Annotated in this window: 49 protein-coding genes, 1 rRNA gene and 2 pseudogenes (1 of these 52 cut by a window edge); 30 read left to right on the top strand and 22 right to left on the bottom strand. The window is 71.4% G+C overall.

Features of this window, described 5'->3' with window-relative positions; all coding sequences use genetic code 11:
• From rrf to AB0L75_RS23010, 10 genes are all read left to right on the top strand, one after another.
• Window positions 1–88: ribosomal RNA gene (gene rrf, locus AB0L75_RS23055) — 5S ribosomal RNA — on the top strand; the annotation flags it as partial.
• 61 nt (window positions 89–149) lie between these two features.
• The gene (locus AB0L75_RS23050) at window positions 150–794 is read left to right on the top strand and encodes an HAD family hydrolase (protein ID WP_365183712.1); all 645 of its coding nucleotides are present in this window, start codon (window positions 150–152) and stop codon (window positions 792–794) included.
• A gap of 91 nt (window positions 795–885) precedes the next feature.
• A complete protein-coding gene (locus AB0L75_RS23045; protein WP_365183709.1) occupies window positions 886–1620 on the top strand; it encodes a VC0807 family protein in 735 nt (244 codons plus the stop codon).
• Window positions 1621–1707: 87 nt separating this feature from the next.
• Complete coding sequence (locus AB0L75_RS23040; protein WP_365183707.1) at window positions 1708–2940, top strand: MFS transporter; 1233 nt, start codon at window positions 1708–1710, stop codon at window positions 2938–2940.
• Window positions 2891–4063 carry an acetoin utilization protein AcuC gene (locus tag AB0L75_RS23035; protein ID WP_365183704.1) on the top strand — a complete coding sequence of 391 codons (1173 nt, stop codon included), beginning with the start codon at window positions 2891–2893 and terminating at the stop codon, window positions 4061–4063. Before AB0L75_RS23040 ends, AB0L75_RS23035 begins: the two co-directional genes overlap by 50 nt.
• 81 nt (window positions 4064–4144) lie before the next feature.
• A complete protein-coding gene (locus tag AB0L75_RS23030; RefSeq protein WP_365183701.1) occupies window positions 4145–4960 on the top strand; it encodes a phosphatase in 816 nt (271 codons plus the stop codon).
• 129 nt (window positions 4961–5089) lie between these two features.
• Window positions 5090–5302, top strand: coding sequence for a helix-turn-helix domain-containing protein (locus tag AB0L75_RS23025; RefSeq protein ID WP_159045602.1), 213 nt, complete (start codon window positions 5090–5092; stop codon window positions 5300–5302).
• A 147-nt stretch (window positions 5303–5449) separates the two neighbouring features.
• A complete protein-coding gene (locus AB0L75_RS23020; RefSeq protein WP_003948845.1) occupies window positions 5450–5548 on the top strand; it encodes an AURKAIP1/COX24 domain-containing protein in 99 nt (32 codons plus the stop codon).
• 212 nt (window positions 5549–5760) lie between these two features.
• A complete protein-coding gene (locus tag AB0L75_RS23015; RefSeq protein WP_365183698.1) occupies window positions 5761–6822 on the top strand; it encodes an NAD-dependent epimerase/dehydratase family protein in 1062 nt (353 codons plus the stop codon).
• Between the two features lie 15 nt (window positions 6823–6837).
• Complete coding sequence (locus AB0L75_RS23010) at window positions 6838–7914, top strand: lysophospholipid acyltransferase family protein (protein ID WP_365183696.1); 1077 nt, start codon at window positions 6838–6840, stop codon at window positions 7912–7914.
• Between the two features lie 55 nt (window positions 7915–7969).
• Here AB0L75_RS23010 and AB0L75_RS23005 read toward each other — a convergent pair whose 3' ends face one another.
• The 3 genes from AB0L75_RS23005 to AB0L75_RS22995 all read right to left on the bottom strand — a co-directional run bounded on the left by AB0L75_RS23005 (window position 7970) and on the right by AB0L75_RS22995 (window position 11578).
• Window positions 7970–9190: a DUF5667 domain-containing protein gene (locus AB0L75_RS23005; RefSeq protein ID WP_365183693.1), complete on the bottom strand. Its 1221-nt coding sequence runs from the start codon at window positions 9188–9190 to the stop codon at window positions 7970–7972.
• A gap of 247 nt (window positions 9191–9437) precedes the next feature.
• The gene (locus AB0L75_RS23000) at window positions 9438–10229 is read right to left on the bottom strand and encodes an ECF subfamily RNA polymerase sigma factor, BldN family (RefSeq protein ID WP_365183691.1); all 792 of its coding nucleotides are present in this window, start codon (window positions 10227–10229) and stop codon (window positions 9438–9440) included.
• Between the two features lie 419 nt (window positions 10230–10648).
• Window positions 10649–11578, bottom strand: a complete 930-nt coding sequence (locus AB0L75_RS22995) for an HAD-IB family hydrolase (RefSeq protein WP_365183689.1) — start codon at window positions 11576–11578, stop codon at window positions 10649–10651.
• A gap of 118 nt (window positions 11579–11696) precedes the next feature.
• Between AB0L75_RS22995 and AB0L75_RS22990 the strand changes: the two genes are divergently transcribed.
• From AB0L75_RS22990 to AB0L75_RS22970, 5 genes are all read left to right on the top strand, one after another.
• Window positions 11697–11978: a glutaredoxin family protein gene (locus AB0L75_RS22990; RefSeq protein ID WP_365183686.1), complete on the top strand. Its 282-nt coding sequence runs from the start codon at window positions 11697–11699 to the stop codon at window positions 11976–11978.
• Between the two features lie 280 nt (window positions 11979–12258).
• Entirely contained in the window at window positions 12259–13023 is a 765-nt protein-coding gene (locus AB0L75_RS22985; RefSeq protein ID WP_365183684.1) for a redox-sensing transcriptional repressor Rex, read from the top strand.
• Window positions 13020–14708: a glutamyl-tRNA reductase gene (locus AB0L75_RS22980; RefSeq protein WP_365183681.1), complete on the top strand. Its 1689-nt coding sequence runs from the start codon at window positions 13020–13022 to the stop codon at window positions 14706–14708. The genes AB0L75_RS22985 and AB0L75_RS22980 overlap by 4 nt, the downstream gene beginning before the upstream one ends.
• The gene (gene hemC, locus AB0L75_RS22975; RefSeq protein ID WP_365183678.1) at window positions 14705–15664 is read left to right on the top strand and encodes a hydroxymethylbilane synthase; all 960 of its coding nucleotides are present in this window, start codon (window positions 14705–14707) and stop codon (window positions 15662–15664) included. The genes AB0L75_RS22980 and hemC overlap by 4 nt, the downstream gene beginning before the upstream one ends.
• Entirely contained in the window at window positions 15661–17373 is a 1713-nt protein-coding gene (locus tag AB0L75_RS22970) for a bifunctional uroporphyrinogen-III C-methyltransferase/uroporphyrinogen-III synthase (protein ID WP_365183676.1), read from the top strand. Before hemC ends, AB0L75_RS22970 begins: the two co-directional genes overlap by 4 nt.
• Before the next feature lie 42 nt (window positions 17374–17415).
• On the opposite strand, the gene AB0L75_RS22965 is transcribed toward AB0L75_RS22970, so the two are convergent.
• A complete protein-coding gene (locus AB0L75_RS22965; RefSeq protein ID WP_365183673.1) occupies window positions 17416–18408 on the bottom strand; it encodes a phospholipase D-like domain-containing protein in 993 nt (330 codons plus the stop codon).
• A gap of 269 nt (window positions 18409–18677) precedes the next feature.
• Here AB0L75_RS22965 and hemB point away from each other — a divergent pair, with 269 nt between their 5' ends.
• Both hemB and AB0L75_RS22955 read left to right on the top strand, forming a co-directional pair.
• Window positions 18678–19670 (top strand): porphobilinogen synthase, encoded by a 993-nt coding sequence (hemB, locus tag AB0L75_RS22960; RefSeq protein ID WP_365183670.1) that lies wholly within the window; start codon window positions 18678–18680, stop codon window positions 19668–19670.
• 194 nt (window positions 19671–19864) lie between these two features.
• Complete coding sequence (locus AB0L75_RS22955; protein ID WP_365183667.1) at window positions 19865–21088, top strand: PLP-dependent aminotransferase family protein; 1224 nt, start codon at window positions 19865–19867, stop codon at window positions 21086–21088.
• Between the two features lie 22 nt (window positions 21089–21110).
• Here the strand turns inward: AB0L75_RS22955 and AB0L75_RS22950 are convergent, their stop codons facing one another.
• On the bottom strand, window positions 21111–21929 hold the full coding sequence (locus AB0L75_RS22950; RefSeq protein WP_365183664.1) for a DUF4253 domain-containing protein: 819 nt from the start codon (window positions 21927–21929) through the stop codon (window positions 21111–21113).
• A gap of 130 nt (window positions 21930–22059) precedes the next feature.
• Between AB0L75_RS22950 and AB0L75_RS22945 the strand changes: the two genes are divergently transcribed.
• The gene (locus AB0L75_RS22945) at window positions 22060–23313 is read left to right on the top strand and encodes a hypothetical protein (RefSeq protein WP_365183661.1); all 1254 of its coding nucleotides are present in this window, start codon (window positions 22060–22062) and stop codon (window positions 23311–23313) included.
• Window positions 23314–23347: 34 nt separating this feature from the next.
• Here the strand turns inward: AB0L75_RS22945 and AB0L75_RS22940 are convergent, their stop codons facing one another.
• Window positions 23348–23734: a VOC family protein gene (locus tag AB0L75_RS22940; protein WP_365183658.1), complete on the bottom strand. Its 387-nt coding sequence runs from the start codon at window positions 23732–23734 to the stop codon at window positions 23348–23350.
• Window positions 23735–23795: 61 nt separating this feature from the next.
• Between AB0L75_RS22940 and AB0L75_RS22935 the strand changes: the two genes are divergently transcribed.
• Entirely contained in the window at window positions 23796–24758 is a 963-nt protein-coding gene (locus AB0L75_RS22935; RefSeq protein WP_365183655.1) for a YafY family protein, read from the top strand.
• Here AB0L75_RS22935 and argS read toward each other — a convergent pair.
• Entirely contained in the window at window positions 24736–26502 is a 1767-nt protein-coding gene (argS, locus tag AB0L75_RS22930; protein WP_365183652.1) for an arginine--tRNA ligase, read from the bottom strand. The two genes, AB0L75_RS22935 and argS, sit on opposite strands and share 23 nt — an antisense overlap.
• Before the next feature lie 128 nt (window positions 26503–26630).
• Here argS and lysS point away from each other — a divergent pair, with 128 nt between their 5' ends.
• Window positions 26631–28370, top strand: a complete 1740-nt coding sequence (lysS, locus tag AB0L75_RS22925) for a lysine--tRNA ligase (RefSeq protein ID WP_365183649.1) — start codon at window positions 26631–26633, stop codon at window positions 28368–28370.
• A gap of 68 nt (window positions 28371–28438) precedes the next feature.
• Here the strand turns inward: lysS and AB0L75_RS22920 are convergent, their stop codons facing one another.
• The 3 genes from AB0L75_RS22920 to AB0L75_RS22910 form a co-directional block, all read right to left on the bottom strand.
• Window positions 28439–29686 (bottom strand): DUF2637 domain-containing protein, encoded by a 1248-nt coding sequence (locus AB0L75_RS22920; RefSeq protein ID WP_365183646.1) that lies wholly within the window; start codon window positions 29684–29686, stop codon window positions 28439–28441.
• A 120-nt stretch (window positions 29687–29806) separates the two neighbouring features.
• Window positions 29807–30688, bottom strand: a complete 882-nt coding sequence (locus AB0L75_RS22915) for a DUF3558 family protein (protein ID WP_365183643.1) — start codon at window positions 30686–30688, stop codon at window positions 29807–29809.
• A gap of 128 nt (window positions 30689–30816) precedes the next feature.
• Window positions 30817–31725 (bottom strand): DUF3558 domain-containing protein, encoded by a 909-nt coding sequence (locus AB0L75_RS22910; protein WP_365183640.1) that lies wholly within the window; start codon window positions 31723–31725, stop codon window positions 30817–30819.
• A 223-nt stretch (window positions 31726–31948) separates the two neighbouring features.
• Between AB0L75_RS22910 and AB0L75_RS22905 the strand changes: the two genes are divergently transcribed.
• Complete coding sequence (locus AB0L75_RS22905; protein WP_365183637.1) at window positions 31949–33142, top strand: RtcB family protein; 1194 nt, start codon at window positions 31949–31951, stop codon at window positions 33140–33142.
• A 13-nt stretch (window positions 33143–33155) separates the two neighbouring features.
• Here AB0L75_RS22905 and AB0L75_RS22900 read toward each other — a convergent pair whose 3' ends face one another.
• Genes AB0L75_RS22900 through AB0L75_RS22890 form a run of 3 tightly spaced genes read right to left on the bottom strand, consistent with a single transcriptional unit; the run spans window position 33156 to window position 34492 of the window.
• On the bottom strand, window positions 33156–33335 hold the full coding sequence (locus AB0L75_RS22900; protein ID WP_365183634.1) for a hypothetical protein: 180 nt from the start codon (window positions 33333–33335) through the stop codon (window positions 33156–33158).
• Window positions 33335–34096 carry an SDR family NAD(P)-dependent oxidoreductase gene (locus tag AB0L75_RS22895; protein ID WP_365183632.1) on the bottom strand — a complete coding sequence of 254 codons (762 nt, stop codon included), beginning with the start codon at window positions 34094–34096 and terminating at the stop codon, window positions 33335–33337. The genes AB0L75_RS22900 and AB0L75_RS22895 overlap by 1 nt, the downstream gene beginning before the upstream one ends.
• Window positions 34097–34153: 57 nt before the next feature.
• Complete coding sequence (locus AB0L75_RS22890) at window positions 34154–34492, bottom strand: YnfA family protein (protein ID WP_365183630.1); 339 nt, start codon at window positions 34490–34492, stop codon at window positions 34154–34156.
• Between the two features lie 90 nt (window positions 34493–34582).
• On the opposite strand from AB0L75_RS22890, the gene AB0L75_RS22885 reads away from it, so the two are divergent.
• Complete coding sequence (locus AB0L75_RS22885) at window positions 34583–35068, top strand: hypothetical protein (protein WP_365183627.1); 486 nt, start codon at window positions 34583–34585, stop codon at window positions 35066–35068.
• A 24-nt stretch (window positions 35069–35092) separates the two neighbouring features.
• Here AB0L75_RS22885 and AB0L75_RS22880 read toward each other — a convergent pair whose 3' ends face one another.
• Window positions 35093–35497, bottom strand: a complete 405-nt coding sequence (locus AB0L75_RS22880; RefSeq protein WP_365183626.1) for a helix-turn-helix domain-containing protein — start codon at window positions 35495–35497, stop codon at window positions 35093–35095.
• Window positions 35498–35632: 135 nt separating this feature from the next.
• Between AB0L75_RS22880 and AB0L75_RS22875 the strand changes: the two genes are divergently transcribed.
• The 3 genes from AB0L75_RS22875 (at window position 35633) to AB0L75_RS22865 (ending at window position 39119) form a co-directional block, all read left to right on the top strand.
• Entirely contained in the window at window positions 35633–36523 is an 891-nt protein-coding gene (locus tag AB0L75_RS22875) for an NADP-dependent oxidoreductase (protein ID WP_365183624.1), read from the top strand.
• A 451-nt stretch (window positions 36524–36974) separates the two neighbouring features.
• Window positions 36975–37709, top strand: a complete 735-nt coding sequence (locus AB0L75_RS22870) for a response regulator transcription factor (protein ID WP_365183623.1) — start codon at window positions 36975–36977, stop codon at window positions 37707–37709.
• Window positions 37710–39119, top strand: coding sequence for a HAMP domain-containing sensor histidine kinase (locus AB0L75_RS22865; RefSeq protein WP_365183621.1), 1410 nt, complete (start codon window positions 37710–37712; stop codon window positions 39117–39119). It begins immediately after the preceding gene.
• 87 nt (window positions 39120–39206) lie between these two features.
• Here AB0L75_RS22865 and AB0L75_RS22860 read toward each other — a convergent pair whose 3' ends face one another.
• Together AB0L75_RS22860 and AB0L75_RS22855 are read right to left on the bottom strand one after the other, a co-directional pair.
• Window positions 39207–40961, bottom strand: a complete 1755-nt coding sequence (locus AB0L75_RS22860) for a phosphatidylglycerol lysyltransferase domain-containing protein (protein ID WP_365183742.1) — start codon at window positions 40959–40961, stop codon at window positions 39207–39209.
• Window positions 40962–41191: 230 nt separating this feature from the next.
• Window positions 41192–41467: a hypothetical protein gene (locus tag AB0L75_RS22855; protein ID WP_365183619.1), complete on the bottom strand. Its 276-nt coding sequence runs from the start codon at window positions 41465–41467 to the stop codon at window positions 41192–41194.
• A 90-nt stretch (window positions 41468–41557) separates the two neighbouring features.
• On the opposite strand from AB0L75_RS22855, the pseudogene AB0L75_RS22850 reads away from it, so the two are divergent.
• Window positions 41558–42148 (top strand): annotated as a pseudogene (locus tag AB0L75_RS22850) (M55 family metallopeptidase).
• 41 nt (window positions 42149–42189) lie between these two features.
• Here AB0L75_RS22850 and AB0L75_RS22845 read toward each other — a convergent pair.
• Window positions 42190–42385 (bottom strand): annotated as a pseudogene (locus AB0L75_RS22845) (CGNR zinc finger domain-containing protein); the annotation flags it as partial.
• A 129-nt stretch (window positions 42386–42514) separates the two neighbouring features.
• Window positions 42515–43942, bottom strand: coding sequence for an MFS transporter (locus AB0L75_RS22840; protein WP_365183617.1), 1428 nt, complete (start codon window positions 43940–43942; stop codon window positions 42515–42517).
• Between the two features lie 215 nt (window positions 43943–44157).
• Between AB0L75_RS22840 and AB0L75_RS22835 the strand changes: the two genes are divergently transcribed.
• The gene (locus AB0L75_RS22835; protein ID WP_365183615.1) at window positions 44158–45078 is read left to right on the top strand and encodes a helix-turn-helix transcriptional regulator; all 921 of its coding nucleotides are present in this window, start codon (window positions 44158–44160) and stop codon (window positions 45076–45078) included.
• On the opposite strand, the gene AB0L75_RS22830 is transcribed toward AB0L75_RS22835, so the two are convergent.
• Window positions 45065–45952 carry a LysR family transcriptional regulator gene (locus tag AB0L75_RS22830; RefSeq protein WP_365183612.1) on the bottom strand — a complete coding sequence of 296 codons (888 nt, stop codon included), beginning with the start codon at window positions 45950–45952 and terminating at the stop codon, window positions 45065–45067. The two genes, AB0L75_RS22835 and AB0L75_RS22830, sit on opposite strands and share 14 nt — an antisense overlap.
• Before the next feature lie 78 nt (window positions 45953–46030).
• On the opposite strand from AB0L75_RS22830, the gene AB0L75_RS22825 reads away from it, so the two are divergent.
• Entirely contained in the window at window positions 46031–47116 is a 1086-nt protein-coding gene (locus AB0L75_RS22825; RefSeq protein WP_365183609.1) for an EamA family transporter, read from the top strand.
• Window positions 47007–47648: an NAD(P)H-binding protein gene (locus AB0L75_RS22820; protein WP_365183607.1), complete on the top strand. Its 642-nt coding sequence runs from the start codon at window positions 47007–47009 to the stop codon at window positions 47646–47648. Before AB0L75_RS22825 ends, AB0L75_RS22820 begins: the two co-directional genes overlap by 110 nt.
• 6 nt (window positions 47649–47654) lie before the next feature.
• Here AB0L75_RS22820 and AB0L75_RS22815 read toward each other — a convergent pair whose 3' ends face one another.
• Both AB0L75_RS22815 and AB0L75_RS22810 read right to left on the bottom strand, forming a co-directional pair.
• Entirely contained in the window at window positions 47655–48854 is a 1200-nt protein-coding gene (locus AB0L75_RS22815; RefSeq protein WP_365183604.1) for an SPFH domain-containing protein, read from the bottom strand.
• Between the two features lie 10 nt (window positions 48855–48864).
• Window positions 48865–49116, bottom strand: a complete 252-nt coding sequence (locus AB0L75_RS22810; RefSeq protein WP_365183601.1) for a hypothetical protein — start codon at window positions 49114–49116, stop codon at window positions 48865–48867.
• Window positions 49117–49357: 241 nt separating this feature from the next.
• On the opposite strand from AB0L75_RS22810, the gene AB0L75_RS22805 reads away from it, so the two are divergent.
• Window positions 49358–50956 (top strand): serine/threonine-protein kinase, encoded by a 1599-nt coding sequence (locus tag AB0L75_RS22805; RefSeq protein WP_365183598.1) that lies wholly within the window; start codon window positions 49358–49360, stop codon window positions 50954–50956.
• Here AB0L75_RS22805 and AB0L75_RS22800 read toward each other — a convergent pair.
• Window positions 50950–51278 carry the 3' portion of a LysR family transcriptional regulator gene (locus tag AB0L75_RS22800; protein ID WP_365183739.1) on the bottom strand. Its footprint extends 568 nt past the window's final position, so only the last 329 of its 897 coding nucleotides appear in the window; its start codon lies off the right edge, out of view; it ends in the stop codon at window positions 50950–50952. The two genes, AB0L75_RS22805 and AB0L75_RS22800, sit on opposite strands and share 7 nt — an antisense overlap.

The raw sequence follows: 51278 nt of genomic DNA, 5'->3' as shown, positions 1-51278 counted from the left end.
CGGTTACATTCCGAACCCGGAAGCTAAGCCTCACAGCGCCGATGGTACTGCAGGGGGGACCCTGTGGGAGAGTAGGACGCCGCCGAACAAATTTTGAGAAAGGCCCACGCCGTTTTGGCGTGGGCCTTTCTGTGTTTATGCTCGAATGTATGCGCTATGACTTGGTGATCTTCGACAACGACGGTGTGCTCGTCGACAGCGAGCCCATCTCCAATCGGCACCTGGCCGCCTATCTCACCGAGTTGGGGCACCCGACCTCCTACGAGGACTCCATCCGGGACTACATGGGCTCGGCGATGCACCGGATCCATGACCTGGTGCTGGAGCGCACGGGTCAGCGGCTGCCGGACGACTTCGACGACGTCTTCCACGCGCGCGTGTTCGCGGCGTTCGAGCGGGAGTTGCAGCCCGTGGCGGGCGTGAGCGGCGTACTGGAGAAGCTGGCCGCGGACGGGGTGCCGTACTGCGTGGCCTCCTCCGGGAGTCATGCGCGGATCCGGGTCGGGCATCGTACGACCGGGCTCGACCGGTGGTTCACGGACGAGCGGATCTTCAGCTCCGAGGACGTGGGGCGGGGCAAGCCGGCGCCCGATCTCTTCCTGTACGCCGCGGAACGGATGGGTGTGGCGCCGAAGCGGTGTCTGGTCGTGGAGGACTCTCCGCTGGGCGTGCAGGCCGCCGTGGCGGCCGGGATGGCCGTCTACGGGTTCATCGCGATGACGCCGGCGGAGCGGCTGGCCGGCGCCGATCAACTCTTCTCCTCCATGGGCGAGTTGGCTGACCTGCTGGTATGACGAGTCACCGGTGCGGGTCTGACAATTGTCATGCGGACGTCCGGACGATCGTTTCTACTGCCGCACCCCCTGCGGCGGCGAAGCTGAGGGCATGACGAAGAACACGGGGGCCGAGGGCCGGAGCAAGCAGCAGAACCACAACCCGAGCGTGCTGGACAACTTCAAGCCGCTGCTCCTGGACGTGTCGGTGCCGCTCGGGTCGTACTACCTCCTCAAGGACGCCTTCGGGATGAGCACCTTCGCCGCGCTCGCCTGGAGCAGTGTGGTGCCGGCCGTGCGGACCGTGTGGGGCGTGGTGAAGGAGCGCAGGACCAACGCTCTGGCCGGTCTCATCCTGGTCGTCAACGTCGTCTCCCTGCTGCTGAGCTTCGTGTCCGGCGACCCCCGGCTGATGCTCGCCAAGGACAGCGGGGTCAGCAGTGTCGTCGCCTTCGGGATCCTCGTCTCCGTCCTGCTCGGCAAGCCGATGATGACCGCGGGCATGAAGCCCTTCCTCGTCAAGGGCGACGCGGCGAAGGAGGCCGCCTGGGAGCGGCTCCTTGCCGGGGCGTCCGAACGGTCCGCGGCCTTCCGGGCCAAGGAGAAGGCGTTCTCGGTCGTCTGGGGGCTGGTGCTGCTGGCCGAGTGTGTCGCCCGGGCCGTGGGTGCGTACACCATCCCCGTGGACACGATGGTGTGGCTCGGCAACGTCTTCCTCATCGGTGCCATGGTGATCGGATTCGTGGTCGGCGGTGCGCTGGCCGTCGGGCCGATGGAGGGGATGCTCGCCGCCGAGGTGGAGGCCGGCAAGGCCGAGCAGCGGCCCGAGGTGGCCGTCGCCGCCTGATCCGGCGGAACCGCAGAGTAAAGCTGAAGGAAATTCATCTTTGGCTGGATCTACCCACAGGTACCCAGGGGCCCTACGCTCGCCGCCATGACTGATGTGCTGCGGCGCGGCAGGGCCTCGCTGGCGTTCAGCTTCTTCGCTCAGGGCGCCACTTTCGCCCTGCTGGTGACGCGCATCCCGGCCATCCAGGACCGGTACGGCATCTCCGACGCGCTGCTGCCGGTCTTCCTGGCCGCCGTGCCGATCCTCGCCGGCGTCGGCAGTGTGACCACCGAGCAGCTGGTGCAGCGCATCCGGCCCAGCCGGCTGCTGCGCTGCTCCCAGCCGGTGGTGCTGCTGGCGCTGCTCGGTGCCGGGGCGGGCGGCCGGATCGCGGAGCTGGCGGTGGCGCTGGGCGTGTTCGGGCTGGCCGTGGGGGTGCTGGACGCCTCGATGAACATGCTCGGGGTGAGCCTGCAGCGGTCGTACGGGCGCAGCATCATGCTCAGTTTTCATGCCGCGTACAGCCTGGGCGGGATTCTGGGCGCGTCGCTGGCGTGGGTCGGGGCGCACTGGCATCTCGCGCTGTGGGTGTCGTACCTGCCGGTGGTGGTCGTCCTGCTGCCGGCGACGCTCGTGGCGAGCCGGTGGTACGTCGACGGGGATGTGGCACCTGTGGGGGAGGAGCAGGGCCAGGGCCAGGGCGGCGGTGTCGTCTTCAAGCTGCTGCTGCCGCTCTGTCTGGTGATGACCTTCGCCTACATCGGGGACTCGACGGTCTCCAACTGGAGCGCGAAGTATCTGAAGGACGTGCTGGGCAGCTCGGAGCAGCTGGCGACCGTGCCGTACAACGTGTACATGGTGACCACGCTGCTGGGGCGGGCGATCGGGGACCTCGGGGTACGGCGGTTCGGGGCGGTGGCGGTCGTACGGCTCGGGACGCTGGTGGCGGCCGGCGGGTTCGCGGTGGTGGCCTCGGCGCCCGGGGCGTGGGTCGGGATGCTCGGGTTCACGCTGCTGGGGCTGGGCTTGTGTGTGCTGGTGCCGCAGACGTTCGCGGCGGCGGGGAGGCTCGCTTTTGAGAATCACGGTCCCGGGGCTTCGGATGCTGCCATCGCGCGGCTCAATATTTTCAATTACGTGGGTTTTCTGGTCGGTTCGCCGTTGGTGGGGGCCCTGGGCGACGCGTGGAGCTATCGGGGGGCCATGCTGGTGCCGATGGTGTTGGTGCTGGTGACGTTGGTGTACGCCAGGTCGTTCGCTGCTCAACCGGGCCGATACGGTGGCGGGCATGAGCGGCCGCGCACAGCTGATGTGGGACGAGGCAGTAACGGGCTATGACTTCGGCCCGGACCATCCGATGGATCCGGTCCGGCTGGCACTGACCCGGAAACTGGTGGGTGCCTTCGGGCTCGACCGGGAGTTGGAGGTCGTCGCGGCCAAGCCGGCCGGGGAGTCGACGCTGCGGCTGGTCCACCGGGAGGACTACATCGACGCCGTGAAGGCCGTGTCGGCCGATCCGGCGAGGGCGGACGGCTCGTACGGGCTGGGGACCGCTGACGATCCCGCCTTCGCCGGGATGCACGAGGTGTCCGCGCTGATCGCCGGGCAGTCGGTGGGGGCGGCGGAGGCGGTGTGGCGGGGGGATGCCGATCACGCCGTGAACTTCGCGGGCGGGCTGCATCATGCGATGCCGGGTGGGGCGTCCGGGTTCTGTGTCTACAACGATGCTTCGCTGGCCATTGCCCGGCTGCTGGAGCTGGGGGCCGAGCGGGTCGCCTATGTGGATGTCGACGTGCATCACGGGGACGGGGTGCAGGCGGCGTTCTGGGAGGATCCGCGGGTTCTGACGATCTCGTTGCACGAGCATCCTCGTACGTTGTTCCCGCAGACCGGGTGGCCGGAGGAGGTCGGCGCCGGGGCGGGGGAGGGGTCCGCCGTGAATGTGGCGCTGCCGGCGGGGACCGGGGACGCGGGGTGGGTGCGGGCGTTTCACGCGGTGGTGCCGGAGCTGCTCGCGGAGTTCCGGCCGCAGGTGCTCGTGTCGCAGCACGGGGCCGACACGCACTTCGAGGATCCGCTCGCGCATCTCGCGGTCTCGCTGGACGCGCAGCGGGCCGTGCAGGTGGCGTGTCATGAGCTGGCGCACGAGTACGCCGGGGGGAAGTGGGTCGCGTTGGGGGGCGGCGGGTACGCGGTCGTGGATGTCGTGCCTCGGTCGTGGACGCATCTGGTGGGGATCGCGGCGGGGCGGCCGGTGGCGCCGGAGACGGTCATTCCCGAGGGGTGGCGGCAGGACGCGTTCGCTCTGACCCGGCAGTTGGGGCCGCAGCGGATGACCGATGGGCGGTGGCCGGTGAGTTGGGCGTCGTGGGATGCGGGTTACGACCCTGCGGACCGGCTGGATCAGGCGGTACGGGCGACTCGGCGGGCCGTGTTCCCGTTGCGGGGGCTGCTGCCGTGACATCGTGCGGATTACGCCGACTGTGCGGAAATCCCCCGGTTCGGTCCCCTGACGGGTCCCCCATGCGTCACCATCGCACCCGTGTCGACCAGCGGAACTCTGTGTGCGTATCTGCTGGCTGTTCGGCTTGCCGGGGAGGTGGGGACCTCTCGGGAGGACAGTCTGCGGAGTTATCGGCTCTTCGCCGCCCGGGATCCCCGGGTGCTGATCGGGATCGATCCCGAAGGGACCTGGGGGCAGCGGGACTTGCTGGGCCTCATGGCGGAGAAGTGCGGGGTCTCGGCCGATCCCCGGCACACTTCGGGCCCGGATGTGATCGATCCGGAGCGGACGTTGGCCGCGTTGGACGCGTTCGCGGGGCGGATCGGGGAGGTGGCCAGGCGGGGTGCGCCCGTGCTGTTCGGGACCGGGCATCCGCGGCCGCTGCTCGGGTTCTACGCCGGACTGGCGGACGCGCTCTCGGCGGCGGGGTGTGACGTGCTCACCCCGGCGCAGGGTCGCTGTGTCGACATATTGACCCGGTTCGGTCTACGTACGTGCGCGGTGGACTACACACGCGGCGTCGGGTTGGTGCGGGAAACCGACGGTGGGCGCCCCGGTTGTGAGCCGGGCGTGCACAGCCATTCGCCGCTGCCGGTTCGGGTCGTGCTGGAGGCCGCGGCGGAGGGCGGGGGGCCGCTGCCCGAGTTGGTCGTCGGGGACCACGGCTGGGTCTGCGGAGCTGGTCAGCTGGGGTTCGAGGCCATCGGGCTCGCCGACACCGACGATCCGGCGCTGTTCGTGGGGGAGGCGGAGGGGCGCGTGTCCGTCGCCGTTCCGGTTGATGACGCCGTGCGGTCTGACTACTACCGGCCGCTCACCCGCTACGTACTCAAACGAGCGTGTCTGTCACAGTAGGCCTGCGATGGGTGCACCTCTTCCCCACTTGCATCACCCGCCCCTACATTGGGGAGTGAGCACGCAACGACGAAGAGTCACCGGAAGGGGAAGCCGGTGGCCGTCGAGTGCGGAAGGTTCAGGTGTGTCATGGCTGCAGCTGACGAGAGGCCTCTGAACGAGGTCGTGTTCCTTACCGTGGCGGAGGTTGCCTCGGTGATGCGAGTGTCGAAGATGACCGTGTACCGCCTGGTGCACAGCGGTCATCTGCCCGCGATCCGGGTCGGGCGGTCGTTCCGTGTCCCGGAGCAAGCGGTACACGAGTACCTCCGTGACAGCTATGTGGGGGTGGAGACGGCCTGACGGCAATCCCAGGGTGACCCCCGGGTGACCCGGGGTTCCCCCCTCGATTACGACCTTGGCGCTCGGTTGGGTAGGCTAGCCCCTCGTAGGTCGTGTGGGCCCATGGCGCCCAAACAACCGAGTGATGAGAAGTGAGCGAGGGTAGTCGTGGGCTCTGTTATCAAGAAGCGGCGCAAGCGGATGGCCAAGAAGAAGCACCGCAAGCTGCTCAAGCGCACGCGCGTTCAGCGTCGCAACAAGAAGTAGGCGACGCGCGAGAGCGTTTCAGCGCGTATCTGTGGCCTCCCATCAGACACTGGTGGGGGGCCACAGGCATATCCGGGAAACCAGGCAGGCAGGGGAACCCGGATGTTCCGATGAGTGAATTTCCGTCACTTCCTGCATCGGGCGGTCATCACAGCGCAACATCAACCCGCTAGGTTGGCCGTACGCATCACGTACGAGGGAAGGCGCTGATCTTGGGGAAGGTCGTGCTCGTCACCGGAGTCGCCCGGCAACTGGGCGGCCGGTTCGTACGGCGGATCCAGCGGGATCCGGAGGTAGACCGGGTGATCGCCGTGGACGCGGTCCCGCCGGCCCACCATCTGGGCGGGGCGGACTTCATCCAGGCCGACATCCGGCTGCCGACGATCGCCCGGGTGCTCGCCGAGACGGGCGCCGACACGGTCGTCCACATGGATGTGACGGGCACGGCGCTGGGCAGCGGCAGCCGGGCCACGGTCAAGGAGACCAACGTCATCGGCACCATGCAGCTGCTCGGCGCCTGCCAGAAGTCGCCGACCGTGAAGCGGCTGGTGGTGAAGTCCAGTACGAACGTCTACGGCTCCGCGCCGCGCGATCCGGCCGTCTTCACCGAGACGACCCCGCCGAAGTCGCTGCCGAGCGGCGGCTTCGCGAAGGACACGGTCGAGGTCGAGGGCTATGTGCGCGGGTTCGCCCGGCGGCGGCCGGACGTCGCCGTGTGCGTGCTGCGGTTCGCGAACATCCTCGGGCCGGCCGCGGACACCCCGCTCGCCTCGTACTTCGCGCTGCCGGTCCTGCCGACCGTCTTCGGCTACGACCCTCGACTGCAGTTCGCGCACGAGGACGATGTCATCGAGGTGCTCAGGATCGCCTCGCACGAGCCGCGCCGGGGCACCCTCAACAGCGGCACGTTCAACATCGCCGGGGACGGTGTGCTGCTGCTCTCGCAGTGTTCCCGGCGGCTCGGGCGGCCCACGGTGCCGCTGCTGCTGCCCGCGGTCACCTGGGCGGGTTCGCTGGTGCGTACGCTCGGTATGACGGACTTCTCGCCGGAGCAGATCCGGCTGCTCACCCATGGACGGGTGGTGGACACCGTCCAGATGCGCGAGACGCTGGGCTTCACGCCCAAGTACACGACGGCGGAGACGTTCGCGGACTTCGCCCGCGGCCAGGGCCCCGGCCTGGTGCCGCCTCAGGCCCTCGCGGGGGCCGTCGACCGGATCGCCGCGCTGGCCGCGAGGGGCGGCGGCCGGCCCACGACGCACAGCGCCAACTGAGGAGAGCGGCAAACGATGGCGGACGCCAAGGTCATTCCGTTCGACGACGACCGGTCCCGCGGGAGCGCCGCGCAGCGCCCGGCGCGGCGCCGGAGCACGGGCAGCAGCCGGCGCGGCGCCGTCGGCGAGGCCGGGGAGATGGGTGAGGTCCAGCCTCTGCCGGGCCGGGCCCGGGCACAGGAAGACGGGCCTGTGAGCCGCGAGGAGGAGCGGGAGGAGTCGCCGGAGCGACCGGGGCCCGGCGGGCCGGCCGGCGGCCTGGAGCGGCGTGTGGCGGCCGGGCTGGCCTTCCTGCGGCGCCGGCTGACCGGGGACTACGACGTCGACGACTTCGGTTACGACGAGGAGCTGACCGACCAGGTCCTGATGTCGCTGCTGCGGCCGGTGTACGAGAAGTACTTCCGGGTCGAGGTGAAGGGCATCGAGAACATCCCGGCGAAGGGCGGGGCGCTGATCGTCGCCAACCACTCCGGGACGCTGCCGCTGGACGGGCTGATGATGCAGGTCGCCGTGCACGACCGCCATCCGGCCGGCCGGCATCTGCGGCTGCTCGCGGCCGACTTGGTCTTCGTGCTGCCGGTGGTCAACGAGCTGGCCCGCAAGCTGGGGCACACCCTGGCGTGCGCGGAGGACGCGGAGCGGCTGCTGGCTCAGGGCGAGCTGGTCGGGGTGATGCCGGAGGGCTTCAAGGGCATCGGGAAACCCTTCAGCGAGCGGTACAAGCTGCAGCGGTTCGGCCGCGGGGGCTTTGTCTCCACCGCGCTGCGGCAGGGGACGCCGATCATTCCGTGCTCGATCGTGGGCGCCGAGGAGATCTACCCGATGATCGGCAACGCGAAGACTCTGGCGCGGGTGCTGGGATTTCCGTACTTCCCGTTGACGCCGACGTTTCCGTGGCTGGGGCCGCTTGGTGCGGTTCCGCTGCCGACGAAGTGGACGATCCAGTTCGGTGAGCCGATTCCGACGGACGGGTATCCGGCGGAGGCTGCCGAGGATCCGATGCTGATGTTCAACTTGACTGATCAGGTGCGGGAGCAGATTCAGCACACGCTGTACAAGCTGTTGGTGCAGCGGCGGTCGGTCTTCTTCTGATGCGTTCGGTCTTCTGAGTGGGGGCGCCGTGCTCGGGAGGGCGCCCCCACTGCCGTTAGTGCGTCGCGTCCTCTCCCTCGATGCCCAGGCCGGGCAGGAGGCCCGGGAGGAGCGGTGGGATGGTGACGTCCGGTGTGGTCGTCGGGGGCTTGCTGGTGGACGGCGTGCCGCTGCCGGTGCCGGTCTTCGGTGGTTCGAGCAGGCCGCCCGTGTCGCCGCCGATGAGGCCCATGCCGCTGCTGCCGGTGGCCGTGCCGCTCGGGTCGCCGGTGCTCGCGTGCTTGCCGGAGGACGGGGTGTGGCCGGAAGAGCTGGGCGCGCTCGACCGCCGGCCGCCGGAGGAGCCGGTGGACGCCGAGCCGGAGCCCTGCCGCTTGCCGTCGCCGCCCTGGGCGGGCGACTGCGGGAGCAGGGACTGCAGCGGGGCGACCTCTTGGTCTATGGCGTCGAACACCGACGACACCTGCTGTTTGACGTCCCCGAGCTGCACGGGCAGCTTGTCGCTCAGCGCGCTCCAGGCCTCGCGGTGGGCGCGGGAGAACGTGGACAGGGCCTGGATCGGGCCGAGCGAGCCGGGGTCGGCCTCATAGGCCTCGTGGAGCAGGCGGTGGCCCTCGGTGACATCGCGCTGCATGCCGGAGAGCGTGCGGCGGATCTCGCCGATGGACTCGTGGTCGAGGTGGCCGCCGCGGCCGCGCTCCATCAGCCGACGGGCCTCGCTGAGCCGGGTGGAGGCCTGGTCGAGGTAGGTCTGGCCGCGCTGGTCGTCGCCGTTGGTCAGGTAGTTGAGCTTGAAGTCCTCGATGCCGCGTTTGAGGCCGTACAGCGAGTCGCCGGGCAGGGCGTCGGAGCTGGCGGCGGCGACCCCGCCGAAGGCCCCGGCGGCCACGCCGACGCTGAGCCCGCCCGCGGCGAGCCCCTTGGTCAGTCGGGAACGCGGGCGGAGCTTGCCCAGGGGGCTCGCCCGGTGCGCGCCTTTCTGTCTGGGTACCGACGCGTCCGCCATCCCGGTGCCCTCTTGGAACATGGCCTCCATCGCGGCCACCAGTTGGGCGCGCTGCACGACCTTGACCTCGGGGTCGAGCTGCGGCTTGGGCAGCGCGTCGAGGTCCGCGGCGAGGGCCAGCAGCTCGCCCCGCTCGCTCTGTTCCTCGACGGTCGGCGGAGAACCCGCCGGGTCTACGGACTGCTCGGCCGCCGTGTCCCGGTCGGACAGCTCCTCCAGGGCCTGGGCGAAGGCGTTCGCCCGCCGGTGTGCCGATACGTTCGCGATCACTGGCGGCACCTCCTCTCGTCATCACGGTCGACTCCCCAGGGGGTCCTGAGGGTTGCACGCCCGCGACCACTTCCACACGATCGAGTGATCAGGGTCGGCCAGACGTGACCACAGGGAGCCTGTATCCCGCACAACGACTGGCGCGGCACTTGGGTTACGGACGGCGGATGACCGGATCGGAAAGGCAACGAGCTTTCACGGAACGTGAGTTGGACGTCGCCATGTGTAGTGGGGTGCGGGCTGCGGCTCAGCGCGCGTCGTCCGGCAGAAGCCGGGCCAGCGTGCGTACGGCGCGGTACTGGAGGGTCTTGATGGCGCCCTCGTTCTTGCCCATGACACGGGCGGTCTCGGCGACCGAGAGGCCCTGGAGGAAGCGGAGCGTCACGCACTCCTGCTGCTGCGGGTTGAGCCGGCGTACGGCATCCAGCAGCGCGGCGTTCGACAGGGTCTCCAGGACGGAGTCCTCCGGGGAGCGCTCGACCTCGTTGGCGTCGAGCATCTCGCCGGTGGTGACCTCCAGGCGGAAGCGGCTGGACTTGAAGTGGTCGGCCACCAGGTTCCGGGCGATCGTCACCAGCCAGGCCCCGAAGTCGCGGCCCTGCCAGGTGAAGGTGCCGATCCTGCGCAGCGCCCGCAGAAAGGTCTCGCTGGTGAGGTCCTCGGCGGTGGCCCGGCCTCCGACGCGGTAGTAGATGTACCGGTACACCGTGTCGCTGTACTGGTCGTACAGTCGGCCGAAGGCCTCGGCCTCGCCCGCCTGAGCGCGCTCGACCAGGTCCATCATCCGGGCGCTGTCGCTGTCGGCGGCCGGGCGGCGGGCGGTGGCGGCACCGGCACCTGCGCCGGCGGAACGCCCTCGTCTGCCGACGGCGGCGCTGCCGTCGGCCAGTGCGTAGCACGGGCCGACGGGCGCGGCGGCGGCGAAGGCGGGGACGGCGTACGCGGTGGGGACGAGGCCGCGCAGCGTCTCTTTGACCGTTGCGACAGTTGCGCGCAGCGTAGCCAGGCCCGAGGCGTCAACCCCGACGTGTGGGTACACGGGACTCCCAGAGGCAGAGCTTCCATCACGTGCAGTACGGGACCGTTCACCCGTCGTAGCGACGGAGAGGTACCGGTTTGCGTCTGAGGAGAATAACGCTTCGTGCAGGCACTGCTACACCGAGTTGCTCAAATCATCGATTGCGTCGCTTCTGTTGCCGATTGAGGGCCTATCAAGTTCCGTAGCGTGATCGCTTGTTGATCGGAATGAGGCGGCTTTCGGCGAAGTACAGGGCGTGTTGAAGTGGCCGCGGCATAATCCGGCCGCGCGAAGGGGGCGCGCGAGGTGGGTGTGGGCGCCGCAACCTCCAGGGGTGCGCGGAACCGCGCGACCGGCCCACGGCGAGCCGCGGACGACGACGGCGCGGTGCGGGGGCGGGAGCCCGGCTCGGGGCGCCGCCGCGCCGGTGCTGTCGCGCGCTATCGGCGCCGGCGGCTCAGGGCGATCGCGGCCGCCGTGCCGCCGGCCACCGCTCCGACGCCCGCTGCCGCCGGGATGCCGACCTTCGCGGCCTTCCGCCCGGTGCGGTAGTCCCGCAGGCGCCAGTCCTTCTCGCGGGCGTGCTTGCGTAGCTTGGCGTCGGGGTTGATGGCGTAGGGGTGGCCGACCAGGGACAGCATGGGGATGTCGTTGTGGCTGTCGCTGTAGGCGGCGCAGCGGGCGAGGTCCAGGCCCTCGGCCGCCGTCAGGGCGCGTACCGCCTCCGCCTTCGCCGGGCCGTGCAGCGGCTCGCCGACCAGCTTGCCGGTGTAGACGCCGTCCACGGACTCCGCGACCGTGCCGAGGGCCCCGGTGAGGCCGAGGCGGCGGGAGATCACCTGGGCGATCTCCACGGGGGCCGCCGTGACCAGCCACACCTTCTGGCCGGCGTCCAGGTGGGCCTGGGCCAGGGCGCGGGTGCCGGGCCAGATGCGGTCGGCCATGTACTCGTCGTAGATCTCCTCGCCGATCGACTCCAGCTCGGCGACCCGGTGGCCCTTGACGATCGACAGCGCCGAGTCGCGGGCGTCCTGCATGTGCTCGGGGTCCTCGACGCCGGCCAGCCGGAACCAGGCCTGCTGCCAGGCGAACCGGGCGAGGTCGCGGGTCTCGAAGAACTTCCGCTTGTACAGGCCCCGGCCGAAGTGGAACAGCGCTGCGCCCTGCATCACGGTGTTGTCGAGGTCGAAGAAGGCGGCCGCCTTGTCGTCGCCGCGCACCGGGAACTCCGGTTCCTCGTCGGTGACCTGCGGGGTTTCCTGCGCTTCCTGCGAGGACTTGCGGGCAGCCTCCGCCGAGGCCTCGCCTGCCAACACGCTGCGCGCCGTGGCGGAGCGCCTACGAGGAGTGAGCCATCCGAGAGCGGCCATGTCGTGAGCATAGCCAGTTTGTTCGGTGCTTCCCCGGCCACGAGGGTTTGAAAGGTGTGAACTCTCCGCGACCGGGCCGTTAAAGAACTGATCGGAAGCGTGCGGGGCACGCGCGAGAATGGCTCGTATGAGTCCCCTTTTCCGGCGCAAGGCCGAGCCCCGTGAGCGGCTCGTCACACTGATCCGCAAGCCCGGCTGTCATCTGTGCGAGGACGCGCAGGTCGTGATCGAGAAGGTCTGCGGGGAACTCGGGGTGCCCTGGGAGTCCAAGGACATCACCGAGGACCGGGCTCTGCACGACCGGTACTGGGAGCAGATCCCGGTCGTACTGATCGATGGTGAACAGCACACCTTCTGGCGCGTGAACGAGGAGCGACTGCGCCGGGCACTGACCGACTAGTCCAAACCGGCCCGAAAGTCGCTTAGGATCGACGGCGGTCTGATCTCGGGGGCGGGATTTGTGAGGAGAGTGTGGGGTTTTGCCCCCAGTAACTAAGGAACGGCGGTGCGTGTGCGCCGGTTCCCGGCGAGGGCGCGAAAGGCGCGTGACCCCGGTCACTTCTGCCGGGCAAATCGGACACCATCTTTGTGCACGCGTTCACAAAGACATAGCCTGCTGTCGACGGGGCGGTCTGGGGACGTATGACCGCCTGCAGCCCCGCTCTACCCGCAGGAGCACCGTGGCAACTGGCCGAACACACCGACCGGCGACCCGTAGCCGAGGGATTCCCGAGGCCACCGTCGCCCGGCTTCCGCTGTACCTCCGAGCCCTGACCGCACTGTCGGAGCGCTCGGTACCCACGGTCTCCTCCGAGGAACTGGCGGCCGCGGCGGGGGTCAACTCCGCCAAGCTGCGCAAGGACTTCTCGTACCTGGGCTCCTACGGAACGCGCGGTGTCGGCTACGACGTGGAGTATCTCGTCTACCAGATCTCCCGTGAACTCGGCCTGACCCAGGACTGGCCGGTTGTGATCGTCGGTATTGGTAACCTCGGCGCCGCCCTGGCCAATTACGGCGGGTTCGCCTCCCGTGGCTTCAGGGTCGCGGCCCTCATCGACGCCGATCCGGCGATGGCCGGGAAGCCGGTCGCCGGTATCCCGGTGCAGCACACGGACGACCTGGAGAAGATCATCCAGGACAACGGGGTGTCCATCGGCGTGATCGCCACCCCCGCCGGTGCCGCCCAGCAGGTCTGCGACCGGCTCGTGGCCGCCGGGGTCACCTCCATCCTGAACTTCGCGCCGACCGTGCTGACCGTCCCGGACGGGGTCGACGTGCGCAAGGTCGATCTCTCGATCGAACTCCAGATCCTCGCCTTCCACGAGCAGCGCAAGGCCGGCGAGGAGACCGCGGCGGGCGACGGGGCGCACCCCGCGGCCGCCCGTGACGCTTCCTCCGCCGACCAGGGGCCCGACGGGGACGTACCCGCCGTGATGCCGGCATGAGTCTCCTCGTCGTCGGACTGAGCCACCGCAGCGCACCGGTCAGCGTGCTGGAGCGGGCCGCGCTGAGCGCGGACGCCCAGATCAAGCTGCTCCAGGACACGGTCGCCGCCGAGCCGGCCACCGAGGCGGCGGTGCTCGCCACCTGCAACCGCATCGAGCTGTACGCCGACGTGGACAAGTTCCACGCCGGTGTCGCCGAGCTGTCCACGCTGCTCGCCCAGCACAGCGGTGTGGGGCTGGAGGAGCTGACGCCCTATCTGTACGTCCACTACGAGGACCGGGCCGTTCACCACCTCTTCTCGGTGGCCTGCGGGCTCGACTCGATGGTCGTCGGCGAGGGCCAGATCCTCGGCCAGATCAAGGACTCGCTGGCCCAGGCGCAGGAGCTGCACACCGCCGGCAGGCTGCTGAACGACCTGTTCCAGCAGGCCCTGCGGGTCGGCAAGCGCGCCCACTCCGAGACCGGCATCGACAGCGCCGGCCAGTCCCTGGTCACCTTCGGCCTGGAGCAGCTGGCCGCCGGGTGTGCCGTCGAGGCATGGGCCGCGGGCAAGAAGGCGCTGGTCATCGGCGCCGGATCGATGTCCTCGCTGGCCGCCGCGACGCTGGCGCGGGCCGGGGTCGCCGAGGTCGTCGTCGCCAACCGCACCGTCGAGCGCGCCGAGCGCCTGGCCGAGATACTGACGGAGGCCGACGACAACGCGGTGGCCGCCCGTGCGGTACGGATGGACGCCGTATCGGACGAGCTGACACGTGCCGACGTCGTCGTCTCCTGTACCGGGGCGACGGGCCTGGTGCTCACGGCGGAGGCGGTCGCCGAGGCGGTCGGGGGCCGTACCGGGCAGCCGGTGGTCGCCGACCCGGCCGTCACGGCCGTGAAAGCCACGCAGGCCGTGCAGCTGCCGCCCACCAGTGTCGGCACCGACGAGAACTGCCCGCTGGACCTGGCCGCCGTACAGCCCGGCTTCTCCCTCATGGGCGAGGCCGCCGTCGCCGGAATGGACGCGGCCACCCTGGAGCAGCACGCGGCCTGGGCCGCGGGCACGGCCGTGGACCGCCGCGAGCGCCGCACGCCCGAGGCGGACGCCGAGCTGATCACCGCGCTCGCCGCGACCGCCGCCACCGTCGGCCGGATCCCCGAGCGGCGCAAGCCGGAGCCGCCGGCCGAGCGCCCGGCGCCCTTCTTCTTCCTCCTCGACCTGGCCATGCCCCGCGACATCGACGCGGCCGTGCACCGGCTGGCCGGGGTGCGGCTGGTGGACATCGAGTCGCTGGCGGAAGCTTCCGCCGACGCACCGATGGCGGCCGATGTGGACCAGGTCCGGCGTATCGTCTCCGACGAGGTCGCGGCCTTCGGCGCGGCACAGCGGGCGGCGCACATCACGCCGACCGTGGTCGCGCTGCGCACCATGGCCGCCGACGTCGTCGCCAGTGAGATCGCGCGGCTCGACGGCCGCCTGCCCGACCTGGACGAACGCCAGCGCGGCGAGATCCGCCAGGCCGTGCACCGGGTCGTCGACAAGCTGCTGCACGCGCCGACCGTACGGGTCAAGCAGCTCGCGGCCGAGCCCGGCGGCGCCGGGTACGCGGACGCGCTGCGCACCCTGTTCGACCTCGACCCCGAGACGGTCGCCGCCGTCTCCCGGGCCGTGGACAGCACAGACAAGAAGGACCGACCAGCATGACTGACAAGGCACTGAGACTGGGGACCAGGCGGAGCAAGCTCGCCATGGCCCAGTCCGGTCAGGTGGCGGAGACCGTCCGCCGGCTGACCGGACGGCCCGTCGAGCTGGTCGAGATCACCACGTACGGCGACACCTCGCGCGAGCAGCTGGCGCAGATCGGCGGCACCGGCGTCTTCGTGACGGCGCTGCGCGACGCGCTGATGCGGGGCGAGGTCGACTTCGCGGTTCATTCGCTCAAGGACCTGCCCACCGCGCAGCCCGAGGAGCTGGTCCTCGCCGCCGTACCGCCGCGCGAGGACCCGCGGGACGTGATCGTCGCGCGTGACGCCCTCAAGTTCACGGACCTGCCGCGCGGGGCGCGCATCGGCACCGGTTCGCCGCGCCGCATGGCGCAGCTGAACGCGTACGCACGCACCCACGGCCTGGACATCGAGACGGTCCCGATCCGGGGGAATGTGGATACGCGGATCGGGTATGTGCACGGCGGCGAGCTGGACGCCGTCGTGCTCGCCGCGGCCGGCCTGCACCGGATCGGCCGCATCGACGAAGTGACCGACTTCCTGTCGGTCGACACGGTTCTGCCCGCCCCCGGCCAGGGGGCACTGGCGATCGAGTGTGCCGCGGACAACGCGGACCTGATCGCCGCGCTCGGCGAACTCGACGACCCGTTCACCCGGGCCGCCGTGACCGCCGAACGGTCACTGCTCGCCGCCCTGGAGGCCGGTTGCAGCGCACCTGTGGGCGCGCTGGCCGACCTCCTGGCCGACGGGCAGATTGTCAAGGAAATGCGCCTGCGTGGCGTCGTCGGCACGACCGACGGCACTCGCATGGTGCAGCTGTCCACCACCGGTTCCGTGCCCCAGACGCACGAGCAGGCGCTGGCACTCGGTCGCGAACTCGCCACCGAGATGCTCGCCCAGGGCGCGGCCGGTCTGATGGGGGAGCGAGCACATTGAGCCCCACCGCCCTTCCTGCCGCCGGTCCGGAACACGGGTACGTCACCTTCCTCGGTGCCGGACCCGGAGATCCGGGACTGCTGACTCTGCGCGCCGTGGAGGCGCTGTCGAACGCGGACGTCCTGGTCGCCGAGCACGAGGTGCTCGACGTGATCCGGACACACGCCCGACAGAGCGTTTCCGTGGTGCAGACGGACGCAGACCATTCCTCGGTCTCGCCGCCGGGCACGGGCACGCCCCAGCTGACGGTCGTTGACGGCACGTCAACAACCGCCGCTGTCCCGGCCGCTGCGCGGGATGCCGCTCATCTTGTCATGGAGGCTGCGCGGGGCGGCAGGCGGGTCGTCCGTGCGGTGTCCGGGGACCCGGGACTTGATACGTACGCGGCGGAGGAAATGCTCGCCTGCGCCGCCGCCGGGGTGCCCTTCGAGGTCGTCCCCGGTGTCGCGGCCGCGGTCGGCGTGCCCGCGTACGCCGGTGTGCCGCTGCGGGACGCGCAGGGTGCGGACGTCCGGTTCGTGGACGCCCGTACGGCGTCGGACCGCTGCTGGACCGAGGTGGGCGCGTCGGACGGCACGGTCGTCGTCTCGACGACGCTGGACTCGGTCGCCGCGGCGGCCGGTGAACTCGTGTCCGCCGGCCGCAAGCCCGACACCCCCCTGTCGGTCACCGTCGCCGGTACGACGACCCGCCAGCGCACCTGGACGGCGACGCTCGGCACGATCGCGCAGACGCTGAAGCAGGCGAAGGTGCTGCCGTCGCCGGACGGCGGGCGGCCGGTCATAGCCGTGGTCGGCGAGCGTTCCGCCGCCGCCCGGCGCGACCAGCTGTCGTGGTTCGAGTCCAAGCCGCTGTTCGGCTGGAAGGTGCTCGTGCCGCGCACGAAGGAGCAGGCGGTGTCGCTCTCCGACCAGCTGCGGTCCTACGGCGCCGTGCCGCACGAGGTTCCGACGATCGCGGTGGAGCCCCCGCGGACGCCTCAGCAGATGGAGCGCGCGGTCAAGGGCCTGGTCACCGGGCGGTACGAGTGGATCGCGTTCACGTCGGTCAACGCGGTGAAGGCGGTCCGGGAGAAGTTCGAGGAGTACGGGCTCGACGCGCGTGCCTTCGCGGGCATCAAGGTGGCCGCGGTGGGCGAGCAGACCGCGAAGGCGCTCGTCGCCTTCGGCGTGAAGCCGGATCTGGTGCCGAGCGGTGAGCAGTCGGCCGCGGGTCTGCTGGAGGACTGGCCGCCGTACGACCCGGTGTTCGACCCGATCGACCGGGTGTTCCTGCCGCGGGCCGACATCGCCACGGAGACCCTGGTCGCCGGGCTCATCGAGCTGGGCTGGGAGGTCGACGACGTCACGGCGTACCGGACCGTGCGGGCCTCGCCGCCGCCGGCGGAGACGCGGGAGGCGATCAAGGGGGGCGGCTTCGACGCGGTTCTCTTCACGTCGTCGTCCACGGTGCGCAACCTGGTGGGTATCGCGGGCAAGCCGCACAACGTGACGGTCATCGCGTGCATCGGTCCGGCCACGGCCAAGACGGCCGAGGAGCACGGTCTGCGGGTCGACGTCATGGCTCCGGAGCCGTCTGTGCTCAAGCTGGCGGAGGCGCTGGCCGACTTCGGTCTGAAGCGGCGTGCCGCCGCGCTGGAGGCGGGGGATCCGGTGACGCGGCCGAGCGAGCGTCGGCCGGGGGCGCGCAGGCGCCGTACGACCACGTGAGAACAGGCGGGTGCCGAACGGCACCCGCCTGTCGTGCGTCGGCTACTGCGGCGTGCCGCCCGCGTAGTCGCTGTTGAACGTCGTCTCGATCGTCTGGGCCACCGGCTGGGCGACGCCCGTGCCGGTCAGGATGATGCCCAGCTCCCGGTTGTTGCTCAGGGAGTTGCTGCTGATGTTCATGGAGCCGGCCTCGACCTCCTGGGTGGACAGGCCGTAGTCGGCGACCATCGCCTTGGCGTGGATGTAGAAGCCGTTCGGGTCGGAGTAGCCGACGACCGTGCCGCCGGCGGCTTTGACGGCGGAGACCTCGCTGGAGTAGCTGGAAGGATTCTCCAGGACCACGCGGACCTTGACGCCCGCCTTGGCCCGCGCCACGATCGCGTTGACCACCGTGCTGTCGCTGAACTCCAGCTCCTCCACGTCGAGCGTCTTGGTCGCCGAGTTGATGAAGGAGACGAGGCGGTTGCGCGAGTCGGTGGGGGACCACAGCAGGTGGTCGCCGTCGGTGGGGGTCACGGACGTCGCCGTGTAGTCCGCGTCGAAGACCTTCTCGATCGCGGCGACGTCACGCGTGTCGTCGGTGAAGACGCCGTAGTCGCGGCCGGTCGTGTAGTACTGCGAGGTCAGATTGCCGGTCAGGACCAGGGACTTGGTGCCGTCGACCGTGATCGTCTTCTGGTGGGTGTAGACGTAGGCGGAGGAGGACCAGACCACGCCCACGCCCGCGTTCGTCAGGGACGTGTACGCCGAGTTGTTGGCGGTCTTGTGCTGGCGGTCGAGGATGACCCGGACCGTGACGCCCTTGTTCTTCAGGGCTATGAGGTCGTTGACGGCCGTGGTGTCCTCCAGCTCGTACATGGTCATGTCGAGCGAGCTGGTGGCCGAGTTGACGAAGTCGTAGATGGCGGGCTGGCCGCCGGTCCGGGAGAAGGCGAACGCCGAGTAGCTCGCCGCGTTCGCGGGAACGGCGGTGCTGACGACGGCGGCACCGGCGGTGAGGGCGACGGCCGCGCGGGTGAGGACCTTCCGCAGCATGCGTGACTCCTGTCAGGAGGCAGGGAAACGTGGGGGTCGTGCCGTGGAGGGTGGCGCGTGCATGACACCACGCGCGTAGAACGCTGGGGAGGCGGGCGGACCCAGGGATCGCCAGGAGAGCGCAAAGACTTCGTATGGCCGCGCCGCTATGCCCGCGAATGGCGTGAATGGGCTGTCTGTGGGCCGCCTATGAGCCAATCTGCGAGCCCGCCACCGGTCCGACAGGGCGTCGGCAAAGGCGGCGGCCGGGCGGGCGTAGCGTAGAGGGCATGACGAAGTACGGATCGTTTCCCGGTACGCGTCCCCGGCGACTGCGGACCTCGCCCGTCATGCGCCGGATGGTCGCCGAGACGCGACTGCACCCGGCCGACTTCATCCTCCCGGCGTTCGTCCGGGAGGGCGTGAGCGAGCCCGTGCCGATCGCCGCCATGCCCGGTGTCGTCCAGCACACCCGCGACAGCCTGAAGAAGGCCGCGCTGGAGGCGGTGGAGGCCGGGATCTCCGGGATCATGCTGTTCGGCGTGCCGGAGGAGAGCAAGAAGGACGCCGCCGGGACTCCGGGCACCGATCCGGACGGGATCCTTCAGGTCGCCATCCGGGACGTACGGGCCGAGGTCGGCGACGACCTGCTCGTCATGTCCGACCTGTGCCTGGACGAGACCACCGACCACGGGCACTGCGGGGTGCTGGACGATCAGGGGCGGGTCGACAACGACGCCACCCTGGAGCGGTACGCGGAGATGGCGCAGGTGCAGGCCGACGCCGGTGCGCACGTCGTCGGCCCGAGCGGGATGATGGACGGCCAGATCGGCGTCGTCCGCGACGCGCTCGACCAGATCGGCCGCGAGGACGTGGCGATCCTCGCCTACACCGCCAAGTACTCCTCCGCGTTCTACGGCCCCTTCCGCGAGGCCGTCGGCTCCTCGCTGAAGGGCGACCGCAAGACCTACCAGCAGGACCCCGCCAACTGGCGTGAGTCCCTGCGGGAGTTGGCCCTGGACCTGGAGGAGGGCGCGGACATGGTCATGGTCAAGCCGGCCGGGCCGTACCTCGACATCCTGGCCAAGGTCGCGGACGCCGTGGACGTGCCCGTCGTCGCCTACCAGATCTCCGGCGAGTACTCGATGATCGAGGCCGCCGCCGAGAAGGGCTGGCTCGACCGGGACCGGGCCATCTTCGAGACCCTGACCGGCATCAAGCGCGCCGGGGCACGCACCATCCTCACCTACTGGGCGACCGAGGCGGCACGGAAGCTGCGCTAGTCGCCCGCAGGGCTCACCGGTTGAGGGCGTCGCCTGCGTCTGCTGCCCGTACGTGACGGTCGGCGAGCTGGCGTAGCGGACGCCCTTCGCCGCCTGCGGCGCCCACCGCATCTCGTCCGGATCGCGGAATTACCGGTGTAAGCGGCATGTACCTCTCTAGTGTGGCCGGAAACGACCTGAAGGAGAGCCGCGCCATGTCCCTCACCGAGTCAGCTCCGACCTCCGCCGGGCCGGTCCCGACCCGCGCCGCCGTTCCGCCGCTCGCCGCGCGTGCCCGGAGTGTGGGCGGCTCGCCCGTGCGGGACATCCTCGCGGTCACCGCCCGCCCCGAGGTGATCAACTTCGCGGGCGGCCTGCCGGCGCCGGAACTCTTCGACCGGGACGGCATAGCGGCGGCCTTCCAGGACGTCCTGGCGACGATCCCGGCGCAGGCGCTGCAGTACTCCACGACCGAGGGCGAGCCCACGCTCCGTGCGGGCCTCGCGGCCCGCATCACCGCCCGGGGCCTGTCCACCGCCCCCGACGACCTGATCGTCACCACCGGCTCCCAGCAGGCCCTGTCCCTGCTGGCGACGGCCCTGCTCGAACCCGGCGACACGGTCCTGGTCGAGAACCCCTGCTATCTGGCGGCACTTCAGGTCTTCGGCCTCGCGGGCGCGCGCGTGGTGGCCGTGCCGGGCGACACGGACGGAGTGGACCCGGCCGCCCTGGAGGAGGCGGTCCGCCGCGAGCGCCCGAAGCTGCTCTACCTGGTCCCCACCTTCCAGAACCCCACCGGCCGTACGATGCCCGCGCCGCGCCGCGCGGCGATCGCCGCCGTCGCCGCCCGCCAGGGACTGTGGATCATCGAGGACGACCCGTACGGCGAACTCCGCTACGACGGCGAGCGCGTCCCCTGGATCGCCTCGCTCCCCGGAGCCGAGGACCGGACCGTCCTCCTCGGCTCCTTCTCCAAGGTGATGGCCCCCGGTCTGCGCCTCGGCTGGCTGCGCGCCCCGGACGGGCTGCGCCGGGCCTGCGCGGTGGCCAAGCAGGCGGCGGACCTGCACACCCCGACGCTCAACCAGCTCGCCGCCGCCCGCTATCTGGACGTCCTGGACACCCATGTGGAGCGGGTGCGGGCCGTGTACGGCGCACGCCGTGACGCCATGCTGACGGGCCTGCCCGGCGCCCTTCCGGCCGGCTCGCGGTGGAGCCGGCCCGAGGGCGGCATGTTCCTGTGGGTGCGCCTGCCGGAGTCGTACGACACCCTCGCGCTGCTGCCCCGCGTGGTCGAGCAGAACGTGGCCTACGTCCCCGGCGCGCCCTTCCATGCCGGTGACCCGGACCCCTCCACCCTCCGCCTGTGCTTCGTCACCCAGACACCCGAGGAGATCGCGGAGGGGCTGCGGAGGCTGGGACGGGGGCTCGGGGGCTGAGCGCCGGAGCGGGGCGGGCGGGTCAGTCCCACCAGAAGGTCCAGGCGGGCGCGCCGATCAGATCCTTCGCATAGGCACGGAGGGTGTCGCACTCGCCCTGGAGCACGTTGTCCGGGCAGAGCGCGAAGTGCTCCGCCGCCACCGCCTCGGCGTCCTCCTGCGTGGCCGGCGGGGCCGCGACGGACACCACCAGGGTGTCGAGGCCGAGCGCCACGACCCGTATGCCGAAGCGGTCCTCCCAGGAGCGCAGCACCGCGCATATCCGGGCCACGTCGCCCTCGTAGTTGACCGGGCCGGTCCAGCCGATCGCCGCCGGGACGTCGGCGGACCGGCGGGCCGGGACCAGGGCGAGGTGCGCCTGCCCGACCGCCGACTCCGGATCGCCGCCGAGCGCGTCGGCGACCTGCGCGGCACGGATGTCTGGATCGGCACAGAGGGCGGCGGCGGGCGCGAGGCCGGGCCAGTCGCTCCCGAACGGCTCGATCTCCTCGGCGATCTCGCCGTCCTCCGTCTCCTCCTCCCAGTACTCGGCGAGGATGTCCTCGGCGTCGTGGTCGCCCGGGTACGACGTCTCGCCGGGTGCCAGCTCCCAGTCCTCCAGGCCGCCCCCGGCGTCGCCGGCGTCCACGAGCACCGGCAGCAGACCGGCGCGGGCCGCAGGTGCGCCCAGTGCCTTCCAGGTGCCCGGCGCGGCCGGCTTCTGAGCGCACCACAGCAGCGGTTCGTGCCAAGGACCCTCATGCGTCAGGTCGACCAGTCTGCCCGGCGGCAGTTGAAGTCCCAGGGAACGACCGCTGGGGTCGGTGGCCAGCTTGGGCAGCGGGTTGGGAAGAGTCGCCATGGCAGTGACTGTAGAGGCCGCCACTGACAACGCCGTTGGCCCGCCCTCCCGATGAACCACCACCCCCCGAACGCGCTCTTACCGGATGGTGTTGTGATGGGGGACGGGGTTACGGGAGGGATGGAGGAACGTGCGGATCGGGCGCTACCCGGTGCGGTGGCACATCGTGCTGCTCACCCTGTGGACGGCCGTCTGGTTCGTCCTGGCCGAACGCCACGGGGCCGTGTCCTGGCACTACCTGCGCGAAGGCGAGCAACTGCTCTTCAACCAGGCCCCCGGCGGCGGCCTCGCCCTGTACGCCAACCATCCCGAGCTGCAGATCGGCCCCGTCAGCTTCCTCGTCGCCGGTCTCTTCGCACCCTTCCCCGCCGACGTCGGTGAGAAACTGGCCGACGCGTTCATGTCCGGCCTCGGCCTGTACATGCTCGTCCTGGTCGGCCGCGCGGCAGCCGAGTACAACCGCGGCACCGGCGTCAACCACAAACGCCTCCAGCAGCGCGTCCTGATCGCCGGAGCGGCCTTCATCCCCATGTGGGTCGAGGTCTCGGTCCGCTTCGCCCACCTCGACGACGTCCTCGCCCTGTTCTTCACCACGCTCGCCGTGCGCGCGCTGGTCCGCGGCAACGCGACGGCGGTGGGCGTCTTCCTGGCCCTGGCGGTCGACTCCAAACCGTGGGCGGTGGGCTTCCTCCCACTGCTGCTGGCCCTGCCGCGCCCGGTCCGGCTGCGCTCGGCGGCCTGGGCCTTCGGCCTGGTCGCGGTCGCCTGGCTGCCCTTCTATCTGAGCCACCTGGAGACCCTGCACGCGGCCCACTTCACCATCCCCAACCAGCAGGCTTCCTCGCTCCGCTGGTTCGGCGTGCACGACCCCGAGACACCGTGGTGGGACCGCCCCGCCCAGATGGCCCTGGGCACGGCCCTGGGCGCGCTCGCCGTACGCCGCGAGCGCTGGCCGGCAGTGATCTTCCTTGCCGCCGACGCGCGCATCCTGCTGGACCCGAGCGTGTACACGTACTACAACGCCTCGGTCCTCCTCGGCACCCTCCTGTGGGACTCCATCGGCCAGCGGCGCCTGGTCCCCTGGGTCAGCTGGATCGCCCTCATCTCCCTCTACGGCAGTGCGCTGGTGGTCCCCTCGGACTCCACCCGAGGCCTCATCCGCCTGGCGTTCTGCATCGGCTCGGCGGCGTATGTGCTGTTCTGGCCGCAGCGGACACCGCGCGGCGGCCGGGGCCGCCGGTCACGCCGGGGAGGCGGTGACGGAGGCCCGGCCGGCGGGGGTCCGGGGACGGGCGAGCGGCCCGACGGGCCCTACGGTCACTTCGGTCACTGGAACGACGCGGTGAACGCCGTCCATGCGGACGGCGGACGCGGCGTGTCCTAGCGGTCTTGCCTGCCCTGGTGCCCCGGCAGGGGCACTAGACCAGCGTCGTGATGCAGAACGGATGCCCGGCGGGGTCCAGCAGCACCCGCCACCGCTCCCCGCCCGGCTGGAACCCGGGCTTGGCGGCGCCCAGTTCGAGCAGCTGCCGCTCGGCGAGGTCCAGGTCGTCCACGCCCAGCTCGATGTGCGCCTGCTTCTCCTGCGCCGGGTCCGGCCAGGTGGGCGGGCGGTAGTCGGCCAGGCGGTTGAAGCCGAGACCGGTCGAGCCCTCCTTGCCGAGCAGAACGAAGTCATCGGTGGAGTAGAGGACCGACATGCCGAGCAACTCACCGTAGAAACGGGCAAGTTCGGCGGGGTCGGCGCAGTCGAAGGTGACGGCGGCGTAGCGGAACGCGGGTGCGGAAGCGGTGTCCGTGGTCATGGGCAAGACGCTAGGACATGACCAGGACAGTTCCGGTCCTGGTCATGCGAGACTTCTGTGTGTGATCGGCGCCTCCGCCCGCCTGCTGCGGCTGCTGTCCCTGTTGTCCTCCCGGCCGTCCTGGACCTGTGCCGAACTGGCCGAGCGCATGGCGGTCACCGACCGCACGGTCCGCCGGGACGTGGCAAGGCTCAGGGAACTCGGCTACCGCGTCGACTCCGAGGCCGGTCCCTGGGGCGGCTACCGCCTGCGCGCCGGCTCCCGCGTGCCGCCGCTGATCCTCGACGACGAGGAGGCGCTGGCCGTGGCGGTGGGGCTGAGCGAGGCCGCGCTGGGCGGCGACCAGGCGGCGCTGTCCGCCATGCTGAAGCTGCGCCAGGTCCTGCCCTGGCGGATCGCGGACCGCCTCGGCGAGCTGGACGAGGCCTTCGTACGCCTGCCCGGGTCCGGCGATGCGCCCATCCGCCCCGGCCTGCTGCTGGAGCTGGCGGCGGCGTGCCGGAGAGGGGAGCGGGCCCGGCTGTCGTACACGGACGCGCAGGGACGGCCGTCCGTCCGGGACATCGACCCGTACCGCCTCGTCCACACCGGCCGGCGCTGGTACTTCGTCGCGCGGGACGTGGCGCGGGGCCAGTGGCGGACGTTCCGGGCGGACCGCGTCGACCGCGTCCGGCCCACCGGGCACCCGGCGGACCTCACCGACCCCCCGGACCCGGCCGACCTGGTCTCCCGCAACATCGCGAACGGCCCCTACCCGCTGACGGCGACCGTCCGCCTCCCGCTCCCCCTGCGGGAGGCGCTGCGGATCGTCCCCGCCACGGTCGGCACCCACCGCCCCGACGGCCCCGACGCGACGATCACCGAGGTCGGCGGCCCCGACCCGGACGGCCTGGCCCGCTATCTGCTGGGCCTCGGCACGCCGTTGCGGGTCCTCGCACCGGAGGCGGTACGAGAGGCCCTGGTACGTCAGGCCGGGGCGCTTGCCGCGCAGAACGCAGGCGTCAGAGCTTCTCGGGGGTCCTGATGCCCAGCAGGGCCATGCCCTGGTGCAGGGTGCGGGCCGTGATGTCGCACAGGAAGAGGCGGTTCTCCACCTGCTGCGGCGTCTCGGCCTTCAGGACCGGGCACTTGTCGTAGAAGGACGTGTACAGGGACGCGAGCTGGTACAGGTACGCCGCCAGCTTGTGCGGGGCGTACTCCGCCGCCGCCTCCGCCACCGTCTGCGCGAAGGCGTCGACGTGGAGGCCCAGCACGCGCTCGATGCCGGCCAGTTCCAGCTCCGGGTGCGCGGCCGGGCGGGTCTCCCCGGCCTTGCGGAGGATGGACCGGATACGGGCGTAGGCGTACTGGAGGTAGACGGAGGTGTCGCCGTTCAGGGACACCATCTGGTCCAGGTCGAACTTGTAGTCCCGGTTCGCGGACGTCGACAGGTCCGCGTACTTCACCGCGCCGACGCCCACCTGGGCGCCCCGCTCGGCGATCTCCTCCTCGGAGAGGTCCTGGGCCTTCTCCCGGACGACGGCCGACGCGCGGTCGATCGCCTCGTCGAGCAGGTCGACCAGCCGGACCGTCTCGCCCTCACGGGTCTTGAACGGCTTGCCGTCCTTGCCGAGGACCGTGCCGAAGGCCAGCTGGACCGCCGTGACGTCGTCGCCCAGCCAGCCGATCCGGCGCGCCGTCTCGAAGACCATCCTGAAGTGCAGGGACTGGCGGGCGTCCACCACGTACAGCAGGGTGTTGGCCTTCAGGTTGAAGACCCGGTCGCGGATGGCGGACAGGTCGGTGGCCGCGTAGCCGTAGCCGCCGTCCGACTTCTGGACGATCAGCGGGACCGGGTTGCCGTCCGGGCCCAGGATGTCGTCGAAGAAGACGCACAGGGCGCCTTCGCTGCGGACCGCGACGCCCGACTCCTCCAGCAGTCGGCAGGTCTCCGCCAGCATGTCGTTGTAACCCGACTCGCCGACGATGTCCGGGTCCTGGATCTCCATGTCCAGCTTCTCGAAGACGGAGAAGAAGTAGATCTTCGACTCGTCCACGAACTTCTGCCACATGGCGAGGGTGTGCGGGTCGCCGGCCTGGAGGTCGACGACGCGGCGCCGGGCCCTCGTCTTGAACTCCTCGTCGGCGTCGAATTTCTTCCGCGCGGCCTTGTAGAGGCGGTCGAGGTTCGACATCGCCTCCTCACCGGTGACCCGGGTGTCCTTGTGGTCCAGCTCGTGCGGGTGCTCGTCCAGGTACTGGATGAGCATGCCGAACTGCGTGCCCCAGTCGCCGATGTGGTGCCGGCGGATCACGTTCTCGCCGGTGAACTCCATGAGCCGCACCGCCGAGTCGCCGATCACCGCGGAGCGCAGGTGGCCGACGTGCATCTCCTTGGCCACGTTCGGCTGCGCGTAGTCGACCACCGTCGTGCCCGGGTGCGCGGCGGTCGGCACGCCGAGGCGGCCGGTCTCGTCCGCGTACCGCGCGGCCAGGTTCGCGGTGATCGCCCGGTCCGCGATCGTGATGTTCAGGAAGCCGGGGCCCGAGACCTCGACGTCCTTGATCAGCTCGTCGCCCGTGACCACCTGGGCGACGACCTGCGTCGCCAGCTCCCTCGGGTTCGCCTTCGCCTTCCTGGCCAGCGCCAGGATGCCGTTGGCCTGGAAGTCGGCCCGGTCGCTTCGTCGCAGCAGCGGGTCCGCGCCGGCGGCCTCGGGCAGAGTGGCCGAGAGGGCGGACGCGAGGTGCTGCTGGACCGAATCGCTGAGGGGCGTGACCGAGGCCATAGGAAGGGGTGCCGTTCTCCTCGTGGGGATGGATAGACCCGGCCAGTATCCCATGGCAGGTAAAGCCGTTTTCGCGGGCGCGAGCCGGTCTGTGAGAATGGGGTGTCACCCCGTTCAGAAAGAAGGACGTGCCGATCGTGGCTCAGAGCACCGAGACCACCGACTGGGTCTCCCGTTTCGCGGATGAGGTCATCGAGGAGTCGGAGCGCCGGGCCCCGGGTAAACCCGTTGTCGTCGCGTCCGGCCTGTCCCCCTCGGGCCCGATCCACCTGGGCAACCTCCGCGAGGTCATGACCCCGCACCTGGTCGCCGACGAGATCCGCCGCCGTGGGTACGAGGTCCGGCACCTGATCTCCTGGGACGACTACGACCGTTACCGCAAGGTCCCGGCCGGCATCGCCGGGGTCGACGAGTCCTGGGCCGAGCACATCGGCAAGCCGCTGACCTCGGTCCCGGCGCCGAAGGGGTCGTCGTACCCGAACTGGGCCGAGCACTTCAAGGCCGCGATGACCGCCTCGCTGGCCGAGCTGGGGGTCGAGTTCGACGGCATCAGCCAGACCGCCCAGTACACCTCCGGTGTCTACCGCGAGCAGATCCTGCACGCCATCGGGCACCGCGGCGACATCGACGCGATCCTCGCCCAGTACCGCACGAAGAAGGCCCCGAAGAAGCAGCAGCAGAAGGCCGTCGACGAGGCCGAGCTGGAGGCCGAGGAGGGCTCGGGCGCCGCCTCCGAGGACGACGGCAGCTCCGGCTCCGCCGGCTACTTCCCGTACAAGCCGTACTGCGGCAACTGCGAGAAGGACCTGACCACCGTCACCTCCTACGACGACGACAGCACCGAGCTGTCGTACACGTGCACCGCGTGCGGCTTCACCGAGACCGTCCGGCTCAGCGAGTTCAACCGCGGCAAGCTGGTCTGGAAGGTCGACTGGCCGATGCGCTGGGCGTACGAGGGCGTCGTCTTCGAGCCGAGCGGCGTCGACCACTCGTCTCCCGGCTCCTCCTTCCAGGTCGGCGGGCAGATCGTCGGCATCTTCGGCGGCAAGCAGCCGATCGGGCCCATGTACGCGTTCGTGGGCATCTCCGGCATGGCGAAGATGTCCTCCTCGCGCGGCGGGGTGCCCACGCCCGCCGACGCGCTGAAGATCATGGAGCCGCAGATCCTGCGCTGGCTGTACGCCCGCCGCAGGCCGAACCAGTCCTTCAAGATCGCCTTCGACCAGGAGATCCAGCGGCTCTACGACGAGTGGGACAAGCTGGCGGGCAAGGTCGCCGACGGCTCCGCGCTGCCGGCGGACGTCGCGGCCCACACCCGCGCCGTCGGTACGGCCGCCGGTGAGCTGCCGAGGACGGCGCGTCCGCTGCCGTACCGCACGCTCGCCTCCGTCGCCGACATCACCGCCGGCCACGAGGACCAGGCGCTGCGCATCCTCTCCGAGCTGGACCCGGAGCAGCCGCTGGCGTCCCTGGACGAGGCCCGGCCGCGGTACGACAAGGCCGAGGCGTGGATCAACACCCACGTGCCGGCCGACCAGCGGACCATCGTGCGCGACGAGCCCGACGCCGAGCTGCTGAAGTCCCTCGACGAGGCGTCCCGGCAGTCGGTACGGCTGCTGCTCGACGGACTCGCCGAGCATTGGTCGCTCGACGGCCTGACCCACCTCGTGTACGGCGTGCCGAAGGTCCAGGCCGGCTTCTCGGCCGACGCCACGCCCAAGGAGCTGCCGCCGGAGATCAAGACGGCCCAGCGGACGTTCTTCGCCCTGCTGTACCACCTGCTGGTCGGGCGGGACACCGGGCCGCGGCTGCCCACGCTGCTGCTCGCGGTGGGGCAGGAGCGGGTGCGCAGGCTGCTCGGCGAGTAAGAACCCGTAGGAAACCGCGTAAGAAAAAGGGGCCCTCCGCGCGGAGGGCCCCTTCCTTACTTGTGCCGTTATGCGATGTGTTCTTCCTGGAGTTCCCGGGAGTGCCGATCGGCGAAGACCTTGACCAGGCGTTCGGCCTCACGCGCGGGCAGCGTCATGCCGAAGGTCGCCTCCACGTCCTCCCTGAGCTGCGCCCCGGTGGGATAGCTGCCGTCGATCGACTTCCGGAAGACCTGGTAGAAGTCGTCGTCGGTCGGCTCCGGCTCCGGTGTGCCGCCGCCCTCGCCGAGTTCGCGGGTGCGGTTGGGGCCCACCGGGATGGGGAAGCTGCCGGTGTCCTCGGGGGAGGGCTGCTGGAACTGCTCCGGGGGCTGCTCCTCGTACCACTCCTCGTACTGCTCCTCAGGAACGTACTGGGGCTCCGGAGGCGGCTCGTAGGAAGGGTCGTAGCCGCCGTGGTACTCGATCTGCTGCTGGGCCTGGAACCAGGGGCTCTGGTCGTCCACCGGGGGTTCCTCCGGGCGCCGCCCGCCGGGAGGCGCCGCTCGCTGCGGGGCGGGCGCCGCGCCCGCGCCGCGCCCGCCGGCGACCGCGGCGGGGTCGACGGCCGCCGCCAGCTGCGGCTGCTGCGGTGCCGGGGGCAGCAGGACCGGGTCTATGCCCGCCGCCGCCAGCCCCGCCGGGGCCGTCTCCGCCAGGGGGACGCCGTAGCGGGCCAGGCGCAGCGGCATCAGGGACTCCACCGGAGCCTTCCTGCGCCACGCCCGGCCGAAGCGGCTGCGGAGGCGGGCCTGGTAGACGAGACGTTCCTGCTCCAGCTTGATGACCTGTTCGTAGGAGCGCAGCTCCCACAGCTTCATACGGCGCCAGAGGAGAAAGGTGGGGACCGGGGAGAGCAGCCACCGGGTCAGGCGGACGCCCTCCATGTGCTTGTCGGCGGTGATGTCGGCGATCCGGCCGATCGCATGCCGGGCCGCCTCCACCGCGACCACGAACAGGATCGGGATCACCGCGTGCATACCGACACCCAACGGGTCCGGCCAGGCGGCGGCGCCGTTGAAGGCGATCGTCGCCGCCGTCAGCAGCCACGCCGTCTGACGCAGCAGCGGGAAGGGGATGCGGATCCAGGTCAGCAGCAGGTCCAGGGCCAGCAGGACGCAGATGCCCGCGTCGATGCCGACCGGGAACACATAGGAGAAGTTCCCGAAGCCCTTCTTGATGGCAAGCTCACGGACAGCCGCGTACGAGCCGGCGAAGCCGATACCGGCGATGATCAAGGCGCCGGTCACGACCACGCCTATGAGTATGCGGTGCATCCGAGTCAGCTGCGGTGGCGCGGCCACTCGTACTCCCCTCCCCTTGCCTGTTGTTGCGCGCAACAGGGTGGCACACGCGCGGGGCGGGCGTGGTACCGGTCGGGGCTTCGGACCCCTCGGTCAGCCCTGCTTCGCGGCCGACTTGGACGGAGAAGCGCTGGAAGAGGCCGACTTGGAAGGGGCCTTGGACGCCGACTGCGACGGCGAAGCCGAGGCGGCGGAACCACCGGACGAGGACGCGCCGTTGGCGGACGTCACCGCCCCGACCGCCTCCTTGATCGCCTGCTCCGCCGACTTCGTCAGATCGTCGGCGTCCGGGGTCTGCTCGCCCGCGAGACCGGCGCCGTTGAAGTCGAGCGTGACGACCACGTTCTCGACCCGCGCGACCACCGTCTGCTGCTTGAACAGACCCTCCTTCTTCTGCAGGTCGTAGCGGACGGCCGTCGCCTCCGAGCCCGTGCCGGACAGCGGGATCTCCTTGGTGTTCTTCGCGCCGTCCACCCCCTCGGCGTCCTTGACCTGCTGACCGAAGTACGTGTGGGCCTGCGCCTCACCGGAGCCGCGCGCGGTGTCCGAGTCGAAGCGGAGCAGGGAGACGTTCAGCCAGCGGAACTGCGAGCCCTTGACGCCGTTGTTGTCCAGGCTGCTCCAGGAGCAGGAGGCCCGCGACGACGGATCGTCCGAACTGCCCTTCTTGCCCGAAGTGCCCTTCGGCACCAGATCCGTCAGGGTCTTCTTCGACAGCACCGCGCACGCGTCGGGGAGCTTCTTGTACGCCGCCGCCTGCACGGTAGGGGAAGCGCTCGCCGACGTCTGGCTGCCGCCCGCGGACTGCTGCGCACTGCTGCCTGTGCCCTTGTTCTTGGAGTCGCCCGAGCCCGACGAGCAGGCGGCGGTGATCAGCACCGCCGGAACGGCTGCCGCGCAGACAAGAACACGGCTCAGGCGCTTGCCACGCGTCTTCGGCTGGGCACGGTCGACTCGCTGGGCTGCTCGCTGCATGGTTCCTTCACTCATGACACTCGGTGGTCGTGCGGGTTCCTGCGGGGGCCCACGGTACGCGGTGAGGCAGCTGCGCGGTTTCCGTTCGGCTGCTTTGCGTACGGCGGGGCGCGCGGACCCCGGCGCCGTCAACCGGCCAGCGCGTCGTCCAGTTGAGACGCCAGATCACGGGCCCTGTCCTGCATTTCCTTGCTGTCGGGGACCGTTCCGGTGGCCATCGGCTGCTCCTCGTACTCGATGGTGACGACGACATTGGACGTGCGGAACACCACAGTCACCGTCCGCTGTTCGGCCGTGGAACCGGACGAACCGAGCTGGTCGTCGATGTACGCATCGTCACCGAGATCGGACAGCACCCGCGGCTGCAGATCGGCCGCGGAGGCATCGGGAGAGGGCGACCCCGAGGGGGATCCCGAGCCCGAGGGCGACCCCGAGCCGGAGGGGGACCGCGAGCCGGAGGGGGACCGCGAGGCCGAGGGGCTGCCACCGGACGCCGGCGAGGCCGACGGCGACGACGTGCCCGTGGGAGTGGACGTGGGCGTGGACGTGGGTGTCGGCGTCCCGGACGTGGTCGAGGAGTCGCTCGGCTCGGGCAGGTCGGCCGCCGTCTCCATGTCCTCGAACAGCTTCTTCGCCTGGTCGTCGTCACTGACCGTGTTGTCGTACGACACCACGCGCTCGAAGTCGACCGAGAGGCGGTCCGTGGCGTCCGGGGACTCCACCTTCCAGCGGCAGCCGACCTTGCGGTCGGTGTCGTAGGTCAGTGCGGCGTCGCCCTGGTAGGCCTTGTCCCGCTGCGCGGGGTCGGCGAGCTGCTTGATCCCCGGCAGCATCGAGTCGAGGGTGTCGTGGCCGACCGCGCGGCAGGGTTCGGGCAGCGTGCGGTACTTGCCGGGCTGGGCGGCCGCCGTGGTCGTACCGGAGTCGCCAGGGTTGGCGTTGTCCGTCGGGCTGCCGCCGCCCGAGCCGCTCGTGCAGCCGACCAGCACCGCCGCAAGGAGGGCGGCGGTGCCGGTTACGTACGCCTTCCGCTGCACGGTCGGGCTCCTCTCGGACGTGCGCTTGCTCGGTGCTCCAGTGTCCCCGCTGGTTATTCGCTTGCCGCAGCGGGGCGCCCCCTGGAGACAATGTGTATCGCACGTGCTGCCGTGGCCGCCGGTCCCTTGTCCCTTTTCATCGACTCTGGCGCCATTTTTCCTTTCTGTTGCTTCTAAGTCTTTTGTAGAATTTTGCTGTTGTTTTCGGGGGAATGAGGAAGATATGTCGTACGTAGAGATGCCGGGCGCGAAGGTCCCGATCCGGATGTGGACGGATCCCGCGACGGTCGAGGACGTGGCCCTGCACCAGCTCCAGAACGTGGCGACCCTGCCGTGGATCAAGGGCCTGGCCGTGATGCCGGACGTGCACTACGGCAAGGGCGCGACGGTCGGCTCCGTCATCGCCATGCAGGGCGCGGTGTGCCCGGCGGCGGTCGGGGTGGACATCGGCTGCGGGATGTCGGCGGTCAGGACGTCACTGACGGTGAACGACCTCCCGGGCGACCTGTCCCGCCTGCGCTCGAAGATCGAGCAGGCGATTCCGGTGGGCCGGGGGATGCACGAGGATCCGGTCGAGCCGGGGGACTTCCACGGGCTGGCGACCGCCGGGTGGAGCGACTTCTGGGGGCGGTTCGACGGGGTCGCGGAAGCGGTCAAGTTCCGTCAGGAGCGGGCGCACAAGCAGATGGGAACGCTCGGATCCGGCAACCACTTCTGTGAAGTCTGCATAGACACGACCGGTTCCGTATGGCTCATGCTCCACTCCGGCTCCCGCAACATCGGCAAGGAACTCGCCGAGCACCACATCGGCGTGGCCCAGAAGCTCCCGCACAACCAGGGCCTGGTCGACCGCGACCTGGCGGTCTTCGTCTCGGACACCCCGCAGATGGCGGACTACCGCAACGACCTGTTCTGGGCGCAGGAGTACGCCAAGTACAACCGCACCCTGATGATGGCGCTCCTGAAGGACGTGATCCGCAAGGAGTTCAAGAAGGCCAAGCCGACCTTCGAGCCGGAGATCTCCTGCCACCACAACTACGTGGCGGAGGAGCGGTACGAGGGCATGGACCTGCTCGTCACCCGCAAGGGAGCGATCCGGGCCGGCTCCGGCGAGTACGGGATCATCCCGGGCTCCATGGGCACGGGGTCGTACATCGTGAAGGGCCTCGGCAACGAGTTGGCCTTCAACTCGGCCTCGCACGGCGCGGGTCGGCGGATGAGCCGTAACGCGGCGAAGAAGCGTTTCTCGACGAAGGACCTGGAGGAGCAGACCCGGGGCGTGGAGTGCCGCAAGGACTCCGGCGTCGTTGACGAGATCCCGGGCGCCTACAAGTCGATCGACCAGGTCATCGACCAGCAGCGGGATCTGGTCGAGGTCGTCGCGAAGCTCAAGCAGGTCGTGTGCGTGAAGGGCTGACGCCGGTGCGCCGTCAGTGACCGTGCCGTACGGCGTAGATCATGACGAACGCCACGATGTGGATGCCGAACAGGAAGTAGCCCAGGAAGTACCAGACCTTGCGTTCGTCCTTGGCCTCCTGGGCCAGGCGGCGCTTCTCCAGGGAGTCGGCGGCGGAGTCGGCGGCGTCGGGGGACTCGGGGGCCTCGGACATCACGACTCCCTGTGGACCTTGGTGTTGGAGGCCTGGGCGCGGGGGCGCAGGACCAGCAGGTCGACGTTGACGTGGCTGGGGCGGGTGACCGCCCAGGTGATCGTCTCCGCCACGTCGTCCGCCGTGAGGGGCTCGGCCACGCCCTCGTAGACCTTGGCGGCCTTCGCCTCGTCCCCGCCGAAGCGGGTCAGGGCGAACTCGTCGGTCTTGACCATGCCGGGCGCGATCTCGATGACGCGGACCGGCTGGCCGACGATCTCCAGGCGGAGGGTCTCGGCGAGGACGTGCGCGCCGTGCTTGGCGGCCACATAGCCACCGCCGCCCTCGTACGTGCCGTGGCCGGCGGTGGAGGAGACGACGACGATCACGCCGTCGCCGCTCGCCACCAGCTTCGGCAGCAGGGCCTGGGTGAGGTTCAGGCTGCCGATGACGTTCGTCTCGTACATCGTGCGCCAGTCGGCCGGGTCGGCGGTGGCCACCGGGTCCGCGCCGAGGGCGCCGCCCGCGTTGTTGACCAGGACGCCGATCGTCTGGAAGGCGGTGGCGAACTCGTCCACCGCCGCGCGGTCGGTCACGTCCAGCGGGTACGCCAGCGCCGAGTGGCCCAGCTTGGTCAGCTGCTCCGCCAGCTCCTCGATACGGTCCTTGCGGCGGGCGGTGAGGACGACGCGATAGCCGGCCTCCGCGAGCTGCCGGGCCGTGGCGGCGCCGATGCCGCTGCTCGCCCCGGTGACGATGGCGATGCGGGAGGCGGGGGCCATGGGCAGCTCCTGTGATCCGAGGGTGTGCTGGCGGTGGCCTCCCAGCTTAAGTGAGGCTCAGCCGCCGTTTCTCGGGGCCCACATGATCACGGCCATCCCGGCGAGACAGATCAGCGCCCCGGTGATGTCCCAGCGGTCCGGGCGGTAGCCGTCGGCGACCGCGCCCCACAGCAGCGAGCCGGCCACGAAGATCCCGCCGTACGCGGCCAGGATGCGGCCGAAGTGGGCGTCCGGCTGGAAGGTGGCGACGAACCCGTACGCGCCGAGGGCCAGCACGCCGCCGGTCATCCACAGCCAGCCCCGGTGCTCGCGCACGCCCTGCCAGATCAGCCAGGCGCCGCCGATCTCGAAGAGGGCGGCGACGACGAACAGGGCGGCGGAGCGGAGGATCGACATACAGGGCAGCGTGTCACCTGTTGGACGGCGCCTGTGCGGCGGCCCTGGTGGCATACATCCGTACGGCAGCGGGATCGCGAGCGTGGAGTGGTGAGCGGCGTGCGGATGTGGACATGGGTGGTGACGGGGGCCTGTGCCGTCGGGGCGGTGGTGCCGGGGGCCGCCGTGGCCGATCCGGCTCCGGTTCCCGCGCCCGAGGCCGACCTGGCCTTTCACGGGGTCGCGGCGATGAGCGGGGACCGGGTGGAGGTGCGGCTGACCCCGCGCAACAAGGGGCCCGCCGCGGTGACCGGCGCGACCGTGCGGCTGCGCTGGTCGGTGGCGCTGGCCGAGACGCAGCAGCTGCCCGCGCGGTGCGTCCGCGAGGACGAGCGGACGGTGGTGTGCGCGACGGGCGCGCTGGCGGTGAACGGGGCGGGCGAGCCGCTGGATGTGCTGGTACGGCTGCACGAGAGGCCCTCGGAGGTCACGCTGGAGACCGACACGGCGTGGGGCGGCGGCACGGTGGACAAGTACCGGTCGAACGACCGGCTGAAGGTGCTCGTGCTGAACACGGGGGACGTGTACGCGTTCTGAGGCCGGGTGCGTTACGCCGGGTCGTTACGCCGGGTTCTCGGTGTCATAGCGCTCGCGGGCCGCGCGTACCTCCTCGAAGTGGGTCTCCGCCCAGGTCTTCACGGCGGTCAGCAGGCCGGCGAGGCTGGCGCCCAGCGGGGTGAGTTCGTAGTCGACGCGGACCGGGACGGACGGGGTGACCGTGCGGCTGACGATGCCGTCCCGCTCCAGGGCGCGCAGGGTCTGGGTGAGCATCTTGGGGCTGACGCCCGCGATCCTGCGGCCGATGTCGCTGTAGCGCTGCGGGCCGACGGCCAGGGCGGCGACGACGAGGCCGACCCACTTGTCGCTGAGCCGGCCGAGGAGCTGGTTGGTGGGGCACTCGCGCAGGAAGGCGTCGTAGTCGACGCGTGCCTGTTCGCGGCGCTGGGCTGCGGTCGTGGTCGCCATGGGCTCACCTCTGGGTCAGCTACGCACTCTCAGGTAACTACTTTCCGATGGATAGTAGCTCTCCTACGGTTGGCGGCGCGGGTCGAAGAGATGCCGCGAAACCCATCAAACACCTTTCTTCTAGGGGGAATTGACATGCGTGCTGCTGTGGTGAGGTCGTTCGGCGGTCCGGAGAGCGTGGAGATCGCGGATGTGCCGGTGCCGGAGCCGGGGGCGCGGCAGGTGCGGATCAAGGTGGCGGCGGGTGCGCTGAACCCGGTGGACGCGGCCGTGCGCGCCGGCTTCTTCGGCGGGGCCGGCAAGACACTGGGCCTCGGCTGGGACGTGGCCGGCACGGTGGACGCGGTGGGCGCGCCGGCCGCCTGGCGGATCGGTGAGCCGGTGGTGGCGCTGGTGCCGGGCGTGGCCGAACCGCTGGGTGCGCACGCCGAGTACGTCGTCGTGGACGCGGACGCGGTGGCCGCGGCGCCCGCCTCGGTGGACGCGGTGCACGCGGGCACCCTGCCGCTGAACGGGCTGACCGCGCTGCAGGCCCTGGACCTGCTGGACCTGGCGCCGGGCGCCTCGCTGCTGGTGACCGGCGCGGCGGGGGCGGTCGGCGGCTTCGCGGTGCAGCTGGCGGCACACCGGGGGATCGAGGTCGTCGGGCACGCCCGTGCCGGTGACGAGGAGCTGGTGCGCTCCCTGGGCGCCGCGCGCTTCACGGCCGACGGGATCGAGCGGGGCGGGGTGGACGCGGTGCTGGACGCCGCCGTGCTCGGGGCGCCCGCGCTGGAGTGGGTGCGGGACGGCGGCGCGTTCGTCGCGGTCCGTGACGGGGTACTGCCCGAGGCGGAGCGCGGGGTCCGCATGGAGAACGTCTGGGTCCGCCCCGACGGAACACAGCTCGCGGAACTGGTCCGCCTGGTGGACAAGGACGCGCTGACCCTGCGAGTGGCCCAGACGTACCCCCTGGAGGACTCGGCCAAGGCACACGCACGCCTGGCCGAGGGCGGAGCACGGGGGCGGCTGGTGCTTGTTCCGTGACGGGGGGACGGCACGGGCTGGGGGCGCCCGGGGCGGCTGGCTGGGGCCCGGGTTCCTGGCTTGTGTGGTCCGGGGACGCCGGGCTGACGTGTGCGGGGTCGCCGGGCCGGCGGTGGCCGCTGCCGCGTGTCTGGCGGGGATTGGGTGGTCGGCTGAGGGGGCCGAGACGGTTGGCTGGGGCCCGGATTCCTGGCGTGTGTGGTCTGGGGGTGCCGGGCTGGCGCGTGCGGGGTCGTCTCGTCGGCGGTGGCCGCTGCCGCCTGTCTGGCGGGGGCCGGTGTCGCGTGGCTGGCGGGGTCCAGCCTCGGCGGCGGGGGGCGCTGGGGCAAGGTGAGAGGACGGTAGGCGGCGGCTTCCGGTTGCCCTTGTGACGGTGAGAGGCCGGTAAAAAGGGTGATCGTAGGTCCGCTCGTCCCGACCGAACCGCCGGAGGCCTTGGCAAACTGGGGGTGTGCCCCAGACTGTGCTGCTCGCTGAAGACGACCGTGCCATCCGTCATGCCCTGGAGCGTGCCCTGACGCTGGAAGGGTATGAGGTGACGGCGGTCGCCGACGGCGTGGAAGCGCTGGCGCAGGCCCACAAGACGCCGCCGGACATCCTCCTGCTCGACGTGATGATGCCGGGCATCGACGGGCTGCAGGTCTGCCGGGTGCTGCGCGCCGAGGGCGACCGTACGCCGATCCTGATGCTCACCGCGCTGGTGGAGACCGCCGACCGGATCGCGGGCCTCGACGCCGGAGCCGACGACTACGTGGTCAAGCCGTTCGACGTGGAAGAGGTCTTCGCCCGGCTGCGGGCCCTGCTGCGCCGTACCAGCCCGGTGCCCGCCGGCGGGGGCGCCGGGGGCGGTGCCGAGACGGGCGGCCGGGACGTCCAGATCTCCGACCGGCAGGTCGAGGCGGCCGGCATCCGCATGGACCTCCAGGCCCGCCGGGCCTGGCGCGGCAAGCGCGAGCTGGAGCTGACCCGCACCGAGTTCGAGCTGCTGGAACTGCTGGTGCGCAACGCGGGCATCGTCCTCGACCACTCCACGATCTACGACCGGATCTGGGGCTACGACTTCGGGCCCGGCTCGAAGAACCTCGCCGTGTACGTCGGCTACCTGCGCCGCAAGCTCGACGAGCCCGGCGCACCGCAGCTGATCCACACCGTGCGGGGCGTGGGTTACGTGCTCCGGGAGGACTAGGTGGGCCGCCTGCGGCGGCTGCTGGCCCGGCGCCGACCCAAGCTGGTCTCCCTGCGCACCACCTTCGCCGTCTCCTTCGCCGCCGTCACCGCCGCCGTCACGATCCTCGTCGGCATCCTGTCGTACGGCAGCGCGGCGCGGCTTGTCCGCGTCGACCAGCAGTCGGTGTTCTCGCAGGTCGTGCAGGACGTGCGGGACGAGGTACGGCAGCACGAGATGGTCCCCGAGGACTTCTCCTCCTCCCGCCCCGGGCACGACCTGGTCCGGCCCGCCCGCACCGATGTGCAGGTCCTCGGCGCACAGGGCCAGATCGTGGACCACGGCAACCCCGTCCTGCCCGTCACCTCCCGTGACAAGGCGATGGCGCTCGCGACGACGGCCGGGAAGGTCGTCGAGCACAAGGACGTACGGGTGGACGAGGACCTGTTCCGTATCGCCACCGTCTCGCTCGGCGACGGGCGGGGCGCGGTCCAGGTCGCGCAGGAGTTCAGCGACACCGAGGACCTGCTGCGCACGCTGCAGCAGCGCACGCTGATCCTGATGGCGGCGGTCGTGGTGGCCGCCGGCCTCTTCGGGTGGTGGCTGGCCCGGCGGATCACCCGGCGCCTGGTGATCCTCACCTCCGCGGCCGAGGACGTGGCCCGCACCCGCCGGCTGGGCATCGAGGTGCCGGTGGCCGGGCTGGACGAGGTGGGGCGCCTAGGCCGCGCCTTCGACCGGATGCTGGGCAGGCTCGCGCAGTCCGAGGAGGACCAGCGGCGCCTGGTCCAGGACGCGGGGCACGAACTGCGTACGCCGCTCACGTCCCTGCGGACGAACATCTCGCTGCTGCGGCGCATCGACGAGCTGCCCCCCGCCACCCGGGAGGAACTGGTCGCCGACCTCGGCCAGGAGGCGCGGGAACTGACCGACCTGGTCAACGAGCTGGTCGACCTCGCCGCCGGGCAGTCGGACACCGAGCCGGCCCAGCGGGTGGACCTCGCCGACATCGCCGAGGAGGTCGTGGGGCTCGCCAAGCGGCGCACCGGACGCGAGATCGTGCTGCGGGCGAGCGGGGACACGACGACCGACGGGCGGCCCGGGATGCTGCAGCGGGCCATGTCCAACCTGGTGGAGAACGCGGCCAAGTTCGACCGGGCCGGGAAGGCGCCGATCGAGATCAACATCACCGGGCCGGCCCGCACGGGGACCGTGCGGGTGGAGGTGCTGGACCGGGGGCCCGGTATCGCCGAGGGCGACCTCATCCGGATCTTCGACCGCTTCTACCGGGCCGCGGACGCCAGGTCCCTGCCGGGATCGGGGCTGGGCCTGTCCATCGTGCGGGAGGTCGCCATGGCGCACGGCGGAGCGCCGTTCGCCTTCCGGCGGGAGGGCGGCGGAGCGGTCATCGGTTTCACCGTGGGCGGCTGAGCGCCGCGGGCGCCGGCTTCTCCTCCGGTTCCCGCGGTCGCCCTACGGCTGTGGTCGCCCAGCTCCACGTCTGGCGGACGCCCAGCTCTACGGCTGGGGGTCGCTCATCCCGGGCAGGGTCAGGAACCCTTCCGCGCGGGCGCTCGCCAGGCCGATGCGGGGGATGTCGCTGGACTTGGCGAAGAGCAGGAAGCGGGGTTCCCACACCGGGCGGTACTTGGCGTTGGCCCGGTACAGGGACTCGATCTGCCACCAGCGGGAGAAGAAGGTGAGGGTGGAGCGCCACAGGCGCAGGACGGGGCCCGCGCCGAGGCGGGCGCCGCGTTCGAAGACCGAGCGGAACATCGCGAAGTTCAACGACACCCGCTTGATGCCCAACTCCTTCGCCTGGAGCAGGAGTTCCACCACCATGTACTCCATCAGGCCGTTCTCGCTGTCGCGGTCGCGGCGCATCAGGTCCAGCGACAGCCCGTGCTCGCCCCAGGGGACGAAGCTGAGCAGGGCGCGCGGTTCGTCGTTCGCGTCGCGGCACTCCAGCATCACGCACCGGCCGTCCCCCTGGTCGCCGAGGCGGCCGAGGGCCATGGAGAAGCCGCGTTCGGTGGCGCCGTCGCGCCAGTCGTCGGCGCGCTTGACGAGCAGGGCCATCTCGTCCGCGGGGATGTCCTCGTGGCGGCGGACGCGGACGGTGTAGCCGGCCCGCTTGACCCGGTTGTGGGCCTGGCGGACCACGCGCATGGCGCGGCCTTCGAGGGTGAAGTCGGCGATGTCGACGATCGCCTCGTCGCCGAGTTCGAGGGCGTCCAGGCCGTGCCGGGCGTAGATCGTGCCGGCCTCCTCGCTCGCGCCCATGACGGCCGGGGTCCAGGCGTGCCGACGGGCCTCGGCGAGCCAGGCCTCGATGGCGCCGGGCCAGGCCTCGGGGTCGCCGATCGGGTCGCCGGAGGCGAGGGAGACCGCGCCGACGACGCGGTAGGTGACGGCCGCCTTGCCGGTGGGGGAGAAGATCGCGGCCTTGTCGCGGCGCAGCGCGAAGTAGCCGAGGGAGTCGCGGGAGCCGTGCTTGGCGAGCAGCCCGCGCAGCTTCTCCTCGTCGTCGGCGGTGAGCAGCTGGCGGCCGCGCGGCGAGCGGAAGCAGGCGTACAGGACCAGGCAGAAGGCCGCGGCGAGCAGGATGTTGAGGATGATGTCGACCCAGCGGGGCGCGTGCACGGAGTCGACCCGGTCGGCCAGCGGGCCGACGCTGATGCCGCGCAGCAGGCTGTAGGCCAGCTCTTCCGGAAGGGACGCGCCCGGCAGCTTGTTGGTGGCGTGCACGAGGAGCGTGCCGATACCGCCGGTCAGTACGACACCACCGGTGCCGACGACCAGCGCCAGCTTGGGGTTGGACGGGTCGCCGACGGCGTTGAACTCCCGGCGGCCGATCAGCAGCGCGGCCACGAAGAGGCCGGTGAGGGCGGTGGAGACCCAGTTGAAGGCGTGGTCGCGGAACGGGTGCTGGCTGAGGGCGAGGACGTAGAGCACGAACAGCGGGCCGGCCAGCAGCAGGTTGACCACCCACGCGGCCCGCTTCCCGCGCCGCATCACCAGCGCCAGGAAGATCGCCGCCGCGGCCGAGACCAGGCCGGCGGTGGCCAGGTACGGCGTGAAGAACTGGCCGGAGTGGTGCGTGTGCGCGTGTACGTGGCGTGCGGTGAAGAGCTTGCCGTCGTTGTGTTCCTCCACCTCTTTGCGGAACGGCAACGACATCACCGCGATGATGTTGAAGACGGCGATCAGCCGCAGGTACCACACGGTGGCCGAGGCCGCCGCCGCGCGCAGCCGGGGGCTGGGCGCGGGCATCCGGAACTCGCGGTGGGGACCGCGCTGGCCGGGGACCTTCGCGGGGGTCAGGGTCGACTGCTGAGCGCACATGGTGACTGGTCACCTTGGATGGAGAGGGATGGGGCAGACGATCACCCTACAGTTTGTAGGGCAGTACGTCCGTGCATCCGGAGCGTACCGGCATCCGCTCTTACCCACCCCCTCCTCGCGGAGGGACTCTTACCCAGCCCCTCCCCGGGGCGTGCCTCTTACCCGGCCCTTCCCCCGCCGCGCCGGGCCGCCATCAGATGCCAGGCCAGGTTGCCCACCGCCGCACCGGCCGCGACCGCGGCGACGATCACCCCGCCGGTGGCGAGGCCGTCACTGAACAGGTGCGGGCGGCGGTCGAGGCTGTGCAGACCGAAACCGCACAGTTCGTACACGCCTACGGCGGCGACGAGGAGGCTGACGGCCAGGAGGGTCAGTGTCGGCGCCAGACTACGCGCACACACCTCCCCGCCGGCCTCCGATTCCGTGTCCTGCATGGGTCCCCCGGTGAGCAGACGAATGAACAGCCCTGCGGCCGTTGGCGGTTGGGAAACTACAATACGTAGGGTCGGGATGGGGTCGACGCCGTGCGTATCTGCCTCAGCGTGGACATGGAAGGCGTCACCGGGCTCGTGGACGCCGACGACGTCCAGCCGGGTGGCCGGACTACGAGCGCGGCCGTTCCATGATGGCCGAAGATGTCAATGCCGCCGTGCGGGGCGCGCTGGCCGCCTCGCCGGGGGGGCACGACGCCGCGCAGTGTGTCGACTACCACTCCCGGGCCGGCGCCCCGGGTGTGTTCAGTCACAGTTTTATGGGCCATGAGATCGAGGACATGGGGCTGGAGGGACGGACGGGCGGACGGGCGGGACGGCCGGTCCGTGAGATCGGCCTCGCCCATGCCACGGCGGCGGTGCTCGGGGTGCCGTGGTGGCCCTCACCGGTGACGACGTGGCGTGTGCGGAGATGACGGCGTGGGGCCCGTCCGTCGTCACGGTCCCCTCCGGCGCCGCCGGCAGTCCGCGTCCGTCGCCGCCACGCTCCTCGGCATCCCGGGCGTGACGGCCGACGACAGCCGTACGATCCGCGCGACCGGCCGGCCGCCCGCCCTCTACCGGCAGCTCGGGGCGTGGATGCGAGCGGCCGCCTCGCTCGGCCACCAGGCGCCGTACTGCTAGCGCCCCGACCAGTCGCCTCCGGCGTACGACCACGGGGGTGCTCAGTCCTCCTCGGCCCGGCCCGTGCGGCGGGCGTAGGCGGGCCGCACGGGCGCGGTCACCGCAGCGGGCGGAGCACCAGTGGTGGCGGCCGTGGCGCAGCAGGTACCGGCTGCAGGGAGCGGAGCCGCAGGCGGTGAGGCGGTCGGCGTCGGGGCCGGTGAGCAGGTCGGCGGCGAGCGCGGCGAGGGCGTGCTCGGCGGCCGGGGAGCAGCGGCCGCGGCCCGGCTGCTCGCCGCCCGCCGGGTGATCCCGGCCCACCGCGGCAGCTGGGCCCGCTTCACCGAAACCGCGGGTGCGGCGAGCCGCGACGCACCCGCGGCCGGACTACTGCCGCACCTTCCGAGACGGCCGCCGCCCGAGGAACAGCGCACTGGCAAGCGTGCCGAGGAGTACCAGCCCCGCGTTCACCCCGATCGCCGTCTTCAGTCCGGCAAGGACCCCCGCGCCGGCACCGCTCATCGCGGCCGTGGCGACCGCGCTCATCACCGGCGTACCCAGGGTGATCCCGACCTGCTGGGTCATCGTGGCCAACCCGGTGGCAAGCCCCTGCTCGCGGTCGGCCAGACCCGACGTGGCCGTGACCATGAAGCCGACGATCACCAGCATGTTGCCCACACCCCCGGCGAAGGTGGCGGTGAGCAGCAGCCACAGCGAGGAGCGGCCGGTGCCGAGACCGAGCAGGGCCGCCGTGAACACGGTCTGGACGAGGCCACCGGCGACCAGCGCGGGTGTCGCGCCGGCCCGGCCGATGACCCGGGGCGCGAGCGCACCGCCGACGACCGTGCCGACGCCCAGCACCCCGAACGACAGCCCGGCGGCCAGCGGGGAGAAGCCCAGCACCTTCTGGAGGTAGAGGGTCAGCAGGAACACCAGGGACGTCTCGGTGACGAACGCGATCAGACCGGCGGCATTGCCCCAGGCCACCGTCCGCCTGCCGAGCACGCCGAGCGGCACCAGCGGCGCGGGCACCCGCCGCTCGACGGCCCCGAACGCGATCAGCAGCAGCGCCCCGGCGGCCAGCGGCAGCAGGGCCGCGGGCGAACCCCAGCCGTGCTCGCCGGCCTGGGTGAGGCCGAGGACGACGGCGAGCAGGCCGAGCGTGACGGTGACGGCACCGGGCACGTCCAGCTTCGGCCGCTTTGCGGGCCGGGACTCGGCGATGACGGAGGGCGCGACGAGCAGGACGGCGACGGCGACCGGGACGTTGATGAAGAACGACCACCGCCACGACAGCAGGTCCGTCAGCAGACCGCCCAGGATCGCGCCGGTGGTGAAACCGGCCGACATCAGCGCCCCGTTGAGGCCGAGCGCCTTCTCCCTGAGCGGACCCTCCGGGAAGGAGGTCGTCAGCAGCGACAGGCCCGCGGGGGTCACGGCGGCGGTGGCCAGGCCCTGGAACACGCGGGCCGCGATCAGCACCTCCGGGCTCTGCGCCAGCCCGCCCGCCAGCGAGGCCGCGCCGAGCACCACGAGCCCGCCGAGGAACAGCCGGCGACGGCCGTACAGATCGGCGACCCGCCCGAACAGCAGCGTGAACCCGGCCGCGCACAGCGCGAACGCGGTGCCGATCCACTGCAGATGCGCCAGCGGGAAGCCGAGTCCCGCGCCGATCACCGGCAGCGCCACGTTCAGGATCGAGAAGTCCACGGCCAGCATGAACTGGGCCGCGAGCAGCACCACCAGCACCAGACGGAGGCGCGGTGTGAGAACGGCGGGGGCGGTGCCCGCCCGTTGCTCGGCGATGGTGGACATGACGGTGGTTTCCTTCCTCGCGGGTTCCCTCACAGGGGCTGCGGAGAAAGAGGCTCGTCCCGTCCCGCCGGCCCAGCCAGAACCGCCCGCCGACCGGCCCGCGCGTGGGTGGTCACCGCATGACCACCCTCATGGCTCCCGCCCGCGCGGCCCGCCGGGCATGATGGGCGACGGCCGCCCCGCGGCCGGGAACACCCGACATCCGGGAGGCATCGATGGACGCCCCGTCCGAGCTGGGGGAATTCCTCAAGTCCCGCCGCGCCGCACTGCGGCCCGAGGACGTCGGGCTCGCGACCCCGCCGACCCGCCGCCGCGTCGCCGGCCTGCGCCGCGAGGAGCTGGCCCTGCTCGCCGGCGTCAGCATCACCCACTACACCCGCCTCGAACAGGGCCGCGCGGCCGGTGTCTCGGACTCCGTGCTGGAGGCGATCGCCCGCACCCTGTGGCTCACCGAGGACGAGACGGCCCACCTGAAGGACCTGGCCCGCCCCGCCCGCGCCCGCCGTCCCGCCGCGCCCCGTGTGCAGCAGGCGACCCCGTCGGCCCGTCAGCTGCTCGCGGCCATGACCGACGTACCCGCGCTCATCCTCGACCGGCGCGGCGCCGTCCTCGCCTGGAACCGGCTCGGGCACGCGCTGCTCGCCCCCCATCTGCCCTGGGAGGCCCCGGACACGCCGGGGGAGCGCCCCAACCTGATCCGGATGCTGTTCCTGGACGAGCGGTACCGGGACCTGTACGCCGACCGGAAGGAGGAGGCCCTGCTCGCGGTCGCCTCCCTGCGCCTGGTCGCAGGCCGCCACTCCGGCGACCGCGCCCTCGCCGAACTGATCGGCCAACTGTCCATCCAGAGCGCCGAGTTCACCGCGCTCTGGGCCCGGCACCCGGTCCGCACCTGCACCTCGGGGGCCAAGTCCCTGCGCCATCCGGCGGTCGGCGCCCTGGAGCTGAGCTTCGAGAACCTCGACCTGCCCGGATCCTCGGGCCAGCGCCTCATCGCCTATACGGCCGAGCCCGGTTCCCCGTCCGACGCGGCCCTGCGCCTGCTGGCCGGCACGGCGACCCCGCGCCCCGCGACGCACCCCGCGGCCGTACGGCCGGCCGCAGAGGGGGCCGCCCAGCCGGTCAGGGCGCTCTGACCCCGAGGACGTCGAGCATCGCCCGGGTGGCCGGGCTGGGGTTGAAACGGCTCCACGCCAGATACTCCAGACGGCGCGGCCCGTCGACCACCGGGACCAGGGCCAGCCGGGGATCGTCCTCGGCGAGCGGCCGGATGAACGCCGAGGGCAGCAGCGCGACGCCGAGCCCGCGCGCGACCAGCCGGGTGATCAGCTCCACGACCCCCGCCTCGTAGGCGACGTCACGCGCCAGGCCCGCGGCGGCGAACGCCAGGTCGGACTGGGCGCGGGCGGGCGTCCCGGCCACGAAGTCCACGAACGTCTCCCCGGCGATCCCCGCCAGCGTGACCCGGGTGGCGCCCGCCAGCCGGTGCCCGGCCGGCACCACCAGGACATGCCGGTCGTGATCGAGGACGACGGTCTCCAGACCGGCCGGCCGCTCGCCCTCCGGCAGGCCGAGAAAGGCGATGTCCAGCTCCCCGGCGCGGATCGCCGCCGCCAGCTCGTCGCTGCGCCCGGACCGCAGGACCACGCGCACGCCGGGGTGCTGGGCGCGGTACCGCTGCAGCAGCTCGGGCACGTCGACGGCGGCCGTGGTCACGATCACGCCGACGGCGAGCCGCCCGCGCACCACGCCGGTCGCGGCGGCGGCGTCGGCCGCCGCGCGGTCGGCGGCGGCCAGGCACTCGCGCGCGCCGACGAGGAACGCCGCGCCGGCACCGGTCAGCTCGACCCGGCGGCTGGACCGGGCGAACAGCCGCACCCCCAACTCCCGCTCCAGCGCGGCGATCCGGTGGCTCAGCGCGGACTGCACCACCTGACACCGTTCCGCGGCCCGGGTGAAGTTGAGGGTGTCGGCGACGGCGACGACGTAACGCAGCTGCTGAAGGTCCACGGATCAATCGTTCTCCTTCATGGCTGCCATGACAACCATGCTTTGGAAACATGGATGCCCGCGCCCGAGACTTCCCCCATGCATCGCTACAAGGCGCAGGCCGCGACCGTCCTGCTGACCGCGCTCGCACCCGCGTCCTGGGGCACCACCTACGCGATCACCACGCGGCTGCTCCCGCCCGGGCACCCGCTGTTCGCGGGCCTGATGCGGGCCCTGCCCGCCGGGCTGCTCGCGCTGGCGATCACCCGGGTGCTGCCGCGCGGACCGTGGTGGTGGAAGACCGCTGTCCTCGGCCTCCTCAACATCGGCCCGATGCCGCTGCTGTTCGTGGCCGCCGAGCGGCTCCCCGGCGGTGTCGCCGCCACCCTCGGCGCCGCCCAGCCGCTGCTGGCCGCCGGGCTGGGCCTCGCGGTGCTCCACGACCGGCCGACGGCCCGGCGGCTGGCCTGGGGCGTGCTCGGTGTGATCGGCGTGGGCCTGGTGGTGCTCGGACCGGGGGCCCGGCTGGACGCCGTGGGCGTGCTCGCCGGCCTCGGCCATACGGCCACCATGGCCGCCGGGGTCGTCCTCACCAAGCGCTGGGGCCGCCCGCCGGGCGTCGGCCCGCTGGCCCTGACCGGCTGGCAACTGACCGTCGGCGGGCTGCTGCTGCTCCCGCTGACCCTGGTGACCGAGGGGGTGCCGCAGCGGATCGACGCGGGCGCGGCCGGCGGCTATCTGTGGCTCGGCAGCATGGGCGGACTGATCGCCTACACGCTGTGGTTCCGCGGGATCGGCCGGCTGCCGGTCGCCGCGTCCGCACCGCTGGTGCTGCTCTCCCCGCTGGTCGCGACCGTCATCGGGATCGCGCAGGGCGAGTCGCTGAGCCCCCTGCAGACCCTGGGCTTCGCCCTCGCGCTGACCGCGCTGGTCGCCGCCCAACTCGGCCCCGCAGGACGGAAGACGACCGGAACGGAGAAGGAGAAGAGGCCCGATGACGAAAGGGATGAAGGGAATGAAGGGGACGCAGGAGATGGAGGGGGCGAAGGGGTCGATGGACGTGACGGTGCAGCGCATGACCATCGCCGTGCTCGGGGCCACCGGGATGGTCGGTGGCCGGGTGGTCACCGAGGCGAGCGCGCACGGACACCGCGTGCTGGCGTTGTCCCGGAAGCCGGCGAGTGAGAGCCCGGACGTGACACCGGTCGCGGTCGACGTGACCGACCCGGCCGCCGTACGGCAGGCACTCGCGCGGTCGTCCGCCGACGCCGTCGTACTGACCGTGCGGACGTTCCCGGCCGACCAGGAGTTCCTGGTCGGTGCCACCCGGACGGTGCTGGACGCCGCCGCGCGGCTCGGGATCCGCGTCCTCGTGGTCGGTGGAGCCGGCGCCCTGCGCAGCCCCGGCGACCCGGAGCTGCCGGTCGCCGAGAACCCCGGCTATGTGCCGGACGCGTACCGGGCCGTGGCGAGGGCCGGCGTGGCCCAGCTGCGCGCCTGCCGGGCCCACGCCGGCGCCGACTGGGTCTACCTGAGCCCACCGGCCGTACTGCAGCCCGGCGAACGGACCGGCCGCTACCGGCGCGGCACCGACACCCTGCTCCTCGGGGCCGACGGGCAGTCCCGGATCAGCGCCGAGGACCTGGCGGTCGCCGTACTGGACGAACTCGAAAGCCCCGGCCCCGACCGGCACTTCACGGTGGCCGAGGCTCCCTGAGGCACGTCAGTCGACGTCGACCGGACCGTCGTCCGACTTCCGCTCCTTGCCCGACTGCAGCTGGAGCAGGTTGCCGTTGTCAGCGCTGTTGCCCTGGTTGCCCTGGTTGGCCTGGCTGTCCTTGTCCTGGCCGCCCAGGTTCTGCCGGACCGAGTCGAGGATCGTCAGGCCCTGGGACACCAGGCCGGCGGCGATCTCGCCGAGGCCGTCGGCGCCGTTCAGGACGTTGACGTTGGCGCCGGCCAGACCGCCGGCGGCCTCCTTCACGATCTGCGGGAGCTGGTCGATGAGCATCCGGTCCAGCGCGACCCGGTCGTACGAGGCCGCGGCCTCGGCCTGGATCTTCATGCGCTGCGCCTCGGCGGCGGCGAGGATCCTGACCCGCTCGGCCTCGGCCTCGGCGGGCTTGACGACCTCGGCCACCAGCTGCTGCTGACGCAACAGGGCCTGCCGCTGGGCCAGTTCGGTCTGCGCGTCCAGCACCTCCTGCTGGGCGTGCGCCTGCGCCAGCGGTCCGGCCTGCGCGGCCTGGGCCTGGGCGCGGTCCACCTCGGCCGAGTACTCGGCCTGGACGATGGCGGTCTGCCGGGCGTACTCGGCCTGCTTGCGGGCCGCCGCCTGCTCGGCCTCGACCGAGGCCTGCGTGGCCTGCGCCTGGGCGATCTGGGCCTGCCGCTGGATGGCCGCCTTGTGCGGGGCGGACATCGCGGCGATGTAGCCGGTGTCGCCGTCGTCGATCGACTGGATCTGCAGCGAGTCGACGATCAGGCCGATCTTCGCCATCTCCACCTTCGAGGTGTCGAGGACCTCGGCGGCGAGCTTCTGCCGCTCGGTGACGATCTCCTCGACCGTCATCGAGCCGATGATCGCCCGGAGGTGGCCGGCGAAGATCCGGCCGGTGAGCACCGACATCTGCTCCTGGTCGGAGAGGAAGCGCTGACCGGCGTTGATGATGCTCTCCTGGTCGTTGCCGACCTTGAAGGCGATGACCGCACGCACATGCAGGGAGATGCCCTGCTTGGTCACGCAGGTCTCGGTGACCTCGGACTCGCACATCGCCAGGGAGAGAAAGCGGGTCTTGCGGAAGAACGGGACCACGAACTTGCCGTGCCCCGTCACCACTCGGAACGGCGCGCCCCCCAGTCCCCGCCGCCCACCCGAGATCAACATCGCCTCGTCGGGAGCGGGAACGCGGTATCCGAACATGCTCTACTCCTCAGCCTGCGCCGGCGGCCTCGCCGCCGAGCGCGTCCAATGGATCCACCCACTCGATGACGCCGACCTCGCGGCATCCCCGTGATTCGATCACGAGGACCGTAGCGCCCGCGGGCAGGGGATCCTCGGACCATGCCAGAAACGTTTCGGAGCCGCCCCGGACCCGCACCAGGACCTCGCCGGGGCCCGCGGACCCCCGCGTCCCGATGAGCATCTTGCCCACACGACCGACCACGGCCTCGTCCTGCGGCATCACCGGCCGTCCTCCTCGTCCTGACCCCGGATCTCAGGACCCCGGATCTCAGACGATAGACCCAGCCGGGCCGGGACCCAACGGGGCGGTCGAGCGGAACCGGGGGCACCCGGAACGGCGTGCTGAAGGGCAGAGTCCGGTCATCGAACGGTGACCGTGATCATTCAGTCAAATGGGTTATCGTGCCTTCCTTGCCGACCCACCCCATTCGCTCATGGGAAGCAGCACAGAAGGAGACGCGGTGTCCGATCTTGGGCGGCTCGTCGCCGGCCGGTACCTGCTGGTGGAGCGGGTGGGCAGCGGCGGCATGGGCACCGTGTGGCGTGCCGAGGACAAGCTGCTCGGCCGCCATGTGGCCGTGAAGAAGCTGCGCATCCCGCCGCACCTGCACGACGACGAGGTCCACAGGCTCTACGAGCGCACCCGGCGCGAGGCCCGCAGCGCCGCCCGGATCACCCACCCCAACGTGATCGTGGTGCACGACGTCGTCGACGACGAGGGTCTGCCGTGCATCGTCATGGAGTACATACCGTCGCTCACGCTGAGTGACGTCCTGAAGCGTGAGGGCGCGCTGCCGCCCGGCGAAGCCGCCCGGATCGGCCGCGCCATGGCCGCCGCCCTGCGCGCCGCCCACGACGCCGGGGTCCTGCACCGGGACGTCAAGCCCGCCAACGTCCTGCTGGGCGAGGACGGACGGATCGTCCTCACCGACTTCGGGATCGCCATGGAGGCGGGCACGTCATCACTGACCAAGTCCGGCGAGCTGATCGGTTCCATCCGCTACCTGGCGCCCGAACGCCTCAGGAACGGGAACCGCGGTCCCGGTCCCGCCAGTGACCTGTGGGCCCTCGGGGCGACGCTGTACCAGGCGGTCGAGGGCCGGCACCCGTTCCACCGCGACACCCCGATCGAGATCGCGTACGCCATCGCAACCGAACCGCACGAGCCCCCGCGCAGCGCCGGGCACCTGGCCCCGGTGATCGAGGGCCTGCTCGTCAAAGAGCCGGACCAGCGCATGGACGTACACGAGGTCGAACGCCGGCTGGCCGACACGACCGGCACCGGAACCGCGCCCCTCGATCCCCCCACCCGCACGGACCGCTCCGACGCCCTCACGCTTCCCGGCCGGCGGGCCGGACGAAAGGGCGAACGAAACGGCGGACAGGAGGACGCCGGACAGAACGCCGGCTCCAAGGACGGCGGCCGAAAGGGCAACGGCGGCCGTCGCGCCGCAGTGGTGTGGTCGGTCGTGGCGGTGACACTCGTCGCCGGTGGGGCAGGCGGCGCGCTGTGGTGGCTCAAGGGCGGTGCCGACCGGCCGAGCGCCCACAGCTCCGGGGCCGGTGCCTCCGCCTCCTCCCCGGGCACCGGCACCACCCCGCCCCCGCTGCCCGCCGGATACCACCTCGCGAAGGCGGACAGCGGCTTCGGCTTCGCCGTGCCCGTGCAGGACGGCTGGACGAGCAAGGCGCTGCCGGGCGGCGAGGTCGTCTACCTGGACCCGTCCGGCCTGGTGGGCCTCAGGGTCAACGCCGTACGGTTCGCGGGCACCGATCCGCTGCGGCACTGGCGTGAGGACGAGGAGGCCCAGACCCGTCACGACAACCCCGGCTATGAGCGGGTGAGGATGGCCGCGACCACCTTCCGGGGGAGGCCTGCCGGATACTGGGAATTCACCTTCAACGGCAGGGCACGGAAGTTCCGCGCGGCGGAGCTGGCCTTCGCCGACACCGACGGCACCCAGTACACGGTCTACCTCTCCGCACCGGACGCCCAATGGCACAAGTACCGACCGGTCTTCGACACCGCGGCCAACGGAATCCGCCTGACCGGTCAGTGATCGGTGGAGGGCGACTCCGCCGAGGCGTGCAGCAGCAGGTCGCGCAGTGCCGTGGCGGTGTCCGACGGCTCGGCGGGGGTGAGGACGACCTGGTCGACGCTGGTCGAAGGGCCGGTGAGGGGGATGACGCGCAGGCCGGGTGGCTGGTGGTCGAGTGCGGATTCGATGGTGATGCCGATGCCCGTTCCCGCGGCGACATGAGCGGCGATGGCGTGCACGCTGTCGGCGGTCCTGATGATGCGCAGGTCGGCTCCGCCGATGTGGAAGGCGGACAGGAGGCGGTCGCAGAGACCGCTGTTGATCTGGTGGGGCCAGGTGAGCA

The sequence above is a fragment of the Streptomyces sp. NPDC052101 genome, assembly GCF_040680235.1.
GTDB lineage: Bacteria > Actinomycetota > Actinomycetes > Streptomycetales > Streptomycetaceae > Streptomyces.
This window is presented reverse-complemented; position numbering and strand designations above follow the sequence as displayed.

Coding starts and splice junctions, on each gene's coding strand:
- AB0L75_RS22890 (WP_365183630.1), bottom strand. CDS start 34,492: ATGTCGATCCTCCGCTCCGCCGCCCTGTTCGTCGTCGCCGCCCTCTTC.
- AB0L75_RS23050 (WP_365183712.1), top strand. CDS start 150: ATGCGCTATGACTTGGTGATCTTCGACAACGACGGTGTGCTCGTCGAC.
- hemC (WP_365183678.1), top strand. CDS start 14,705: ATGACTGACAAGGCACTGAGACTGGGGACCAGGCGGAGCAAGCTCGCC.
- AB0L75_RS22815 (WP_365183604.1), bottom strand. CDS start 48,854: ATGTTCGGATACCGCGTTCCCGCTCCCGACGAGGCGATGTTGATCTCG.
- AB0L75_RS22875 (WP_365183624.1), top strand. CDS start 35,633: ATGCGTGCTGCTGTGGTGAGGTCGTTCGGCGGTCCGGAGAGCGTGGAG.
- AB0L75_RS23040 (WP_365183707.1), top strand. CDS start 1,708: ATGACTGATGTGCTGCGGCGCGGCAGGGCCTCGCTGGCGTTCAGCTTC.
- AB0L75_RS22810 (WP_365183601.1), bottom strand. CDS start 49,116: ATGCCGCAGGACGAGGCCGTGGTCGGTCGTGTGGGCAAGATGCTCATC.
- AB0L75_RS22905 (WP_365183637.1), top strand. CDS start 31,949: ATGTCGTACGTAGAGATGCCGGGCGCGAAGGTCCCGATCCGGATGTGG.
- AB0L75_RS22950 (WP_365183664.1), bottom strand. CDS start 21,929: ATGGCGACTCTTCCCAACCCGCTGCCCAAGCTGGCCACCGACCCCAGC.
- AB0L75_RS22995 (WP_365183689.1), bottom strand. CDS start 11,578: ATGGCCGCTCTCGGATGGCTCACTCCTCGTAGGCGCTCCGCCACGGCG.
- AB0L75_RS23010 (WP_365183696.1), top strand. CDS start 6,838: ATGGCGGACGCCAAGGTCATTCCGTTCGACGACGACCGGTCCCGCGGG.
- AB0L75_RS22990 (WP_365183686.1), top strand. CDS start 11,697: ATGGCTCGTATGAGTCCCCTTTTCCGGCGCAAGGCCGAGCCCCGTGAG.
- hemB (WP_365183670.1), top strand. CDS start 18,678: ATGACGAAGTACGGATCGTTTCCCGGTACGCGTCCCCGGCGACTGCGG.
- AB0L75_RS22840 (WP_365183617.1), bottom strand. CDS start 43,942: ATGTCCACCATCGCCGAGCAACGGGCGGGCACCGCCCCCGCCGTTCTC.
- AB0L75_RS22900 (WP_365183634.1), bottom strand. CDS start 33,335: ATGTCCGAGGCCCCCGAGTCCCCCGACGCCGCCGACTCCGCCGCCGAC.
- AB0L75_RS22825 (WP_365183609.1), top strand. CDS start 46,031: ATGCATCGCTACAAGGCGCAGGCCGCGACCGTCCTGCTGACCGCGCTC.
- AB0L75_RS22835 (WP_365183615.1), top strand. CDS start 44,158: ATGGACGCCCCGTCCGAGCTGGGGGAATTCCTCAAGTCCCGCCGCGCC.
- AB0L75_RS22895 (WP_365183632.1), bottom strand. CDS start 34,096: ATGGCCCCCGCCTCCCGCATCGCCATCGTCACCGGGGCGAGCAGCGGC.
- AB0L75_RS23035 (WP_365183704.1), top strand. CDS start 2,891: ATGAGCGGCCGCGCACAGCTGATGTGGGACGAGGCAGTAACGGGCTAT.
- AB0L75_RS22940 (WP_365183658.1), bottom strand. CDS start 23,734: ATGACCACGGACACCGCTTCCGCACCCGCGTTCCGCTACGCCGCCGTC.
- AB0L75_RS23025 (WP_159045602.1), top strand. CDS start 5,090: ATGGCTGCAGCTGACGAGAGGCCTCTGAACGAGGTCGTGTTCCTTACC.
- AB0L75_RS22955 (WP_365183667.1), top strand. CDS start 19,865: ATGTCCCTCACCGAGTCAGCTCCGACCTCCGCCGGGCCGGTCCCGACC.
- AB0L75_RS22920 (WP_365183646.1), bottom strand. CDS start 29,686: ATGCACCGCATACTCATAGGCGTGGTCGTGACCGGCGCCTTGATCATC.
- AB0L75_RS22820 (WP_365183607.1), top strand. CDS start 47,007: ATGACCATCGCCGTGCTCGGGGCCACCGGGATGGTCGGTGGCCGGGTG.
- AB0L75_RS22855 (WP_365183619.1), bottom strand. CDS start 41,467: ATGCAGGACACGGAATCGGAGGCCGGCGGGGAGGTGTGTGCGCGTAGT.
- AB0L75_RS23045 (WP_365183709.1), top strand. CDS start 886: ATGACGAAGAACACGGGGGCCGAGGGCCGGAGCAAGCAGCAGAACCAC.
- AB0L75_RS22965 (WP_365183673.1), bottom strand. CDS start 18,408: ATGCTGCGGAAGGTCCTCACCCGCGCGGCCGTCGCCCTCACCGCCGGT.
- AB0L75_RS22980 (WP_365183681.1), top strand. CDS start 13,020: ATGAGTCTCCTCGTCGTCGGACTGAGCCACCGCAGCGCACCGGTCAGC.
- AB0L75_RS22860 (WP_365183742.1), bottom strand. CDS start 40,961: ATGCCCGCGCCCAGCCCCCGGCTGCGCGCGGCGGCGGCCTCGGCCACC.
- AB0L75_RS22915 (WP_365183643.1), bottom strand. CDS start 30,688: ATGCAGCGAGCAGCCCAGCGAGTCGACCGTGCCCAGCCGAAGACGCGT.
- argS (WP_365183652.1), bottom strand. CDS start 26,502: ATGGCCTCGGTCACGCCCCTCAGCGATTCGGTCCAGCAGCACCTCGCG.
- AB0L75_RS22880 (WP_365183626.1), bottom strand. CDS start 35,497: ATGGCGACCACGACCGCAGCCCAGCGCCGCGAACAGGCACGCGTCGAC.